The sequence below is a fragment of the Bradyrhizobium sp. CCBAU 25338 genome (assembly GCF_028128965.1).
Lineage (GTDB): Bacteria > Pseudomonadota > Alphaproteobacteria > Rhizobiales > Xanthobacteraceae > Bradyrhizobium > Bradyrhizobium liaoningense.
Genome location: NZ_LFKY01000041.1, coordinates 336,502 through 393,440, shown reverse-complemented (window position 1 = coordinate 393,440; position 56,939 = coordinate 336,502). Strand labels below are relative to the sequence as shown.

General features: G+C 64.9%; 48 protein-coding genes (2 of these 48 only partly in view). 16 read left to right on the top strand and 32 right to left on the bottom strand.

Annotated features, from left to right (window positions below; translation table 11 throughout):
* Positions 1–1,410: the 5' portion of a maltotransferase domain-containing protein gene (locus tag ACM42_RS28860; protein ID WP_271531021.1), read on the bottom strand. It extends 537 nt beyond the left edge of the window; the window shows 1,410 of its 1,947 coding nt (coding positions 1–1,410); it begins with the start codon at positions 1,408–1,410; its stop codon lies beyond the left edge, outside the window.
* Positions 1,411–1,614: 204 nt separating this feature from the next.
* Between ACM42_RS28860 and malQ the strand changes: the two genes are divergently transcribed.
* Together malQ and ACM42_RS28850 are read left to right on the top strand one after the other, a co-directional pair.
* The gene (gene malQ, locus ACM42_RS28855; protein ID WP_271531020.1) at positions 1,615–3,576 is read left to right on the top strand and encodes a 4-alpha-glucanotransferase; all 1,962 of its coding nucleotides are present in this window, start codon (positions 1,615–1,617) and stop codon (positions 3,574–3,576) included.
* A gap of 30 nt (positions 3,577–3,606) precedes the next feature.
* Positions 3,607–5,406 (top strand): glycoside hydrolase family 15 protein, encoded by a 1,800-nt coding sequence (locus ACM42_RS28850; RefSeq protein ID WP_271531019.1) that lies wholly within the window; start codon positions 3,607–3,609, stop codon positions 5,404–5,406.
* Positions 5,407–5,479: 73 nt separating this feature from the next.
* On the opposite strand, the gene ACM42_RS28845 is transcribed toward ACM42_RS28850, so the two are convergent.
* Genes ACM42_RS28845 through ACM42_RS28820 form a run of 6 tightly spaced genes read right to left on the bottom strand, consistent with a single transcriptional unit; the run spans position 5,480 to position 12,977 of the window.
* Positions 5,480–6,292, bottom strand: a complete 813-nt coding sequence (locus tag ACM42_RS28845) for an HAD family hydrolase (protein ID WP_271531018.1) — start codon at positions 6,290–6,292, stop codon at positions 5,480–5,482.
* Positions 6,289–6,831: a gluconokinase gene (locus ACM42_RS28840; protein WP_271531017.1), complete on the bottom strand. Its 543-nt coding sequence runs from the start codon at positions 6,829–6,831 to the stop codon at positions 6,289–6,291. The genes ACM42_RS28845 and ACM42_RS28840 overlap by 4 nt, the downstream gene beginning before the upstream one ends.
* Entirely contained in the window at positions 6,818–7,567 is a 750-nt protein-coding gene (pgl, locus tag ACM42_RS28835; protein ID WP_271531016.1) for a 6-phosphogluconolactonase, read from the bottom strand. Before pgl ends, ACM42_RS28840 begins: the two co-directional genes overlap by 14 nt.
* Positions 7,567–9,078: a glucose-6-phosphate dehydrogenase gene (gene zwf / locus ACM42_RS28830; RefSeq protein ID WP_271531015.1), complete on the bottom strand. Its 1,512-nt coding sequence runs from the start codon at positions 9,076–9,078 to the stop codon at positions 7,567–7,569. The genes pgl and zwf overlap by 1 nt, the downstream gene beginning before the upstream one ends.
* 37 nt (positions 9,079–9,115) lie before the next feature.
* Entirely contained in the window at positions 9,116–10,114 is a 999-nt protein-coding gene (gnd, locus tag ACM42_RS28825) for a phosphogluconate dehydrogenase (NAD(+)-dependent, decarboxylating) (RefSeq protein ID WP_271531014.1), read from the bottom strand.
* A gap of 13 nt (positions 10,115–10,127) precedes the next feature.
* A complete protein-coding gene (locus tag ACM42_RS28820) occupies positions 10,128–12,977 on the bottom strand; it encodes a bifunctional transaldolase/phosoglucose isomerase (RefSeq protein ID WP_271531013.1) in 2,850 nt (949 codons plus the stop codon).
* 997 nt (positions 12,978–13,974) lie between these two features.
* Between ACM42_RS28820 and ACM42_RS28815 the strand changes: the two genes are divergently transcribed.
* Genes ACM42_RS28815 through ACM42_RS28805 form a run of 3 tightly spaced genes read left to right on the top strand, consistent with a single transcriptional unit; the run spans position 13,975 to position 18,761 of the window.
* Positions 13,975–15,918 carry a PrkA family serine protein kinase gene (locus tag ACM42_RS28815; protein ID WP_271531012.1) on the top strand — a complete coding sequence of 648 codons (1,944 nt, stop codon included), beginning with the start codon at positions 13,975–13,977 and terminating at the stop codon, positions 15,916–15,918.
* A 30-nt stretch (positions 15,919–15,948) separates the two neighbouring features.
* On the top strand, positions 15,949–17,226 hold the full coding sequence (locus tag ACM42_RS28810) for a YeaH/YhbH family protein (RefSeq protein WP_271531179.1): 1,278 nt from the start codon (positions 15,949–15,951) through the stop codon (positions 17,224–17,226).
* Positions 17,223–18,761 (top strand): SpoVR family protein, encoded by a 1,539-nt coding sequence (locus tag ACM42_RS28805; RefSeq protein WP_271531011.1) that lies wholly within the window; start codon positions 17,223–17,225, stop codon positions 18,759–18,761. Before ACM42_RS28810 ends, ACM42_RS28805 begins: the two co-directional genes overlap by 4 nt.
* Positions 18,762–19,276: 515 nt before the next feature.
* On the opposite strand, the gene ACM42_RS28800 is transcribed toward ACM42_RS28805, so the two are convergent.
* The 6 genes from ACM42_RS28800 to ACM42_RS28775 form a co-directional block, all read right to left on the bottom strand.
* Complete coding sequence (locus ACM42_RS28800; RefSeq protein ID WP_271531010.1) at positions 19,277–19,708, bottom strand: DUF1801 domain-containing protein; 432 nt, start codon at positions 19,706–19,708, stop codon at positions 19,277–19,279.
* Positions 19,709–19,718: 10 nt separating this feature from the next.
* Positions 19,719–19,922, bottom strand: a complete 204-nt coding sequence (locus ACM42_RS28795) for a hypothetical protein (RefSeq protein ID WP_271531009.1) — start codon at positions 19,920–19,922, stop codon at positions 19,719–19,721.
* Between the two features lie 46 nt (positions 19,923–19,968).
* A complete protein-coding gene (locus ACM42_RS28790) occupies positions 19,969–20,400 on the bottom strand; it encodes an SRPBCC family protein (RefSeq protein ID WP_271531008.1) in 432 nt (143 codons plus the stop codon).
* Positions 20,397–20,720 carry an ArsR/SmtB family transcription factor gene (locus ACM42_RS28785; RefSeq protein ID WP_028177515.1) on the bottom strand — a complete coding sequence of 108 codons (324 nt, stop codon included), beginning with the start codon at positions 20,718–20,720 and terminating at the stop codon, positions 20,397–20,399. Before ACM42_RS28785 ends, ACM42_RS28790 begins: the two co-directional genes overlap by 4 nt.
* Positions 20,721–21,016: 296 nt before the next feature.
* The gene (locus ACM42_RS28780; protein WP_271531007.1) at positions 21,017–21,466 is read right to left on the bottom strand and encodes a DsrE family protein; all 450 of its coding nucleotides are present in this window, start codon (positions 21,464–21,466) and stop codon (positions 21,017–21,019) included.
* Positions 21,467–21,506: 40 nt separating this feature from the next.
* Positions 21,507–22,130: a hypothetical protein gene (locus tag ACM42_RS28775; protein WP_271531006.1), complete on the bottom strand. Its 624-nt coding sequence runs from the start codon at positions 22,128–22,130 to the stop codon at positions 21,507–21,509.
* Positions 22,131–22,453: 323 nt separating this feature from the next.
* Between ACM42_RS28775 and ACM42_RS28770 the strand changes: the two genes are divergently transcribed.
* Both ACM42_RS28770 and ACM42_RS28765 read left to right on the top strand, forming a co-directional pair.
* Entirely contained in the window at positions 22,454–23,983 is a 1,530-nt protein-coding gene (locus ACM42_RS28770) for an SUMF1/EgtB/PvdO family nonheme iron enzyme (RefSeq protein ID WP_271531005.1), read from the top strand.
* A 118-nt stretch (positions 23,984–24,101) separates the two neighbouring features.
* Positions 24,102–24,551, top strand: a complete 450-nt coding sequence (locus ACM42_RS28765) for a DUF4399 domain-containing protein (RefSeq protein ID WP_271531004.1) — start codon at positions 24,102–24,104, stop codon at positions 24,549–24,551.
* Here the strand turns inward: ACM42_RS28765 and ACM42_RS28760 are convergent, their stop codons facing one another.
* From ACM42_RS28760 to pqqA, 10 genes are all read right to left on the bottom strand, one after another.
* Positions 24,552–25,607 (bottom strand): 2-oxoacid:ferredoxin oxidoreductase subunit beta, encoded by a 1,056-nt coding sequence (locus ACM42_RS28760; protein ID WP_271531003.1) that lies wholly within the window; start codon positions 25,605–25,607, stop codon positions 24,552–24,554.
* A 166-nt stretch (positions 25,608–25,773) separates the two neighbouring features.
* Positions 25,774–27,621, bottom strand: a complete 1,848-nt coding sequence (locus ACM42_RS28755; protein WP_028177521.1) for a 2-oxoacid:acceptor oxidoreductase subunit alpha — start codon at positions 27,619–27,621, stop codon at positions 25,774–25,776.
* Positions 27,591–29,390: an FAD-dependent oxidoreductase gene (locus ACM42_RS28750; RefSeq protein WP_271531002.1), complete on the bottom strand. Its 1,800-nt coding sequence runs from the start codon at positions 29,388–29,390 to the stop codon at positions 27,591–27,593. The genes ACM42_RS28755 and ACM42_RS28750 overlap by 31 nt, the downstream gene beginning before the upstream one ends.
* Positions 29,391–29,628: 238 nt before the next feature.
* Positions 29,629–30,306 (bottom strand): DUF4286 family protein, encoded by a 678-nt coding sequence (locus ACM42_RS28745; RefSeq protein WP_271531001.1) that lies wholly within the window; start codon positions 30,304–30,306, stop codon positions 29,629–29,631.
* A 24-nt stretch (positions 30,307–30,330) separates the two neighbouring features.
* Positions 30,331–31,317 (bottom strand): prolyl aminopeptidase, encoded by a 987-nt coding sequence (pip, locus tag ACM42_RS28740; protein WP_271531000.1) that lies wholly within the window; start codon positions 31,315–31,317, stop codon positions 30,331–30,333.
* On the bottom strand, positions 31,307–32,488 hold the full coding sequence (pqqE, locus tag ACM42_RS28735; protein WP_271530999.1) for a pyrroloquinoline quinone biosynthesis protein PqqE: 1,182 nt from the start codon (positions 32,486–32,488) through the stop codon (positions 31,307–31,309). The genes pip and pqqE overlap by 11 nt, the downstream gene beginning before the upstream one ends.
* Entirely contained in the window at positions 32,485–32,796 is a 312-nt protein-coding gene (gene pqqD / locus ACM42_RS28730) for a pyrroloquinoline quinone biosynthesis peptide chaperone PqqD (RefSeq protein WP_239626629.1), read from the bottom strand. Before pqqD ends, pqqE begins: the two co-directional genes overlap by 4 nt.
* Before the next feature lie 12 nt (positions 32,797–32,808).
* A complete protein-coding gene (gene pqqC, locus ACM42_RS28725; protein WP_442868954.1) occupies positions 32,809–33,564 on the bottom strand; it encodes a pyrroloquinoline-quinone synthase PqqC in 756 nt (251 codons plus the stop codon).
* Between the two features lie 20 nt (positions 33,565–33,584).
* Positions 33,585–34,514 carry a pyrroloquinoline quinone biosynthesis protein PqqB gene (pqqB, locus tag ACM42_RS28720; RefSeq protein ID WP_271530997.1) on the bottom strand — a complete coding sequence of 310 codons (930 nt, stop codon included), beginning with the start codon at positions 34,512–34,514 and terminating at the stop codon, positions 33,585–33,587.
* Positions 34,515–34,648: 134 nt separating this feature from the next.
* Entirely contained in the window at positions 34,649–34,729 is an 81-nt protein-coding gene (gene pqqA, locus ACM42_RS28715; protein ID WP_007595659.1) for a pyrroloquinoline quinone precursor peptide PqqA, read from the bottom strand.
* A 247-nt stretch (positions 34,730–34,976) separates the two neighbouring features.
* Here pqqA and ACM42_RS28710 point away from each other — a divergent pair, with 247 nt between their 5' ends.
* From ACM42_RS28710 to tarD, 5 genes are all read left to right on the top strand, one after another.
* Complete coding sequence (locus tag ACM42_RS28710; RefSeq protein ID WP_028177529.1) at positions 34,977–35,234, top strand: DUF6894 family protein; 258 nt, start codon at positions 34,977–34,979, stop codon at positions 35,232–35,234.
* A 247-nt stretch (positions 35,235–35,481) separates the two neighbouring features.
* Positions 35,482–36,882 carry an amidase family protein gene (locus ACM42_RS28705; protein WP_271530996.1) on the top strand — a complete coding sequence of 467 codons (1,401 nt, stop codon included), beginning with the start codon at positions 35,482–35,484 and terminating at the stop codon, positions 36,880–36,882.
* 2 nt (positions 36,883–36,884) lie between these two features.
* Positions 36,885–37,361 carry a glutathione peroxidase gene (locus ACM42_RS28700; protein ID WP_271530995.1) on the top strand — a complete coding sequence of 159 codons (477 nt, stop codon included), beginning with the start codon at positions 36,885–36,887 and terminating at the stop codon, positions 37,359–37,361.
* 11 nt (positions 37,362–37,372) lie between these two features.
* Positions 37,373–37,615: a DUF3297 family protein gene (locus ACM42_RS28695; protein WP_029674077.1), complete on the top strand. Its 243-nt coding sequence runs from the start codon at positions 37,373–37,375 to the stop codon at positions 37,613–37,615.
* A gap of 132 nt (positions 37,616–37,747) precedes the next feature.
* Positions 37,748–38,917, top strand: coding sequence for a D(-)-tartrate dehydratase (tarD, locus tag ACM42_RS28690; RefSeq protein ID WP_271530994.1), 1,170 nt, complete (start codon positions 37,748–37,750; stop codon positions 38,915–38,917).
* A gap of 188 nt (positions 38,918–39,105) precedes the next feature.
* On the opposite strand, the gene ACM42_RS28685 is transcribed toward tarD, so the two are convergent.
* Together ACM42_RS28685 and ACM42_RS28680 are read right to left on the bottom strand one after the other, a co-directional pair.
* Positions 39,106–40,458 (bottom strand): malonyl-CoA decarboxylase, encoded by a 1,353-nt coding sequence (locus tag ACM42_RS28685; protein WP_271530993.1) that lies wholly within the window; start codon positions 40,456–40,458, stop codon positions 39,106–39,108.
* A gap of 296 nt (positions 40,459–40,754) precedes the next feature.
* Complete coding sequence (locus ACM42_RS28680) at positions 40,755–41,576, bottom strand: AraC family transcriptional regulator (RefSeq protein WP_271530992.1); 822 nt, start codon at positions 41,574–41,576, stop codon at positions 40,755–40,757.
* A 50-nt stretch (positions 41,577–41,626) separates the two neighbouring features.
* Between ACM42_RS28680 and ACM42_RS28675 the strand changes: the two genes are divergently transcribed.
* Together ACM42_RS28675 and ACM42_RS28670 are read left to right on the top strand one after the other, a co-directional pair.
* The gene (locus ACM42_RS28675) at positions 41,627–42,799 is read left to right on the top strand and encodes an MFS transporter (RefSeq protein ID WP_271530991.1); all 1,173 of its coding nucleotides are present in this window, start codon (positions 41,627–41,629) and stop codon (positions 42,797–42,799) included.
* Between the two features lie 484 nt (positions 42,800–43,283).
* Complete coding sequence (locus ACM42_RS28670; RefSeq protein WP_271530990.1) at positions 43,284–45,551, top strand: cation:proton antiporter domain-containing protein; 2,268 nt, start codon at positions 43,284–43,286, stop codon at positions 45,549–45,551.
* A gap of 155 nt (positions 45,552–45,706) precedes the next feature.
* Here ACM42_RS28670 and ACM42_RS28665 read toward each other — a convergent pair whose 3' ends face one another.
* From ACM42_RS28665 to ACM42_RS28640, 6 genes are all read right to left on the bottom strand, one after another.
* Positions 45,707–48,865, bottom strand: a complete 3,159-nt coding sequence (locus ACM42_RS28665) for an efflux RND transporter permease subunit (protein WP_271530989.1) — start codon at positions 48,863–48,865, stop codon at positions 45,707–45,709.
* Between the two features lie 13 nt (positions 48,866–48,878).
* Positions 48,879–50,072, bottom strand: coding sequence for an efflux RND transporter periplasmic adaptor subunit (locus tag ACM42_RS28660; protein WP_271530988.1), 1,194 nt, complete (start codon positions 50,070–50,072; stop codon positions 48,879–48,881).
* Positions 50,073–50,355: 283 nt separating this feature from the next.
* Complete coding sequence (locus tag ACM42_RS28655; protein ID WP_271530987.1) at positions 50,356–51,348, bottom strand: NAD-dependent epimerase/dehydratase family protein; 993 nt, start codon at positions 51,346–51,348, stop codon at positions 50,356–50,358.
* A 66-nt stretch (positions 51,349–51,414) separates the two neighbouring features.
* Positions 51,415–52,485 carry a hypothetical protein gene (locus ACM42_RS28650; RefSeq protein ID WP_271530986.1) on the bottom strand — a complete coding sequence of 357 codons (1,071 nt, stop codon included), beginning with the start codon at positions 52,483–52,485 and terminating at the stop codon, positions 51,415–51,417.
* A gap of 100 nt (positions 52,486–52,585) precedes the next feature.
* Positions 52,586–54,079: a flavin-containing monooxygenase gene (locus ACM42_RS28645; RefSeq protein ID WP_271530985.1), complete on the bottom strand. Its 1,494-nt coding sequence runs from the start codon at positions 54,077–54,079 to the stop codon at positions 52,586–52,588.
* Between the two features lie 105 nt (positions 54,080–54,184).
* Entirely contained in the window at positions 54,185–54,634 is a 450-nt protein-coding gene (locus ACM42_RS28640) for a cupin domain-containing protein (RefSeq protein WP_024339447.1), read from the bottom strand.
* Positions 54,635–54,822: 188 nt separating this feature from the next.
* On the opposite strand from ACM42_RS28640, the gene ACM42_RS28635 reads away from it, so the two are divergent.
* Positions 54,823–55,848, top strand: coding sequence for an AraC family transcriptional regulator (locus ACM42_RS28635; RefSeq protein ID WP_271531178.1), 1,026 nt, complete (start codon positions 54,823–54,825; stop codon positions 55,846–55,848).
* Between the two features lie 8 nt (positions 55,849–55,856).
* Here ACM42_RS28635 and ACM42_RS28630 read toward each other — a convergent pair whose 3' ends face one another.
* Positions 55,857–56,501, bottom strand: coding sequence for a cupin domain-containing protein (locus tag ACM42_RS28630; RefSeq protein ID WP_271530984.1), 645 nt, complete (start codon positions 56,499–56,501; stop codon positions 55,857–55,859).
* Between the two features lie 219 nt (positions 56,502–56,720).
* On the opposite strand from ACM42_RS28630, the gene ACM42_RS28625 reads away from it, so the two are divergent.
* On the top strand, positions 56,721–56,939 hold the 5' end (the start) of the coding sequence (locus ACM42_RS28625; protein ID WP_271530983.1) for a peptide ABC transporter substrate-binding protein. It continues 1,473 nt past the right edge of the window; 219 of the gene's 1,692 nt are visible here — the first part of the coding sequence; the start codon lies at positions 56,721–56,723; the stop codon falls past the right edge of the window.

Here is a 56,939-nt window from a genome sequence, read left to right as displayed (position 1 = left end):
GTAGGGCAACAGGTCGGGCGTGTTGACGAACATGTGCGAACGATAGAAATCGCGTTCGGGATAGCGCGTCAGCTCGCCGAGATATTGCTCCAGCTCCCACCGCGAGGTGCGCCAGGGGAAATAGGTGAAGGACTGCGCAAAGCCGAGCTTGGCGAGGCCCCTCATCAGCTTCGGCCGTGCGTAGGTCTTGGAGAACAGGATTACCTCGGGGTGACGGTGGCGGATGTCGCGGATCAGCCACTCCCAGAATGCAAGCGGCGCGGTGTCGTGATTGTCGAGGGCGAAGATGGTCACGCCATGGTCGATCCAGAACAGCATGGCATCGCGAAACGCGTTCCACAGGCCGGCGCGATCCACCGAGCCGAAATCGGGGATGACGATGTCGGAATAAGGGCCGTCCGCCGTCCGGACCGAGCGGTCCGGCCGCCATTTGAACCATTCCGGGTGTTGCGTCAGCCAGGGATGGTCCGGCGAGCACTGCACGGCGAAGTCGAGCGCCAACTCGAGGCCGTATTCCAGGCAGGTCGCGACCAGTGCGCGGAAATCCTCGATCGTGCCGAGCTCGGGATGCAACGCATCGTGGCCGCCCTCGGCCGAGCCGATCGCGTAGGGCGAGCCGGGATCGCCGTCACGCGCAACCGGCGCATTGTTGCGGCCCTTGCGGCTTGTATGGCCGATCGGGTGAATCGGCGTGAAGTAGAGCACGTCAAAGCCCATGGCGGCGATGTCAGGCACGCGCGCGATGCAGTCGCGCAGCGTCCCATGCCGCCCCGGCAATGCGCTCTGGCTTCGCGGCATCATCTGATACCAGGCGCCGAAGCGCGCCTTGTCGCGGTCGACCGTCAGCGGGAAGAGCTGCGAGCGCGTCAGGTCGGGCCGCTGCTGGCTCTCGGCCATGGCTTCGCCGAGCTCGGTTGCGAGCAGCGAATTGACGTCGCCGTTCCTGAGATAATCCTCGCACTGCCTGATGATGACCGCCGCTGCGTCCTGTCGCGCGCCATGCGCCTTGGTCAGGAGTCCGGCGCCCTCGATCGCATCGAGGCTGACATCGGCCCCGCTACGCTGCTTGCGCGCGACCGCGTGAGACCAGGTGGCGAACTCATCGGTCCAGGCTTCGATCGCGTAGACATATTGGCCGGGCTCAACGGGCGTGAACGCACCGGACCAGCGGTCATTGCCGTGATGGGTCATCGGTTCGCTCCGCCATTCGCGCTCCTGCTCGCGGCGCCAGATCAGGGCGGCGGCGATCACGGCGTCGCCGCCGCGATAGATGTCTGCCCAGACCTGGACCGGTTCGCCCGCGATCCGCTTCACCGCGAAGCGGCCGCCATCGATCGAGGGATAGACGTCCTCGATCAGGAAAGCGCTGCCGGCTGCGGCACTTTCGACAGTTTGAATTGTCTTGTTCACGGTGATGCCATTGACAAGAAAGCAGGAGCCCGTTTCCCTTGCCGGGAACCTACGCTTGGTACCATTATAGAAAGCCGCTTGTATGTCATTGGTTCCCTGGGGAACGGCAAGCGCAGTTTGCGAGTTACCCCTGGCTAACCTCTTCCGCGACCTCGTTAAAATCGATGCCCTTGGCCAAACAATGGCCTGCAAGCTGCGTGCCGAATGGATCTTTTAGCTCAAGCCCGGATCAAGGGCGTTCAGTCCGAATTCGTTGACGCCCTCGGCAAGCTGCGCGTCACCGCGCCCGAGGCGCTCAAATCCATCCTCGATGCCCTGCCGGAGAGGCGGGTCTATCGCTTCGTCAGCGGACCGGTCGTGGTCCGCGCATTGGGGCATCCGCGCACGGAATTGGCGGCGATCGGTGCAGCGCCGCTGCGATGGAAAATCCTCGGCAACGGCAATGTGATCGCCCAAGGCGAGACGCGCGAGCCCGTGATCGCCTGGCCCGCCGGCCTGGCGCTCGGGTACCACCGCTTGATGCTGACCGATGCCGAAGGCGTGACGGAAGAGGTGCCGATGATCGTGGCGCCCGAGCGCGCCTTCGGCGGCGATTTCGACCGCGGCTGGCTGCTTGCCGTCCAGCTCTACAGCGTCCGTTCGGACCGCAACTGGGGCATCGGCGACTTCACCGACCTCGCAGGGCTCGTCCGGCTTGCCAAGCAGCTCGGGGCCGACGGCGTCGGGCTCAATCCGCTGCATGTCCTGTTCGACGACCGCCCGGCCGATTGCAGCCCCTATTCGCCCAACAGCCGGCTCTTCCTCAACCCGCTCTATATTGACGTCGAGGCGATTCCCGAATTCTCGGCAGACCTCGTGCCCGACGCGGCCGCGACGGCCGCCCGCCTGCGCGAAGGTGACCGCGTCCCTTATGCCGACATGGCGGCGTTGAAATGGCTGGGTCTTCGCGCCGCCTTTGACAGCTTCGTGACAAGCGCGAGCGAGGCGCGCCGCAAGGCGTTTGACGCCTTCCGTACCGCCCGCGCGCCGCTGTTGTCCCGCTTTGCCTGCTTCGAGGTGCTGCGCCATCGCTTCAACGCCCCCTGGTGGGAATGGCCGTCGGAATGGCAGCAGCCGGATGAGGCGAAATGCGCCGAGCTGCGCAAGGGTCCGGACAAGCGCGAGGTCGAGTTCGTCGAATTCGTGCAATGGACCGCCGATAGCCAGCTACACGCCGCCAAGGAGCTCGCCAGCCGGCTCGGCATGCGGGTCGGACTTTATCTCGACGTTGCCGTCGGCGTGCAGTCCAACGGCTTCGATGCCTGGAACGAGCAGACGGCGATTTCCCGCCATCTCGCCGTCGGCGCGCCGCCCGACGTGCTCAATACCATCGGCCAGGACTGGGGTCTCGCCGGCTTCAACGCCGGGGGGCTCGAGGCGCAGTCCTTCGTGCCGTTCGCGGACATGCTCGCGGCGTCGATGCGCCATGCCGGCGCCATCAGGCTCGATCACGTGCTCGGCCTGAAACGGCTTTATCTGGTGCCGCGCGGCTTCAAGCCCGACAACGGCGCCTATGTGCAGATGCCGTTCGAGGCGCTGCTGGCGGCCGTGGCGCGCGAGAGCGCGGCCCATCAATGCATCGTGATCGGCGAGGACCTCGGCACCGTGCCTGAAGGCTTTCGCGAGATGATGCAGGATTTCGGCATCTGGTCCTATCTCGTCATGATGTTCGAGCGCGACGATGCCGGCCATTTCCGCAATGTCGACCACTACAGGCCCAATGCGCTGGTCACGCTGAACACGCATGACCTGTCGACCTATGCCGGCTGGCGCTCCTTCAGCGACCTGAAGATGAAGCGCTCGCTCGGGCTCGATCCCGGCGAGAACGACCAGGCGCGCTGGGATGCGCTCGGCAGGCTCGACGAGATCCTGCGCCAGAACGGCATTCGAGCGAACGACCTCTATTCGGTGCTCGCCTTCCTGTCGCGCACGCCGTCCCGGCTGCTCGCGGTGTCAATGGAAGATCTGCTGGGCGTGACCGACCAGCCCAACATTCCCGGCACGATCGACGAGCACCCGAACTGGCGCCAGCGTCTTCCTGTTGCGCTCGACAAGATCGCGTCCAGGATCGATCTCGCGGCTTTGAAGGCCGCGACGCGGGAACGTTCATTGCCCGGCGGGAGTTGAACGGCCGGGGTTTCCCAGGGTTGCACGACATTGTCTCAGAGGATCGAGGACTATGCGCTGATCGGCGATTGCGAGACCGCGGCGCTGGTCGGACGCAACGGCTCGATCGACTGGCTGTGCTGGCCCGCCTTCGATTCCGACGCCTGCTTTGCCGCCATCCTCGGCACGCACAAGAACGGACGCTGGCTGATCGCGCCGAGCGAGACCGCGCCCCGCATCTCGCGGCGCTATCTCGGCAATACCCTCATTCTCGAAACGCGTTTTGAGACGAAGAGCGGCACCGTCGCGCTGATCGACTTCATGCCGCCGCGCGGCAAGGCGTCGGACATCGTGCGGCTGGTCCGCGGCGTCAGCGGCACCGTGAAAATGCGGATGGAGCTCGTCATCCGTTTCGGTTTCGGCGTGGACATTCCCTGGGTGCGACGGATCGACCATTCCTTGATGGCCATCGCCGGCCAGGACATGACGGTGTTGCGCACGCCGGTCGAGACCCGCGGCGAGGACCTGACCACCGTCTCCGACTTCGAGGTGAAGGAAGGCGAGACCGTGCCTTTCGTGCTGACTTACGGCCCCTCGCATCTCGAGCCGCCCGCGTCGATCGATCCGGAGGTCGCTCTCCAGGAGACCGAGAAATTCTGGCAGGACTGGTGCGGCCGTTGCACCCGTGACGGCGACTATCAGGAGCTCGTCTTGCGCTCGCTGATCACGCTGAAGGCGCTGACCTTCGCGCCGACCGGCGGCATTGTCGCGGCACCCACCACCTCCTTGCCGGAAAAGCTCGGAGGCAGCAGGAACTGGGATTACCGCTTCTGCTGGCTGCGCGACGCCACCTTCACGCTGCTGGCACTGATGAACTCGGGCTACACCGAGGAAGCCTTGGCCTGGCACAATTGGCTGCTGCGCGCGGCCGCCGGTTCGCCGGCGAACATGCAGATCATGTACGGCATCTGGGGGCAGCGGCGGCTCCTGGAATGGGAGGCGGGCTGGCTCGGCGGCTACGAGGGCGCGCAGCCGGTGCGTGTCGGCAACGCCGCGCATGCGCAGCTTCAGCTCGACGTCTATGGCGAGTTGATCGACGCCTTTCACCAGTCGCGCATGGCCAGGCTCCAGCTCGACGACGAGACCTGGGCGCTGGAATGCGCCGTGCTCAATCATCTGGCCGAGGTCTGGGACAGGCCCGATCACGGCATCTGGGAGCGGCGCGGACAGCCCAAGCACTACGTCTTCTCCAAGGTGATGACCTGGGTCGCCTTCGACCGCGGCATCAAGAGCGCCGAGACCTTCGGCTTCAAGGCGCCGCTCCTGCACTGGCGCACCTTGCGCGATGCGATTCATCGCGACGTCTGCAACAGGGGCTTCGACGCGGAGGAGAATGCCTTCGTCGAATCCTACGGCTCGAAGCTGCTCGATGCCAGCGTGCTGCTGCTGCCGGCCGTCGGCTTCCTGCCGGCCTCGGATCCGCGCATCCGCGGCACCATTGCTTTTGTCGAGAAATGCCTGATGCGCGACGGTTTCGTGCTGCGGCACGATCCGCGCGAGCTGCCAGCGGACCAGCCGCCGCTCGAAGGCGCGTTCCTGGCCTGCAGCCTGTGGCTCGCCGATGCCTACGTGCTGTCAGGCGATCTCGACAAGGCGCAAGTCTTGTTCGATCGCGTGGTGGGCATCGCGAACGATGTCGGGCTGCTCGCCGAGGAATACGATTCCGTGGCGCGGCGCCAGACCGGAAACTTTCCGCAGGCGCTGACCCACATCGCGCTGATCAACACCGCGCATAACCTGTCGGCGGCGAGACAGGAGAGCGAGAAGCCGGCGGTGCAACGGTCGAAGTAAGCTAGCGCTCCGAGGGAGGTGCGCTCCCTCTCCCGCCTGCAAGAGGGAGAGGTTGAACGAGCGTGCCGCAGGCTCAACCCACCCCATTCCACTTCAGGATCATCTCCATCGCCTCCGCAAAACCGTCCTGCTCGTTGCTCGCGGTGACGTGGGTGGCCTGGTCCTTGACGTTGTCGGCGGCGTTGCCCATGGCGATCGAGACGCCGCTGACGCGGAACATCGCAAGGTCGTTCTGCATGTCGCCGATGGTGGCGACCGCGGCGGTCGCGATGCCCAAGCGCCTTGCCATGGCCTCGACGAAGGTGCCCTTGTCGAATCCGGGCGGGGTGATGTCGAGATAGTAGGTCTGCGAGCGCACCGCGGTGGCTTCGCTGCCGAGCGCCTCCTGCATCGCCTTCTCGCAAGCCGCGAGGCCCGCGGCATCGGCACTGGCGCCGACGATCTTGCAGGCGCTCGAAAGGTAGGGCGAGAAATCGGACACGATGGTGGGGGCGGCGCGGATCGTGTGCTGCTCGTGGGCGACGTAGCTGCCGCTGGGATTGTCGATCAGCCATTTGTCGGTGGTGAAGAGCCAGATGTCGGCGCCGAATTCGCGGAGGATCTGCAAGGATCGCTCGGCTGCGCTTGCGGGAATCAGGTGCTGCTCGACCGGCCTCATCTCGGGATCGACGATCGAGGAGCCGTTGAACGGGCCGACCGGCAGCCACAGCGCCAGCGGCTCGATCAGGAAGCGCATGCCGATCGCGGGGCGGCTGGAGGTGATGGTGAAGCCGATGCCGGCCTGGTGCAGCCGCTGCACCGCGCCTCTCGCGCGTTCGGTCAGCGTCTTGTCCTTGGTCAGCAGCGTGCCGTCGACGTCGGAGACCACGAGTGAGATTTGCGTCATGGCAGGACCTTGGGTATCGCGCCGCTCAGCTTCAATTGCCGCACTACGCCGTCCACGATCGCTTCGACGGATTCGTCGATCGAGACGGTGATGACGTGCTCGCTCGCCTCCGGCGGTTCCAGCGTGTTGAATTGGCTCGCCAGCAGCTCGGGCGGCATGAAGTGCCCCTTGCGGTGCGCCAGCCGCTCGGCGATCAGCTCCTTCGTGCCTTTCAGGAAGACGAAGCGCACGTCGTCGCGACCACGCAGCAGCACGTCGCGATAGGTATGTTTCAGCGCCGAGCAGGCGATGATGACGTGCTCGCCGCGTCCGCACACGAGCGCGATCTCGTCGGCGATGGCATTGAGCCAGGGCCAGCGGTCTTCGTCGGTGAGCGGATGGCCGGCCCGCATCTTCTCGACATTGCTGGCAGGATGGAAGCTGTCGCCGTCCTCGAAACGCCAGCCGAGCCGCTCGCCGAGCGCGTTCGCAACCGTGCTCTTGCCCGAACCCGACACGCCCATCACGATCAATGCACAAGGTGCTTCAGCGCCCGCCACGAATGTCCTCCGGAAGCGCGGCCTGGTCGACCAGCCAGACGGTCTCGCCATTCGAGCGCGCGCGCAAGGCCGGCAGGTTCTCGCCGTTGAGGAGGCGCGTCAAGATCGGTTGCTTGTCGTGCCCGGCAATCTCGAACAGCATCTCGCGGCAGGAGGCCAGAACGGGCAGGGTAAGCGAGACCCGCGGCACGAAGGGCGCGACATTGGCTTTGGCGACGCCGACGACCCAGCGTCGGGTCTCCTCGATCTCGGGATAACCGGGAAATAGCGAGGCGGTGTGGCCGTCCGGCCCGGCGCCCATCAGGACGAGATCGAACAGCGGGCGCTCCGGATCGAGCTGGTCCGCGCCATAGAAGGCCTGGAGCTCGCGTGCGTAGGCGTCAGCGCCGGCGTCGGGATTCTCTGCCGTGGTCGGGATCGGGTGGATATGGCCGGCGGGCGCATTGCGATCGAGAAAGATCGCGCGTGCGACGGCCATGTTGTTGAGCGGATCGCTCTCGGGCACGAAGCGCTCGTCGCCGACGAACCAGTGCACGCGGTCCCATGGAATCCTGCCGCGCCAGGCTTCGCTGCCGAGCAAATGGTAGAGCTTCTTCGGGCTGGAGCCGCCGGTGAGGCAGATCGCGATCCGTCCGGGATTGGCCGCGAGCCGCGCCATCACCCGTTCGGCCGCGGCGCGGGCAAGTGCTTCGGCATCAGCTTCGACGATCAGCTTCGGCTGGTCGGCCGCCGCCATCACGAGTACTTCCGCCAGCTTCGCCCGTCGCGCCGGAGCAGCTCATCGGCGCAGGCGGGGCCGTCGCTGCCGGCTTCATAGGTTTCGATGCCGTTGGTGCCGGCGCTTGTCCAGGCGTCCAGGAACGGCTGAACCGCCTGCCAGCCGGCCTCGACGCCGTCGGCGCGCTGGAACAGGATATTGTCGCCGATCATGCAGTCGTAGATCAGCGTCTCGTAGCCGGTCGAGGGATCGGCGCGGAAATAGTCGCCGTAGCGGAATTTCATCTCGACGCCGTCGATGGTGACGCTCGGTCCGGGGATCTTGGCGTTGAACTGAAGCTCGATGGTCTCCGTGGGCGCGATGCCGATGGTGAGGAAGTTCTGCGACAGGCGGTCGACCGCCGTGCCTGAGAACATCGACAGCGGTGCCTGCTTGAACTTGATCGCGACTTCCGTGCGCTTGTGCGCCAGCGCCTTGCCGGTGCGCAGATAGAACGGCACGCCGGCCCAGCGCCAATTGTCGATCATCAGCTTCAGCGCGACATAGGTCTCGGTGGTGCTGCCGGACTTGACGTCCGCGGTCTTGCGGTAGTCCGGAATCTCCTCGTCGCCAATGCGGCCTGCGAGATACTGCGCGCGTACCGAGCTCCTCAGCGCCTCCTCCCGGCTGGGCCGTTGGATCGCGGTGAGCACCTCGGCCTTCTCGGAGCGGACCGAATGGGCATCGAAGCGCGTCGGTGGCTCCATCGCGACGAGGGACATCAGCTGGAACAGATGGTTCGGCACCATGTCGCGCAGTGCACCGGTGGCATCATAGAAGCCGCCGCGATGGCCGACGCCGAGCTTCTCCTCCACGGTGATCTGGATGTGGTCGATGTGGTTGCGATTCCAGATCGGCTCGAACATGCCGTTGGCGAAGCGCAGCACCAGGATGTTCTGCACCGTCTCCTTGCCGAGATAGTGATCGATCCGGTAGATCTGGTGCTCCTCCATGATCTTCAGGAGCTCGGCATTGAGCGCGCGGGCCGAGGCGAGATCGGTGCCGAACGGCTTCTCGATCACCAGCCGCCGCCAGGCGCCGTTCTCCTTCATCAATCCGGTGCGGCCGAGCTCCCGAGCGGTCGGCGCGAATGCGGCCGGCGGGGTCGCGAGGTAGAACAGGCGGTTGCCGCCGGTGCCTTGCGAGCATTCCAGCGAATCCAGGTGCTCGCGCAAGCGGTCGAACGACGGTGGCTCCTTCGGGTCGGCCTCGACGAAGGTGACGCATTGCAGCAGCTGCCTGGCGATGTCCTCGTCGACAGGCCGGGTCGCAAATTCGCGCAGGCCCTTCATCAGGCCGTCGCGCAGCTCGTCATCCGACTGGCTCTTGCGGGCGACGCCGACGACGCAGAATTTTTCCGGCAACAGATTCTCGGCCGCCAGATTGTACAGCGATGGCATCACCAGCCGATGGGTCAGGTCGCCGGTCACGCCAAAGATGACGAAGGCGCAATTTTCCGGCTTGCGCTTTGGCTGCGGGTCTTTTGTCACGAATTGTCGGCCTTCGCTTGTTACGTCTTTCTTGATCCTATTTGGGCTTCGCCGCGCCCGGCTGCTTCGGCTCCCTGTGGCCGCCGAACCCCGCACGCATCGCGGAGAGAATTTTTTCGGCGAAGGTGTGTTCCTTGCGGGAACGGAAACGTGTGTAGAGCGCCGCGGTCAAGACTTCGGCCGGCACCGCCTCATCGATCGCGGCATTCACGGTCCAGCGACCCTCGCCGGAATCCTCGACGAAGCCGGAATATTCCGACAGCTGCGGGCTGTCGGCGAGTGCCGTCGAGGTGAGGTCGAGCAGCCAGGACGGAATCACGCTGCCGCGCCGCCACACTTCGGCGATGTCGGCGAGATCGAAATCGTAGCGGTGATCTGCCGGCAACGCCTCGATATTGGCATTCTTGAGAATGTCGAAACCTTCGGCGTAGGCCTGCATCAGGCCGTATTCGATGCCGTTGTGGATCATCTTGACGAAGTGGCCGGCGCCCACCGGGCCGGCATGGATGTAGCCCTGCTCGATGCGGGGATCGCGGCCCTCGCGTCCTTCCGTGCGCGGAATGTCGCCGGCGCCGGGCGCGAGCGCGGCGAAGATCGGATCGAGCCGGTCGACCACCTGCTTCTCACCGCCGATCATCATGCAGTAACCGCGGTCGAGGCCCCAGACGCCGCCGGAGGTGCCGACGTCGACATAGTGGATGCCGCGCTCCTTCAATGCCTTGCCGCGGCGGACGTCGTCCTGCCAGAAGGTGTTGCCGCCGTCGATGATGACATCGCCTGGCTGCATCACGCCCGCGATCGTGTCGATCGTCGTCTCGGTGATGTGTCCGGCAGGCAGCATCACCCAGGCCGTGCGCGGCCGCTCGAGTTTCGAGACGAACTCTTCCAGAGTCGCCGAACCTGTCGCACCGTCGGCGGCAAGGCCGGCGACGGCCTTGGCGTCCTTGTCGTAGACCACGGTCGAATGTCCCTGGCGCATCAGGCGGCGAACGATGTTGCCGCCCATCCGGCCGAGGCCGATCATGCCGAGTTGCATGTGAGAGATTCCCTTAGTTCAGCGCGTCGTTGAGCGCCGCATTGAGCGCCGCGAGGCCTTTTTTGACTCCGCCCTTCAGGTGCACCCGCAGCGCCCGCCGACCGCGCTCGGTGAGCACGTCGAAATCGCCGCGTGCCTGCGCCGCCTTGATGACACCAAAGCTGGCCTTCTGCCCCGGCACCGGCAGATCCTTGGCATCGTCCGCCGTGATCTGGAGGAACACGCCGCTGTCGGGGCCGCCCTTGTAGGCCTGCCCGGTGGAGTGGAGGAAGCGCGGTCCGAACTCGGCGCAGGTCGCGACGTGCCGCTTCTCGCGCACTTCGAGCCGCATGGCCTGGAGCGCGTCGATCGTCGCCTTGTCACGCGCGATGTAGCCGAGCAGGGCGACATAGTCGCCGTGGTTCGAGCGCGAGAGATGCGCCTTCAGCCAGGAGGTGAGATCGCCGTTGGCGCCGGCGGCGCGCAGCGCCGTGGCGTTGGCCTCGTCGGTGTAGAGGTCAGCCTCGTCCGTGCTGACCACCGGCTGCTCTTCCGGCAACGCCCCGCTCTTCTCGAACGCGGCGGTGAGCTCGCGGGTCTTGATCTTGGCCGCTTCCACGTCCGGCTGGTCGAACGGGTTGATGCCGAGGATCGCGCCTGCAACCGCCGTCGCCATCTCGAAGCGGAAGAACTCCTGGCCGAGATGCTCGATCGACTTCATGACGATGCGCACCACGGGATGACCGGCCGCTTCGATCGCGGCGAGCTTGGAGTCATGGGCGGCGTCCGCTTCGCCGTCGACACGGATGTCGATGAAGAACCGGTCGTTGCCATAGACGCTGGGATCGCCGAGCGGCTCACCCTCGATCGGGATCAGGCCCTTGCCCTCCTTGCCGGTGGACTCCGCGATGAGCTGCTCGGCCCAGGCGCCGAAATCGGCGATCTTCTTCGACGCCAGGATCGTCACCTTGTCGCGGCCCTCGAGGCCTGCGAGGCCCATGGCGAGGCCAAGCTGCACGCCCGGGTTCTCGGCTGGCGGCACGTCCGGCCCGCAGGAGCGGGCCATCGCAAGCGCATGCTTGATGAAGGTCTTGACGTCGACGCCCGCGGTCGCCGCCGGCACGAGGCCGAAGGGCGATAGCACCGAATAGCGGCCGCCGATCGAGGGCTCGCCATGGAAGATGCGCGCATAGTTCAGCTTCTTCGCCGCCTTCTCCAGCGACGAGCCGGGATCAGTCACCGCGATGAAGCGATGGCCGGTCTTCACCTTCGGCCCGACGGCCTCGGCAACCCGCTCATGGAAATAGTCCTTCATCGCGTTCGGCTCGGTGGTGCCGCCGGACTTGCTGGAGACGATGAACACGGTGTTGGCGATGTCGATCCTCGCCTCCATCGCCCGCACCTGCGCCGGATCGGTGGAATCCAGCACATGCAGCTTCGGGAAGCCGGGCTTCTTGCCAAAGGTTTCGGCCAGCACCTCGGGCCCCAGGCTCGATCCGCCCATGCCGAGCACGACGGCATCGGAGAATTTCTGACCCTTCACGCGGCCCGCATAGTCCTCGTAATCGGCGATGTCGGCCTTGGCCGCGCTGTCGAGCCAGCCCAGCCATTTGTCCTCGTCCGCACCGGTCCAGACCGACTTGTCACGCTGCCACAGCCTGCGGATCTTAGCCGAGGCGCGCCAGGCCTCGGTGCTCTTAGCCACGGCCTTGCCGAGACCGTCGCCGAGCGAGAGAAGCTGGCGATCGAGGGCGGGCCCGAGCACGACCGCGCGCTTGTGCGCGACGGCGCCGTAGAGCTTGTCGGCGGCATCCGCGAACAGCTTGACGCCGTCCTTGACCAGCTCCTCGGTGATCGCCTCGAGCGAGATGCCGGAGCGCTCCAGTTCCTCCAGCACGCGCCTTGCGTCCTCGATATTCTCTTCCAGGCTGTCACGCGGCTTGCCATGGTCGCGGAACGCATCCAGCGTCGCCGGCGGCACGGTGTTGATGGTGTTGGGACCGATCAGCTCCTCGACATAGAGGACGTCGCTGTAGTCCTTGTTCTTGGTCCCGGTGGAGGCCCACAGCATGCGCTGCGGCTTGGCGCCCTTGGCGGCGAGCTTCTCCCAGCGGGGACCCGAGAACAGGCGCTTGTAGTCCTGATAGGCGAGCTTGGCATTGGCGATCGCGACCTTGCCCTTGAGCGCGGCGAGCCGTTCCTTCTCGGACGGATCGTTGGCGCGCGCGATCTTCTCGTCGAGCTGCTTGTCGACCACCGAGTCGATGCGGCTGACGAAGAAGCTCGCCACGCTCGCGACATGCGAGGGGTCACCGCCGCCTGCGACGTATTTTTCGAGGCCGGCGATGTAGGCTTCGGCCACCTCGAGGTACACCGCCTTGGAGAACAGCAGCGTGATGTTGATGCTAATGCCTTCGCCGATCAGCTGCTCGATCGCCGGCAGGCCCTCCGGCGTTGCCGGCACCTTCACCATCAGGTTCTTGCGACCAACGTCCTTCCAGAGCCGCCGCGCCTCGGCGACCGTGCCGGCGGTGTCCATCGCGAGATAGGGCGAGACCTCCAGGCTGACATAGCCGTCGCCGCCCTTGAGGCGGTCATAGACCGGACGGAGCACATCGGCGGCGTTCTGGATGTCCTCGACCGCGACGGCCTCGAACAGGTCGGCCACGGTGCGGTCGCCGCGCTTCAGCGCCTTGCCGATCGGGGCATCGTATTCGTCGGAGCTGCCGATCGCCTTCTCGAAGATCGACGGATTGGAGGTGACGCCCTTGACGCCGTCGGTGTCGATCAGCCGCTTCAGGTCGCCCTTGGCGATGAAGCCACGGGCCAGGAAGTCCAGCCAGACCGCTTGTCCGTGCTTTTCCAGTTCTTTGACGGGATTCATGATGCTTATTTTCTCCAAGCCTGCGGACGAGGGGTTTCCGCGCCGGTCCTGACGCGCTATCCTCTAGCTTACATGCTCCCGGGAGGGAACCAATCAAGGGTATGTGCGTCATACCCTCCGGTGTAACTCCGTCGCGATCATGGCGATCCAGGCGGGTGGTCGTGATGTTATGTGGCCGCGAAGGGCCATGCTGGAAATACGTGTTCGCCCGTCATGAAGACTTGGCGCTGGCCGTTGCCAACACAGCCAGCGATCGGTTCCGTCTGCAGTCAGCGTCGACGGATGGCGTGATCACCAAGTCAGTCGATGCGCGACGCGGCTGCTGGTCGCGGCGGGCTTTGCCATGATCTTGCTCAGTGCAAGCCTTGATCTTGCTCCCTGCCATCGACTGGTGGGACGATCTCGGCGACGACGAGACGACGATTGCTATGTCGGCATCGCGCCGACATTTCGGTTGAAGAATGCCGCAGCCGCAGGATCGTGCCGACGCCGGCGTTGCGGCGGCAGCTGTACGCCATCCGCGCTTTGGCCGGTTGCGCGCAGGAGGATCGCATCGTCATCCGGTCGGAGGTCCCGGCGACCGATTTTGATACACTGCTGCGCCCTTTCCGCGACTGTCACGCTGCCAGCAGCCCGCGCACTGCATTGCAGCAGGAAGATGAACGTGGTCCCCCAAGGCTTCGCCGTACAAGTGTCATAAGATCGCCGCGCCCGGATCGCTATGCTGCATTGCCGGATGGGCGCATCCCCGGGAATGCCCGGATGTTGCGACCAAGTGACATTTTCTGGAAATGAGCCAATATAGACAAAGATTCGCACAAATTACGGGCATGTGCCTGTTCGTAACTCATAGAGTGCCTACGTTGTGCGTTGCGTCGAGTTGGCACCCGGGTGTCCAATGATCGTCATGTGCTCACGCTGATTCGAAACGGCCTGAGGAACGGTCCGGTAACTGCTTTCGTTTCAGCTTGTAGCGGAACTCACGCGGAGAGGGATCATGTACAACGATTCTTTATTCAACGCTTTCGCTCGGTCGTTCGAGGCGAGAAGCCAGCACGACATGTCGATGGCGGAATATCTGGAATCGTGTCGAAGCGATCCCATGAAATACGCGAACGCGGCCGAACGACTGCTAGCGGCGATCGGTGAGCCCCAGACGATTGACACGGCCAAGGACCCACGCCTTGGCCGTATTTTTTTGAACCGCACGATCCGCACCTATCCAGCCTTCGCCGGCTTCTACGGCATGGAGGAAACGATCGAGCGCATCGTCGGTTTCTTCCGGCATGCGGCGCAGGGACTGGAGGAGCGCAAGCAGATCCTTTATCTGCTCGGCCCGGTCGGCGGCGGCAAGTCCTCGCTCGCCGAGCGGCTGAAGTCGCTGATGGAAGTGCATCCGATCTACGTGCTCAAGGCCGGCGACGAACTCTCGCCCGTGTTTGAAAGTCCGCTCAGCCTGTTCGATCCCGATCAGCTCGGCCCGATGCTGGAAGAGAAGTACGGCATTCCGCGCCGTCGTCTCACCGGCCTGATGAGCCCGTGGTGCTACAAGCGGCTCGAGGCCTTCGGCGGCGACATTTCCCAGTTCCGGGTCGCAAAAATCCAGCCGTCGCGGCTGCGCCAGATCGCGATCGCCAAGACCGAGCCCGGTGACGAGAACAACCAGGACATCTCCTCGCTGGTCGGCAAGGTCGACATCCGCAAGCTCGAGACCTACGCCCAGAACGATCCCGACGCCTACAGCTATTCCGGCGGCCTCAACCGCGCCAACCAGGGCGTGCTCGAGTTCGTCGAGATGTTCAAGGCGCCGATCAAGATGCTGCACCCGCTGCTGACCGCAACGCAGGAAGGCAACTACATCGGCACCGAGAACATCGGCGCGATCCCGTACACGGGCGTGATCCTCGCGCACTCCAACGAAGCGGAGTGGGCGAGCTTCAAAGCCAACAAGAACAACGAAGCCTTCATCGACCGCATCTGCGTGATCAAGGTGCCCTACTGCCTCAGGGTCACCGAGGAGCAGAAGATCTACGAGAAGCTGATCCAGGGCTCCGAGCTCGCGGCGGCTCCTTGTGCGCCTTCGACGCTGGAGACGCTGGCGCGGTTCTCGGTGATGTCGCGCCTGCGCAAGCACGAGAATTCCACCCTGTTCGCCAAGATGCGGGTCTACGACGGCGAGAGCCTGAAGGAATCCGACCCGAAGGCGCGCAGCGTCCAGGAATATCGCGACGCCGCCGGCGTCGACGAGGGCATGGACGGCGTCTCGACCCGCTTCGCCTTCAAGATTCTGGCTGCGACCTTCAACCACGATCCGCAGGAGGTCGCCGCCGACGCCGTGCATCTGATGTACGCGCTGGAGCAGGCGATCCGCCGCGAGCAGCTGCCGGAGGAGACCGAGAAGCGCTATCTGGAATTCATCAAGGCGGAGCTGGCGCCGCGCTATGCCGAGTTCATCGGTAACGAGATCCAGAAGGCCTATCTCGAATCCTACTCGGATTACGGCCAGAACCTGTTCGATCGCTACGTCGACTATGCCGACGCCTGGATCGAGGACCAGGACTTCAAGGATCCCGACACCGGCCAGCTGCTCGATCGCGAGCTTTTGAACCAGGAGCTGACGAAAATCGAGAAGCCGGCGGGGATCGCCAACCCCAAGGACTTCCGCAACGAGGTCGTCAAATTCTCGTTACGGTCGCGGGCCCAGAATGGCGGCAAGAATCCGACCTGGACCTCCTACGAGAAGATTCGCGATGTGATCGAAAAGCGGATATTCTCCCAGGTCGAGGACCTGCTTCCGGTCATCTCCTTCGGGTCGAAGAAGGACGGCGAGACGGAGAAAAAGCACGGCGAGTTCGTGGCACGCATGGTGGAGCGCGGCTACACCGAGCGTCAGGTTCGCCGGCTCGTCGAATGGTACATGCGCGTGAAGCAGGCCGGTTGAGGCGCCTGGGAGGCGAATGGAAAAGTGCCCATCCACATTATTGACAGGCGCCTGAATCCAGGCGGCAAGAGTCTTGAGAACCGTCAGCGGTTCTTGCGTCGGGCCAAGTCCCTGGTGCAGGGCGCCGTCAAGAAGACCTCGCAGGAACGCGACATCAAGGACGTCCTGGAGGGTGGTGAGGTCACGATTCCGCTCGACGGCATGCACGAGCCGCGCTTCCGCCGTGAAGGCGGAACGCGGGACATGGTCCTGCCCGGCAACAAGAAGTTCGTCGAGGGCGACTATCTGCAGCGCTCCGGCCAGGGCAGCGCCAAGGACTCCGGTCCCGGCGAAGGCGACAGCGAGGACGCCTTCCGCTTCGTGCTCAGCCGGGACGAGTTCGTCGATCTCTTCCTCGACGACCTCGAGCTTCCGGATCTCGCCAAGCGCAAGATCGCGCAGACCGAGAGCGAGGGCATCCAGCGCGCCGGCTACACCATGTCGGGCTCGCCCGCCAACATCTCGGTGAGCCGGACGGTGAAGCTCGCGCTTGCGCGCCGCATCGCGCTCAAGCGTCCCCGCAAGGACGAGATCGAGGAGCTGGAAGCCGCGGTCGAAGCATGCACGGACGAGGACGAGCGCGCGGAGCTGGTCGCTCAGCTGGAAAGGCTGAAGGCGAAGTCCAAGCGCATTCCCTTCATCGATCCGCTCGACATCCGCTACCGGCGCTTCGAGACGGTGCCGAAGCCCGTCGCGCAGGCCGTGATGTTCTGCCTGATGGACGTCTCCGGCTCGATGTCGGAGCACATGAAGGATCTGGCAAAGCGCTTCTACATGCTGCTCTACGTGTTCCTGAAGCGCCGCTACAAGCATGTCGAGATCGTCTTCATCCGCCACACCGACCGCGCCGAGGAGGTGGACGAGCAGACCTTCTTCTACGGCCCGGCCTCGGGCGGCACGCTGGTCTCCAGCGCGCTCCAGGCGATGCATGAGATCGTGCGCGAGCGCTTCAACCCGTCGGACTGGAACATCTACGCCGCGCAAGCCTCCGACGGCGACAATTCCTATTCCGACGGCGAGCTGACGGGGCTCCTGCTGACCGAGAAGATCCTGCCGGTCTGCCAGTTCTTTGCCTATCTCGAGGTCGGGGAAGCAGGCGGAAGCGCCTTCGATCTCTCCGACTCCTCGCTTTGGACCCTCTACGAGCGCCTGCGCAACAACGGCGCACCGCTCTCGATGCGCAAGGTCTCTGAGCGCAGCGAGATCTTTCCGGTGTTCCACGACTTGTTCCAGCGCCGCGAAACTGCCCAGGAGAAGACCGCTCCATGACGGAACGATTGTTCGAAGGCGCCGATTGGGATTTCCACACCTTGCAGCGCATCACCGATGCCTGCGAGGAGGTGGCGCTGAAGGATCTCGGGCTCGACGTCTATCCGAACCAGATCGAGGTCATCACGGCCGAGCAGATGCTGGACGCCTATTCCTCGGTCGGCATGCCCTTGTTCTACAAGCACTGGTCGTTCGGCAAGCACTTTGCCTTCCATGAGGCGTCCTATCGCAAGGGCCTGATGGGGCTCGCCTATGAGATCGTGATCAACTCCTCGCCCTGCATCTCCTATCTGATGGAGGAGAACACGGCGACGATGCAGACGCTGGTGATCGCGCACGCTGCCTTCGGCCACAATCATTTCTTCAAGAACAATTATCTGTTCAAGCAGTGGACCGATGCCGACGGCATTCTGGATTATCTCGACTTCGCAAAGAACTACGTCATGCAGTGCGAGGACCGCTACGGCCGCATCGAGGTCGAGCGCACGCTCGATGCCGCGCATGCGCTGATGTCGCACGGCATCGACCGCTATCCCGGCAAGAAGAAGCTCGATCTGCGCGCCGAGGAGAAGCGGGCAGGGCGCCGCCGCCAGCACGAGGAGGAGGTCTTCAACGATCTCTGGCGCACGGTGCCCAAGGGCGTCGCCAAGAGCCGGTCCACGCTCAGCATCGAGCGCCGCCGCAAGCTGCTCGGCCTGCCGCAGGAGAACCTGCTCTATTTCCTGGAGAAGAGCGCGCCGCGGCTGGCGCCCTGGCAGCGCGAGCTCCTGCGCATCGTCCGCCACATCGCGCAGTATTTCTATCCGCAGAGCCAGACCAAGGTGATGAACGAGGGGACGGCGACCTACGTCCACTATCGCATCATGACCCAGCTGCATCAGCAGGGGCGCATCAGCGACGGCAACTTCCTCGAATTCCTGGGATCGCACACCAACGTGGTGTTCCAGCCCGAATTCGACGACCCGCGCTTCTCGGGTTTCAACCCCTACGCGCTCGGCTTCGCCGTGATGCAGGACATCGAGCGCATCGTCACCAGGCCGGAGGACGAGGACCGCGAATGGTTCCCCGACATCGCCGGCAAGAACGACGTCATGGGCGTGCTGCGCGACGTCTGGGCCAATTACCGCGACGAGAGCTTCATCGGCCAGTTCCTGAGTCCCAAGTTGATGCGGCACTTCCGCATGTTCCATCTGCACGACGATCCCGAGGAGCGCGCCGGCATCCGCGTCGATGCCATCCATGACGAGCGCGGTTTCCGCCGCGTCCGCCGCGAGCTGGCGCGGCAGCACGACGTCGGCTATATCGACGCCAACATCGAGGTGGTCGACGTTGATCTTGCCGGCGACCGCCGGCTGATCCTGCATCACCACGTCATCAAGGGCTCGCAGCTCAACGAGACCGATGCCAAGCGCGTGCTCCAGCACCTCGCCGATCTCTGGACCTACGACGTCGCGCTGATCGAGGTCGATGCCAACGACAAGGTCCTGCGCGAATATGTCGTGAGCCCGCGCCCGATCCCGGCCGCGGTGGCGTAAGGCCACGGCTTGCTTGGGACTCAGCTAGTGCTCCGATGAAGGTGCGCTCCCTCCCCCGCTTGCGGGCAGGGCTATCGCATGTGCACATTTTGCAGAGGTCGTCATGCCCGGGCTTGTCCCGGGCATCCACGTTCTTGTGCTGCGTGGAAACGCGTGGATGGCCGGGACAAGCCCGGCCATGACGCTGTAGAAACAGTCGGTGCCCCACAACTCACACCTCACATGCGATAGCCCTGCGCTTGCGGGGGAGGGCTGGGGAGAGGGTGTCTCCGCGGTGGGAGTCCCCCAGAGGAGAGAACCCTCACCCGGCGCACGGGACGATGCTGCGCATCGCCCGGGCACGCCGACCTCTCCCGCAAGCGAGAGAGGTGGAGCCTGCGGGGCGGCTCAAGAGATTAGGTGGACCCATCGCGCCCAAAGCATGATCCGGAAAAGTGCGCAGCGGTTTTCCGAAAAGATCATGCTTGAACGACAACCTAAAGCGCGATGACGATTCATCCTAATCGCATCGCGCTTTAGGCCGAGCGCTTGGCCGTCTTCTTCTTGGACGTATTCAGCTTCACCGCGGCGCGGATCAGCGCCTTCAACGCCTTCTCGTTGATGGTCTCGCCTTCGCGAATATCGATCGCGCGGCGCACATTTCCGTCGAGGCTGGAGTTGAACAGGCCTGACGGATCCTCCAGCGCCGCGCCCTTGGCAAAGGTCAGCTTCACCACTTCCTTGTAGGTTTCGCCGGTGCAGATGATGCCGTCGTGCTCCCATACGGGAACGCCGCGCCATTTCCACTCTTCGACCACATCAGGGTCGGCCTCCCTGATCAGGCCGCGGATGCGCCCCAGCATCTCGCCGCGCCAGTCGCCGAGCTCCTTGATCCGGCCGTCGATCATCTTGGAAGGCGGAGCCGCATTCGCGTCCTTCGCGCCAGTCTTCTTCGTCGTCTTCATCATCCCGCCTCACTCACGCGGTGCCGCGGCGGACATAGGGCAGCGCGAACAGATACAGCCCGGTCGCAAGCAGCGGAATGAGCGGCACGAGCGCGAGGAAGCCGATCCACACGGCCTGTACCTGCATGATCATCGCCACGATGTTGGCGATGACCGCGAGGGTGAAGGCCATCGACAGCCAGCGATGAATCTGCCGAATCCACATATGCGTGCTCATTGGGTCCTCTTTGGAGATTGATCGGAAGAGACAACCGGCGGAGGCTTTAGCCTGCCCGCGCCAGCACGTCGTCCAGCCTGGCCAGAAATTGCTTCCAGCCGGCATGCGCGCCGCCGAAAGCCTGCTTCTGCGTCGGGCTGAAGCCCGCCTGCTCGACGCGCAAATGCGTGCCGGCGTTCGTTGGCGTCAGCGTGAAGGTCACAACGCTCTTGAGGTCGAACGCGGCGTCCTCGTGGGAGAAATTCCAGGTGTAGGCGAGCGTCTTCTGCGGCTCTATGGTGAGCACCTCGCAGTCCAGCACGCCGCCCCATTCGCCGCGCAGGTTGAAGCGATGACCGACGGTCGGCTTGAAGTCGTTCTTCATCAGCCATTCCTCGATCAGATGCGGCTGCGTCAGCGCGCGCCAGAGCCGTTCAGCCGGATAGGCAAATTCGCGCTCGATGACGACTGAACGCTTTTCGGTCGCGGTTTCGGTCATTGGTCCATCCTCTTCAGGAGATCGTCGAGCGCGTCGAGCCGGTTCTGCCAGAAGCCGGCCATCTGGCCGGTCCAGTCGATCAGCGGATTGAGCGCACCGGGCCGCGCGCTGTAATGGGTCTGGCGTCCCTCGTGGCGGTCGCGCACCAGGCCGGCCTGCTTCAAGGCGCCGAGATGTTTCGACACGGCCGGCTGGGACACGCCGGATCGCGCCGTCAGTGCCCCGACGGTCTGCTCTCCTTCGCGGCACAGCCGCTCGAAGATCGCCCGCCGGGTCGGATCGGCGAGCGTCCTGAACAGGAGGTCGTGGGTGGCGGACATGCGAGATCCATAACCAGGAAGTTATGGATAAACTCATAACCGTGGAGTTATGGGTCAGTCAAGTGAGATTGGCCGCGCTGGTAGCTTTGAAGCGAAAGGCATCCGCGGGCTCCTCTTACCTCTCCCGCTTGCTTGCGGGAGAGGTCGGCGCGCCCGGGCGATGCGCAGCATCGTCCCGTGCGCCGGGTGAGGGCTCTTTCCTCTAGGGGATTGTCCCATCGCCGAGACACCCTCTCCCCAACCCTCCCCCGCAGGCGGGGGAGGGAGCGCACCTCTCTCGTGGCAAGTGCAGTGCCTTACGGCCGCAGATACAAATACCCCTGCGACTGCAGCTCAGCGAGGCGGACCACGCCGCCGTTCTCCGCGCTGACGAAGCCAGGCAGCAGCTCCTTCAGCGTGACGTTCTGCGCCTTCATGGTGTTGCCGCAGGCGGCGAGCTCGACGCCGTCCTTGGAGAACGCGCCGACGCGCTTGCTGACATCGGGATTGGCCTGCGCCGCGTGAAACGCTTTCAGCGCCGGCCCGTGGATCACCAGCGCGAGGGTCACGTGCTCGGGACCACCGACGCCATCGATGTGGTTCTGGATGTTGCCGAGCACGAAATTGACCTTCTCGGCATCGTTGAGATGATAGACGACCTTCAGCTTGTTGCCCGTGCCGGCTTCCGTCGCAGCTTTCGCGCTGGAGGCGCCCAGCGCCGCGCCCAGGGCCGAGACGGCGCTCCACAAGATGTTCCGTCGGTTCATGGCGATCTCCTTCGGCTGGACTGAGCTCGCGCGACAGATATCACTTGTGCCGCAATGCGGCGAGTTCCTTGCGGTCAGTCACGAGCGAGGTGCATTCGCTGTTGTCGGTGCGGTCGAGACGGAAGATCTTGTCGTCGGCGCCGGCGACCAGCGATTGCTCGGCGTCGTCGTCCGGCTTGTTGTTCTGCCAGACCCTGATCCGCTCGAGGCGGATGATGGCGGACTTGTTGTCCTTGGACAGCGCCACTTCGATCCCGCCGCCTTCGCAGTCCACGCCGCAGCCCAGGCGGACCTCGTCTCCCTGGCTGAGAAGCACCGCGTGGCTGCCACACGAGCCGCTGGAGTCGAAATCGCCGGAGCGATGGCGATAGCGAAAACCCAGACGGAAGGAATTGTACAGCTGCTTGTCCTCCTTGTCGATTTCCGCCGAGATTAGCAGCTTCATGGAAGCCACCTTCTGCTTGGGATGCCGGGCCAGATGCTCGGCATCGTAACGACGCACGAAGCAGGCATAGGACTTGGTGCCGGGCATCTCCGCATAGAGCCGCGCATTGAAGGCGTCGGCTTCGGCCTTTGTGGTCTCCCGGACGTTGTCGGCCTCATCCGCGTGGGCGACGCCGGTCAGGGCAGCGAAAGCTAGGGCAGCAATGAGGGAGCGCTTCATGACGGCCTCGGGCGGGTGACGACTTTGCCGCAGCACAACAGAACTGCTGTCCGTTGGACGCCCGGCAGATGCATTGCGTTCAACGTTTGCACGTCGCGCGTGTGAGCAGCGTACAGGGGACACGGGCCAGTAGCCTTTCGTCGGGCCTTAGTCATTGCTGCGATCAAGAAGGTTCAACGGATGTAGCGCCCTGGTTCTTTGGAACCCGACGCCGGCGATCGCTGGGACATTGTCTCGGTTCGTCAATGTGATAGCCTTCACAGACGGCTGCCTTTGGCCGTCGTAAGCTGGGACTGCCTCGCAAGTTTCTGGAGTCCCCCCGCATGGGCGAAATTCGCAACTTCAGATCCGGAAATCAGGATGAGCCGCCGCCACACAGCGGAGTGCCTCGTCGACTCGCCGCGATCATCGTCGGTGACATCGCCTCCTACAGTCGGTTGATGCAGGCCGACGAGGAAGGCACGCATGTTCGCGTCAAGCGGATCGAGCGAGACCTCATCCAGCCCAGCATCATCGAGCACCATGGAAGCCTGGTGAAGACGACCGGCGACGGCTTCATCGCCATCTTCGACAGTCCCGTGGAGGCCGTTCGATGCAGCATCGTCATCCAGCAGAATCTCATCGGCCGCAACGCCTCGCTTCCCAAGCATTCCCGGCTCGAATATCGGATCGGCGTCAATCTCGGCGATGTCATCGTGGAGCCGGACGACATCTATGGTGACGGTGTCAACATCGCCACGCGCATCGAGGGCATCGCGGAGCCGGGGCAGGTCTACATCTCCGGCGCAATCTATGAACAGATCAAGCACAAGGTCGTGTGCGGCTATGAGTCGCTCGGAGACCGCAAGGTCAAGAACATCACCGATCCCGTGCGCGTCTATCGCGTGCTGCCGGATGCAGATGCCGTTGGCAAGACAAGAAGCCGGCGCGAGAACACGCTGATCTTTCTCCTTGGCATCACGCTGCTCGTCATTGCCGCCGGCGCACTCTGGTATTTGCTGGCACAGCCTCAGGGCAAGGTGGGCGAGCAGGTCGCAACGCCCGCCGCTTCTCCGGCGCCATCCCCGGTCCCGCAAGCTCCGCCGCGCGAAGCGGCGACGCAGGCGCCGCAACCATCTCCCTCATTGGCTTCGGCGCCTTCATCGCCCGCACCGGCGCCGAGTGCGTCCGCGACGCCGGTACGCGAGCCCGAAATGATCGCCATTCGCGGCGGCAGTTTCGCGATGGGAAGCAATGATGATCCGACCGAGCGTCCCGTCCACCAGGTCACGGTCAAGCCGTTCTCGATCGGAAAATATCCGGTGACCGTGCGGGAGTGGAACGAATGCGCGGCTGCGGGCGCGTGTGGTTTCACCGCGACCGGCAAGGACGATGCGCCGGTCAGCAACGTGAGCTGGACTGACGCGCAGCAATATGCCGCCTTTCTGTCGCAGGCGACGAAGAAGCAGTACCGGCTCCCGAGCGAGGCCGAATGGGAATACGCGGCCCGCGGCGGAACGCAAACCAAGTATTGGTGGGGCGACAAGCTCCAGCCGGGCATGGCCGGATGCAAGGACTGCGGCGACCTCGCCGCCGAGCAGCCGGCGAAGGTCGGCAGCTTCAAGCCCAATCCATTCGGACTCCACGACATGGGCGGCGGCATCGATCAGTGGGTCGAGGACTGCTGGCACAAGAACTATCAGGGTGCGCCGGTCGACGGTTCGGCATGGACGAGCGGCGACTGCTCATCGCACGTCCTGCGCTCGGGCTCCTGGAAGAACGATTCGAGATACGTGCGGCCGTCCAATCGCGATGGCTACGATACCAATGTCCGTTATCCCACGCATGGATTCCGGATCGCGCTCAGTCCCTGACGCATGATCCGGAAAGGCGTGCAGCGGTTTTCCGAAAGGATCATGCTCAAACAATAACCCAAACCACGATGACGATTCTTCCTGATCGCATCGCGCTTTTTGAGCTGGAGTAGGTTTGATGAAGATCATTTGCTGCGCCGCGCTGGCGGCGGCGCTCGCATTGTTGCCGGGCGCGGCCTACTCTCAGGGCAAGACCGCTCCCAAAGACGCAAAGCTCTATTTCATCACCCCGCAGGACGGGCAGAAGATCCGTGGTGGGTTCTGGGTCCGGTTCGGCCTGCGCAACATGGGCGTGACGCATGCCGGCGATGACTACCAGAACGCCGGTCATCATCATCTGCTGGTCGACGTCAAGGATCCCATCGATCCCAAGGAGCCGATCCCGCAGGACAAGTCCCACCTGCATTTCGGAGCAGGGCAGACCGAGACTTTTCTCGAGCTTCCGCCCGGCACGCACACGCTGCAGCTGGTGCTCGGCGATGCGAAGCACTATCCGTTCGAACCGCCCGTCGTGTCCGACAAGATCACCGTGCGAGTCAGGCAGCCCGGTCCGGTCCGGCGCCGATGATCACCGCAGGCTGGCGTTGAACTTGTCCAGCGCCGCCGAGCCCGGGCACAGCGTGTCCGCCTCCAGGCTGTTGAGCGGCGTCTCGACCGTGTTGAGATGCTCGTGCAGGTCTTCGGCGTCGGGATCGACATAGAGTAGGCCGGTGACGATCTGGCCCTTGGCGGCGTGCTTCTGCAGGAAGGTCATCGCCCCCAGACGGTCGTGTGGATCGTAGTCGGCATCGATCTTGCGCAGCGCAATCTTGCTGCCGTCGTGCTGCTCGACCACCTGCACCGTCCCCGGCGCGTAATCGACGGCGATCGGATCGCGGCCGACCAGCACGTCGAGCCGGTTCACCGCGTCGTTGTGCTCGCGGACATAGTCGAAACTCTTGGTCGAGCCGGCGTGGTTGTTGAAGGCGATGCAGGGGCTGATGACGTCGATGAAGGACGCGCCCTTGTGGCGGATCGCGGCCGCGATCAGCGGCACCAGCTGGGTCTTGTCGCCGGAGAACGAGCGCGCGACGAAGGTGGCGCCGAGTTGCAGGGCGATCGCAACGAGGTCGATCGCGTTGTCGGTGTTGATCACGCCCTTCTTGCTCTTCGAGCCGCGGTCGGCGGTCGCCGAGAACTGGCCCTTGGTCAGGCCGTAGACGCCGTTGTTCTCGACGATATAGGTCATGTTGACGCCGCGCCGGATCGAATGCGCGAACTGGCCGAAGCCGATCGAGGCGGAATCGCCGTCGCCGGAGACGCCGAGATAGATCAGGTCGCGGTTGGCGAGGTTGGCGCCGGTCAGCACGCTGGGCATGCGGCCGTGCACGGAATTGAAGCCGTGCGAATTTCCGAGGAAATAGTCCGGCGTCTTCGACGAGCAGCCGATGCCGGAGATCTTTGCCACCCGGTGCGGCTCGATCGAGAGCTCGTAGCAGGCCTCGATGATCGAGGCCGTGATCGAATCGTGGCCGCAGCCGGCGCACAGCGTCGAGATCTTGCCCTCGTAGTCGCGATGCGTGTAGCCGAGCTCGTTCTTCTTCAGCCCGGGGTGATGGAATTTCGGCTTGGCAATGTAGGTCATGCGAGCACCTGAAGCTTCCGCGGCGTCATGGCCGGGCTTGTCCCGGCCATCCACGTCTTGGCCAGGAAGAAGAAACGCGTGGATGCCCGGGCATAGGCGAGCGGAAGCGACGCCGTCCTTCGGACGGCTTTGCCCGGGCATGACGACGGAGAGAGTGACGCGCAAATCATGATACTGCCTTGCGGAGCGGGGTCACCTTGAGGTGATCCTGGTGGTCGCCAATGGCTTTTGCGATGAAACGGGCGGTGATCGGCGTGCCGTCGTAATGCACGATCGGCACGAGCCGCACCGGATCGATGCCGTTCTCGTTGACGATCAGCTGGCGCAGCTGGCTGTCGCGATTCTGCTCGACCACGTAGACGAAATCGTGCTCGGCGAGGAAGCTCGCCACGCTCGAATGGAACGGGAAGGCGCGGATGCGCAGGCGGTCGAGCTGATGCCCGCGCGCTTCGAGCAATCCGATCGCCTCGTCCATCGCAGGCGAAGTCGAGCCGAAATAGATCACGCCATACTTGGTCGGACGTTCCGCATTGGCCTGCAGGGGCCGCGGCACCAGGTCCTGCGCGGTCTCGAACTTGCGCACAAGGCGCTGCATGTTGTCGGCGTAGACCGTGCCTTCCTCGGAGTAACGCGCATAGCGATCACGCGAGGTGCCGCGGGTGAAGTAGGAGCCCTTGGTCGGATGCGTGCCGGGATAGGTGCGGTAGGGAATGCCGTCGCCGTCGACGTCGAGATAGCGGCCGAAGTCGCGGCCCTCCTCCAGCATCTGTGCGGTCATGATCTTGCCGCGGTCGTATTGCCGGGCGTCGTCCCACTTCAGCGGACGGCAGAGCCGGTGGTTCATGCCGATGTCGAGATCGAGCATCAGGAAGATCGTGGTCTGGAGCCGTTCGGCGAGGTCGAACGCCGCTGCCGCGAACTCGAACGCCTCGGCGGGATCCTCCGGGAACAGCAGCACATGCTTGGTGTCGCCATGCGAGGCATAGGCGCAGGCGATGATGTCGCATTGCTGGGTGCGGGTCGGCATGCCCGTGGAGGGGCCGGCACGCTGGATGTTCATGATCACGGCCGGGATCTCGGCGAAATATGACAGGCCGATGAATTCCGTCATGAGCGAGATGCCGGGGCCCGAGGTCGCGGTGAAGGCGCGGGCGCCGTTCCAGGACGCGCCGATGACGATGCCGATCGAGGCCAGCTCGTCCTCGCCCTGCACGATCGCGTACTTCGCCTTGCCCGTCTCCGGGTCGTGCCGGTACTTCTTGCAGTGGGCGGTGAAAGCCTCCGCCACCGACGAGGACGGCGTGATCGGGTACCAGGCGCACACCGTGGCGCCGCCATAGACCGCGCCGAGCGCGGCGGCGCTGTTGCCTTCGATGAAGATGCGGTCGCCGACCTTGTCGGACTTCTTCACCCTGAGCCCGATCGGGCATTTCAGGTTCTGCAGTGCCCAGTCGCGGCCGAGATGCAGCGCATGGACGTTGGAGGAGAGCAGCTTCTCCTTGCCCTTGTACTGCTCGCCGATCAGCTGCTCGATCAGCTTCGGATCCATGTCGAGCAGCGCACTGAGGCTGCCCAGATAGATGATGTTCTTGAACAGCTGGCGCTGGCGCGGATCGGTGTAGGTCGAATTGGTGATCGCGGTCAGCGGCACGCCGATCACGGTGATGTCGTCGCGGAATTTGGTCGACGGCATCGGCTTGGTGGAATCGTAGAACAGATAGCCGCCGGGCTCGATGCCGGCGACGTCCTTGTCCCAGGTCTGCGGATTCATCGCCACCATCATGTCGACGCCGCCGCGGGCGCCGAGATGGCCGGCTTCCGTCACCCGCACCTCGTACCAGGTCGGCAGGCCCTGGATGTTGGAGGGGAAGATGTTGCGCGGGGACACCGGAACGCCATGGCGCAGGATCGCGCGGGCGAACATCTCGTTGGCGCTGGCCGAGCCCGAGCCGTTGACGTTGGCGAAGCGGACGACGAAGTCGTTTACGCTGCTGATCGGCTTTTTGTCGGACATGTCGAACCTGCGTAGGTCATCTCGATGAAATATTTCTGCATGTCCCAGGCGCCGGTGGGACAGCGCTCGGCGCACAGCCCGCAATGCAGGCAGACGTCCTCGTCCTTGACCATCACCCGCCCGGTCTTGAGGTCGCCGGAGACGTAGAGATCCTGGTCCGGATGCAGTGAAGGCGCCTTCAGGCGCTGGCGCAGGTCGCTTTCCTCGCCGTTATCAGTGAAGGTGATGCAATCCATCGGGCAGATGTCGACGCAGGCATCGCACTCGATGCAGAGCGAGGTCGAGAACACCGTCTGCACGTCGCAGTTCAGGCAGCGGTGCGCCTCGCCGAGCGCGAGCTTGACGTCATAGCCGAGCTCGACCTCGGCGCGGATGTCCTTGAGCGCGACGACCTTGTCGCGATGCGGCACCTTGTAGCGCTTGTCGACGGAGATGTCGTTGTCATAGCTCCATTCGTGGATGCCCATCTTCTGCGAGGAGATTTGCACCTCCGGCAGCGGACGCTCGCTGATATCCTCGCCCGACAGCATCTTGTGGATCGACAGCGCGGCGTCATGGCCGTGCGCGACCGCCCAGATGATGTTCTTCGGGCCGAATGCGGCGTCGCCGCCGAAGAATACTTTCGGGTTGGTCGAAGCGAAGGTCTTGGGGTCGACCTTGGGCATGTGCCATTTGTCGAACTCGATGCCGCAATCCTGCTCGATCCAGGGGAAGGCGTTCTCCTGGCCGACCGCGACCAGCACGTCGTCGCAGGGAATGGTCTGATCGGGGTCGCCCGAAGGCACGAGGTTACGGCGGCCTTTGGCGTCATATTCGGCTTTGACGTGCTGGAAGGTGACGCCGATGAGCTTGCCGGCGACGTGCTTGAATGCCACCGGCACCATGTAGTTGAGGATCGGAATATCCTCGTGGATCGCGTCCTCCTTCTCCCACGGCGAGGCCTTCATCTCCTCGAAGCCGGAGCGCACGATCACCGTGACTTTCTCGCCGCCGAGGCGGCGCGCGGTTCGGCAGCAATCCATCGCGGTGTTGCCGCCGCCGAGCACGATCACGCGCTTGCCGATCTTGTCGACATGGCCGAACGACACGTTGGCCAGCCATTCGATGCCGATATGGATGTTGCCGGCGGCTTCCTCCCGGCCGGGAATGTCGAGCTCGCGGCCGCGCGGTGCGCCGGAGCCGACGAAGATCGCGTCGTATTTCTCCGCCAGCAGCGATTTCATGCTGTCGATGCGGTGACCGCCCTTGAAGTCGACGCCGAGACCCAGGATGTAGCCGGTCTCCTCGTCGATCACCGAATTGGGCAGGCGGAACTTCGGGATCTGCGTGCGCATCATGCCGCCGGCTTCCGGATCGGCATCGAACACGGTGCAGTGATAGCCGAGCGGGACGAGATCGCGCGCCACCGTCAGCGACGCGGGACCGCCGCCGACCAGCGCAACACGCTTGCCGTTCTTCGGCGCGGGCTGCGGCAGGCGCTGCCTGATGTCGTCCTTGAAGTCCGCGGCGACCCGCTTGAGGCGGCAGATTGCCACCGGAGTCTCCTCGACGCGTCCGCGCCGGCACGCGGGCTCGCACGGGCGGTCGCAGGTGCGTCCCAGGATGCCGGGAAACACGTTCGACTTCCAATTGATCATGTAGGCGTCGCTGTAGCGGCCTTGTGCGATCAGTCGAATGTATTCGGGAACGGGGGTGTGCGCAGGACAGGCCCATTGGCAATCGACCACCTTGTGAAAGTAGTCGGGGGCCGCGATATCGGTCGGTTTCATTCCTACCCTGTCCGCGCAGGCTCAAAGACCCCGCGGCCTTTATCTTGAGCTTGGTGGACGCTTAATGCGTCTCGATCCGGTTTCTGAATGACGTCATTGGGTTAGCTTATTAGAACCGTTCCGAAGTACAACGGCAAAGTTGCGCGATCATCGCCTTTCATGGGAGCCACGCGCGCACAGCATTAGCGCCCTCCGCGCAGCATGTGCGGTGCAATATGTTGCGTTGCGGATGACTGCCTCAGCCGTGCGCGATATCGCTCTTCGCGAGGTCCCACATCAGGCAGTAGGTGCCGACCGAGATCGGAAGCGGGAAGGGCGCCGCCGCAGGACCGGTGAAGCGTTCGGCGATGACAGCCGAGACTGCGCCGATATGCGTGCCGTCGATCAGCACGAACCAGTCGCGCGCGCCTTCGTTGCGCGCCGCCGGAATTCCCGCCGTTGCACCCGACAGTTCCGGCTCGCTTTCGAGCAGGTGCATCGAGATGATGCCGTCGCGCGTCTCCGGCATCAGTCTGTCCTGCAGCGCATCACGCCAGAACACGGCATTGTCGGGCGTCGGCCGCAGACGCACCACGCCGAGCGCAGCCCCGCGTCCGGTGCCCTTGCTGATGGTGATGCGCGCGACGACGCGGAGCATGTCCTTGAAGCGCGCCATGGTCTGCCGCGACCAGTCGGTCGGGTTCGCGAGCCGCGCCCGGTAGGCGGGGCTGTCGAGCACGTCGAGCGTCGCGGTCGAATACAGGCAGAGATATTTGGGATTGGCGGCATGCGCGACATAGCGCCGCGCTTCGAGGAACCCCTCGGTCGCGACGCGCTCTTCCAGATGCTCGCGATCATACCAGCGGTTGAAATCGGCCTCATCGGCTGCGTCGATATTCATCGACGTCAGCAGCATGCCTTTCGCGGCGAGCGGCATTTTCTTGTTGTCCTGCTATGCGCGCTAGCGCGCGGCCTTCGACGCGAGGTCCGCGATCGACTTCATGACGGCATCCCTCACGCCGCCATCATAGAGCGAATGTCCGGCCTCTTCCACGATCCGAATCTCGGAACCCGGCCAAACTTTCGCGAGCGCCTGCGATGTTCCGGGAGGACATAGCAGGTCATAGCGGCCCTGCACGATGATGCCGGGAATGCCGGCGAGCCGATGCGCGTTTCGCAACAGCTGATCTTCGCTCATGAAGCTGTCGTTGACGAAGTAATGCGCCTCCATGAAAGGCGTCGCCGGCAGTGTGCGCCAGACGTTCAGCGCGGCGAGGTCCAGCCGGGTCCGTGCCGGCTTGTGCTCGGACAAGGTTCGTTCAGCGTCGTGCCAGGCTCGCACCGCGGGACCGTGCACGGCAGGATCGGCATCGAGGATACGGCGCCAATAGGCGCTCACCGGTTGCTCGCGCTCCTCGGGCGTCAGCACGCTGAGGAAATCCTCGTAGAGCGCGGGATAGAACTGCGACAGGCGCGAGGTGAAGGCCGTCTCGACCTCCGCCCGCGTGCCAAGGAAGGTTGCGCGCAGCGCAATGCCGGAGACGCGCTCCGGATGCGCCTCGGCGTAGGCCAGCGCCAGCGTCGCGCCCCAGGACCCGCCGACCATCATCCAGCGCTCGAAGCCGAATTTCTCGCGGATCTTCTCCATGTCCGCGACCAGATGCGCCGTCGTGTTGTGCTCGCGCGATCCCTTGGGCCGGCTGCGGCCGCAGCCGCGCTGGTCGAACAATACGGCGCAGAAACGATCGGGGTCGAACAGCCGGCGATGGTCGGGCTGGCAGCCGCTGCCGGGGCCGCCATGCAGATAGACCGCAGGGATTCCGTCAGCGCGGCCGACGCTCTCGACATGGAGCTCATGGCCGTCGCCGACATCGAGCATCTCGGAGGTCAGCGGCGCAAAGGGATCGGCACGCCTGACCGAACTGGCCGCGTCGGCGTCAGGCATCATTCTCGGATTCCAGAGTGCCGCCGGCGAAGTTGCGATAGAGGAAACGGTTGGTCTCGCCCTCGGCCTCGCGCTCGGCCTGCTTGAAGATGGTCTCGTGCAGCGGCGACAGCGCGCAGGCCGGATCGGTGTTGGCCGCATCGCCCGTCAGCGCGAAGGCCTGGCAGCGGCAGCCGCCGAAATCGATCTCGCGGAATTCGCAACTTTTGCACGGCTCCTTCATCCACCCGGTGCCGCGATAGCGGTTGAAGGCCTCCGAGTTCTGCCAGATCCAGGCGATCGAATGGTTGGAGCGCACGGATTCGAAGTCGAGCCCGGTGATGCTCTCGGCGGCGTGGCAGGGCAGCACCTTGCCGGCGGGCGAGATGTTGAAGAACTGCCGGCCCCAGCCGCCCATGCATTTCTTCGGCCGCAGCGCGTAATAGTCCGGCACGACGTAGTCGATCGTCAGCCGGCCCTTCAGCCGTTCGCGCGCCTCCTCGACGATGCGGGTGCACTCGTCGAGCTGCGCCACGGTCGGCATCAGCGCGGCGCGGTTCTTCAGCGCCCAGCCGTAATATTGCACGTTGGCGACCTCGAGCCGGTCGGCGTCGAGGTCGAGCGCCATCTGGATGATGTCAGGGAGCTGATGCAGGTTCTGCCGATGCATCACCGCGTTCACGGTGAGCGGCAGATCGAGCTCGCGCGTCCATTTCGCGACTTCGAGCTTCTTGCGATGTCCGCCTTTGTAGCCGGCGACGCGATCGGCGAGGCCTTCCTCGATGCCCTGGAAAGATATCTGCACATGGCAGAGCCCGGCATCTGCGAGATCGCCGAGCTTCTCGCGCGTCAGCAGCACGGCCGAGGTGATCAGATTGGTGTAGAGGCCGGCGTCGCTAGCGTGCTTCACCAGCTCGACGAGGTCCTTGCGCGCGGTCGGCTCGCCGCCGGAGAAATGCACCTGGAGCACGCCGATCTCGGCGAGCTCGCTCAGCACCTTCTTCCATTCTTCGGTGGTCAGCTCCTTGGCCGAACGGTCGAGCTCGACCGGGTTGGAGCAATAGGGGCATTGCAGCGGGCAGCGATGGGTAATCTCGAGCAGCACGGCAAGCGGAATGCCGAACGTCTCCGCCGTCGAGCGCTGCTTCTCCAGCACCGCGAGGCTGTCGCTGGGCGGGATGGTCACGTCGCTCATGACGTCTTCTCCCTGATCTCGGTGAGAAAGCCTTTGTCGGCGAGATCCTGCAGCATGGCGATGACATCAGCGAGGATCGCCTCGCGTGGCGCCGCGTATTTCGCGGCCAGCTGATCGGACACGTCGCCGACGCTGCGCTGGCCGTCGCAGAGCTGCAGCACCTCGACCGCGATCTCGTCGGGGGCCAGCACCCGCTCCGGCGCCAGGATCACCCAGACCTTTCGCGTCTCGTCATATTTCAGCTTGGCATGCCGCGGCAGCACGGGGCGGCTTGCCTCGCTGACGCTGATGTTCCGCGGCCCGGCCATTGCTCTTGTCCCTCAGCTCGCTTTGGGCACGAACGCGCCCGGCGGAATGTGGCCCTCGACATAGGCGTGCTGGAGTGCGTCCAGCTGCACCCACAGCACGTTGGTCTTGAAGATCAGCGCGTTGCAGACCTGCGCACGCTGCTCCGGCGTCGTCGCGTGCGTCTTGACATAGTCCAGCGCGAAATTGGCGTCGCGCGGCGCCTGCGTCAGCCGCCGCTTGAAGTAGCTCATGGTATCAGGATTGACGAAATCGTAATGCTGCAACATGCCGGCGATGCGCTCCTCATGGATGCTTGGCGCGAACAGTTCGGTGAGCGAGGAGGCGATCGCCTCCAGCGGGCTCTTCTCGCGGCAGTAATGGACATAGGCCTCCACCGCGAAGCGCGTCGCCGGCAGGATGCCCTCGGTGGATTCCACGTAAGCCGTGTCGAGGCCGAGCCCTTCGGTCAGCTTCAGCCAGCGCTCGATGCCGCCTTCGCTGCCGACATCGCCGTCGTGGTCCTCGATGCGATGGCGCCATTCCAGGCGGGTGGCGCGGTCGCGGAAGCGCGAGATCACCACCGCGTCCTTGATCGGGATCGTGCTCTGGTAATAGTAGCGGTTCAGCGCCCAGGCCTGCACCTGGCCCTTGTTCAGCTTGCCGCCATGCAGCAGCTTATGGAACGGATGCAGGCTGTGATAGCGCGTCGCCCCGATATGGCGCAGCGCCGCCTCGAGCTCATCGGCGCTGGTGAGCCTGATGTCCTTGCCGATCGAGAGCGCGGTCATTCCAGTCAGTGATGCGACGTTCACAGCACGATCTCCGTTCCATCCGCGGGTATCTGCCAGCCCGCCTGCTCAGCGGCCTTGCGCTCGGGCGAGCCGGGCAGCAGCGCCGGATTCGAGTTGTTGATATGCAGAAACAGCTTCCTGTCGATACTGAGGTCGGCCAGCCGCGCGATGGCTCCGTCGTCGCCCGACATGGCGACATGTCCCATGCTCTTGCCGGTCTTGTGGCCGAGGCCGGCCCTGATCATCTCGTCGTCGCGCCAGACCGTGCCGTCGAAGAACACCAGTGCGGCGCCGTCGATCTGGGCCTTGAGCGCGTCGGTCACCTCGGCACAGGCCGCGATGAAGTAGAAGCACTTGCCCGTCGCCTTGTCGGTGATCTCAAGGCCCAGCGTGTCGCCGTCGCCGCTCTCGCCGCCCGGATGCGCCTTGCCTTCCAGATACCAGGCCGACTTGCCCGGCACCGCGAAGGGCAGCACCTCCAGGCCGGAGCGCGCGCCATCCGGCAGGCGGGGCTCGAACGGCTCGCGGAGAGTGATCGGCTGGCGCCGCACGTTCTTCTCATTCAGCACGTTGAAGATGCTGTTGCTCGCAAGGATCGCCAGCACCTTCTCGTGCGCATAGACCGTAAAGGGCGAGCCCTCGCGCATCGACAGCAGGCCCGCCACCGCATCGACTTCGCTGTTGGTCAGGATCACACCCGCGATCGGCGTGTGACGCAGTGCGCCCGCCTTGGGGTGCAACTGTGGCGTGGCGTTCAATTGCTGCCGCAGGTCGGGGGAGGCGTTGATCAGGAACCAGTGCTCGCCGTCGCCGCTGAAGGCGACCGAGGCTTGGGTCCTTTGAAGCTCGTGGCCGCCGCTACGGGCCGCTCGGCAGCCCTCGCAGCCGCAATTCCATTGCGGAACTCCGCCGCCGGCCCCGGCGCCCAGGACGACGACGCGAAGCATGATCCGTCTCCTGGAAGGTAAAGTCGCGAGGTGGATCTCAGGCCCACACAAATCCTGTCTTTCGGAAACGTATCGTGACCGAAAGAGCTCGGGGCGAAAGATCCACCTACGCAGAACGCAATCTCACCAACCGCTTACTTGCGGGTGGCGCTTACATACATGTTGATTTCCATGCCGCAGGGCACTTCGACGATCTTCGGGGCTTTCCAGGCCATTTCGGCTCTCCATTTTCGCGAATTCGGGACGTATCCGCCCACCCGTTAGACTAATGCTGGCGGAGAACTTCGCCAGTGAAATTTTCCCGAGAAGTCCATGCTGCGCCGCGAAAAATGCTAGGGGAACATCACTTCTGAAGCGCTGCCTTGCGTCAGACGCATTCGGTCGCGAACCCTGTCCTGATAAAGCTGTTGTGAGTGCAGTGCAGCTTTCAATCCGATACAGGCGAACCAACTGGATCTCGATATGCCCAGATACTTCTTCAACACCCGTATCGGCGACGAGCTGATCGTTGACCCCGACGGCGAGGACCTGCGCAACCCCGACCGCGCCTGGGAGGTCGCTCGCCAGATGATCCTGGAGGTGGTGAAGTCCGAGGGCGCACAGCCGGCGCTGCTCGAGGCGGTCATCGAGGTGACCGACGATGATGGGGAGATCGTGCTGGAGTTTCCCTTCACCGAGGCGCTGCTCGACATCCCCGACCAGTCCGCGACAAGGCATTAGCCGCGGGTCAGCCATGGCTGAGGCGGCGGCGTCCACCTCTCCCCGCCGGGGAGAGGTCGGATTGCGAAGCAATCCGGGTGAGGGGCCGCACCAGACCGAGAGACCGCAACCCCTCACCCGGATCGCATCTTCGATGTGCTCCGACCTCTCCCTGCGGGAGAGGTGAGCGACCTCTTCACCCCCGCGAAATCCGCATGGCTTTGCCGCGTTCCCGGCGCTAAAAGACGCCGATTACACGGAGCAAGCCATGCAAGATCTCTGGCGCCTGTCGGCCGCCGACCTCGCCACCCTCGTCAAATCCAGAAAGGTGTCCGCCAGGGAGGCCGCGCAGGCCGGCCTCGCGCGCCTGGATGCCGTCAATCCCCGGCTCAACGCGGTGATCGATCACCGGCCGGACGATGTTCTCAGGCAGGCCGATGCCGTCGATGCCGCCATCGCCCGGGGGGAGGACCCCGGTGTGCTCGCCGGCGTGCCCGTCACCATCAAGGCCAATGTCGACCAGGAAGGCTTTGCCACCACCAACGGCCTGAAGCTCCAGCGCGACGTCATCGCGCGCGAGGACAATCCGGTGGTCGCCAATTTCCGCAAGGCCGGCGCCGTCCTGCTCGGCCGCACCAATTGCCCGGCCTTCTCCTACCGCTGGTTCACCACCAATCTCATTCATGGCGATACCAAGAACCCCCGCGACGCCGCGCTGACGCCGGGCGGTTCCTCCGGCGGCGCCGGCTCGGCGGTCGCGGCCGGCATCGGCCACATCGCCCACGGCACCGACATCGCCGGATCGATCCGCTATCCCGCCTATGCCTGCGGCGTCCACGGCCTGCGTCCGACGCTCGGCCGGATCCCCGCCTTCAACCCGGCGCTGCCGGAGCGCCCGATCGGGCCGCAGATCATGGCGGTGTCGGGGCCCCTGGCGCGCACCGTCAACGACATCAGGATCTCGCTCGAGGCGATGTCGGCCCGCGACATCCGCGATCCCTGGTTCGTGCCGGTGCCGCTGCAAGGCCCCGCGCGGGACAAGCGCGCCGCGCTCTGCCTCAACCCGGGCGGCCTCGCCACCACGCCGGAGGTCAAGGCCGCGGTGAGCGACGCCGGAAAGCGCCTCGAACGCGCCGGCTGGACCGTCGACGTCATCGAAGACACGCCGCCGATGCGCGAGGCGGTGGAGTGGCAGATCAAGCTCTGGCTCGGCGACGGCTATGAGGCGCAGCTCGAGATGGCCGAGCGCGAGGGCGATCCCGGTGCGCTGGCCTGCCTGCGCGGCAACCGCGCCAGGGTCACGCCGATGGACCAGGCGGATTACGCCAAGGCGCTGACCCGAAGGGCCACGCTGACCCGCGAATGGATGCTGTTCTTCGAGAAATATGCGGTGCTGCTGACGCCGGTCTCCGGCGAGCTGCCGTTCCCGGATCATCTCGACTGCAAGGACGACGAATCCTTCAAGCGGGTCTGGGAGGCGCAGCTGCCGCAGATCGCCATTCCCTTCATGGGATTGCCGGGCCTCGTGGTCTCCACCGGCCTCGTCGGCAAGTCGCCCGTCGGCGTGCATATCGTCTCCAGCCGCTACCGCGAAGACCTCTGCCTGCTCGCGGGCGAAGCGATCGAGGCCGGCGGCGTGCCGCCGTCGCCGATCGATCCCGTGGGCTAGCGATGACCGCCATCTACGACTTCAAGGCCAACTCGCTTGCCGGCGAGGAGGTGCCGATGAGGCGTTTCGAGGGGCAGGTGCTGCTGATCGTCAACACCGCGAGCAAATGCGGCTTCACGCCGCAATATCGCGGCCTCGAGGATCTCTACCGCGATCTCTCGCCGCGCGGCTTCTCCGTGCTCGGCTTTCCCTGCAACCAGTTCGGGGCGCAGGAGCCGGGGCAGGCGAGCGAGATCCAGGAGTTCTGCTCGACCAATTACGACGTCACCTTTCCCCTGTTCGAGAAGATCGACGTCAACGGGCCGAAGGCGCATCCTCTCTATGAGTACCTGAAACGTCAGCAATCCGGCCTGCTCGGCGCCTCCATCAAATGGAATTTCACCAAATTCCTGGTGGATCGTGCCGGCAAGGTGGTCGCGCGCTACGCGCCGACCGCACGGCCCGAAGGATTGCGGCAGCAAATCGAGACCCTGTTGTGAGCGAGACAATCATGAGCGACGAATTTCCGGACCGCCTGTCGGTCGACCCGAACAGCCCCTATTACAACGCGGACATTCTGGCGCGCGACGTCGGCATTCGCTTCAAGGGCATCGAGAAGACCAATGTCGAGGAGTACTGCATCAGCGAAGGCTGGGTCCGCGTCACCGCCGGCAACGCCAAGGACCGTCACGGCAACCCGCTGACCATCAAGGTGCACGGACCGGTGGAGCCGTATTTCAGGGACAAGAAGTGACGGCAAAGCCGTCATTCCGGGGCTCGCGAAGCGAGAACCCGGAATCTCGAGATTCTCAGGTGCGCACGAGCGCACCATAGTTCGATGCTGCGCATCGCCCCGGAATGACGACAAGAGAAAGATGAGACCCCCATGTCCGTCCGCATCGTCGACGTCCGCGAGATCACGAAACCGATCTCGTCCCCGATCCGCAACGCCTATATCGACTTCACCAGGATGACGACGAGCCTCGTCGCCGTCATCACCGATGTCGTGCGCGACGGCAAGCGCGTCGTCGGCTACGGCTTCAACTCCAACGGCCGCTACGGGCAGGGCGGCCTGATCCGCGAGCGCTTCGCCGCGCGCATCTTCGAAGCCGATCCGAAGTCGCTGCTGGATGCGGCCGGCGACAATCTCGACCCCGACAAGGTCTGGGGCGCGATGATGACCAACGAGAAGCCGGGCGGTCATGGCGAGCGCTCGGTCGCGGTCGGCACCATCGACATGGCGGTGTGGGATGCGGTGGCGAAGATCGCCGGCAAGCCGCTGTTTCGCCTGCTCGCCGAGCGCCACGGCGTGACCGCCAATCCGCGCGTGTTCGTGTATGCCGCCGGCGGCTATTACTATCCCGGCAAGGGCCTGTCGATGCTGCGCGGCGAGATGCGCGGCTATCTCGATCGCGGCTACAACGTCGTGAAGATGAAGATCGGCGGCGCTCCGATCGAGGAAGACCGTAAGCGCATCGAGGCCGTGCTGGAAGAGATCGGCAAGGACGCGCAGCTCGCCGTCGATGCCAACGGCCGCTTCGACCTGGAGACGGCGATTGCCTACGCCAAGATGCTGCGCGACTATCCGCTGTTCTGGTACGAGGAGGCCGGCGATCCCCTCGACTATGCGCTGCAGGCCGCGCTCGCCGAATTCTATCCGCGCCCGATGGCGACAGGCGAGAACCTTTTCAGCCACCAGGACGCCCGCAACCTCGTCCGCTACGGCGGCATGCGCCCCGACCGCGACTGGCTGCAATTCGACTGCGCGCTGTCCTATGGCCTGTGCGAGTACCAGCGCACGCTCGAGGTCCTGAAGACCCACGGCTGGTCACCCAGCCGCTGCATCCCGCATGGCGGTCACCAGATGTCGCTCAACATAGCCGCCGGCCTCGGTCTCGGCGGCAACGAAAGCTATCCCGACCTGTTCCAGCCCTATGGCGGCTTCCCGGACGGCGTCCGCGTCGAGAACGGCCACATCACCATGCCGGAGCTTCCAGGCATCGGCTTCGAAGGCAAGTCGGATCTCTACAAGGAGATGAGAGCGCTGGCGGAGTAGGGGCTGAGCGTACTGCGGGCACGAAGGCCGCGCCAAACCCTCCGCTGTCATGCCCCGGCTTGACCGGGGCATCCAGTACGCCGCGGCGGATGTGGGGAGAACGAGCTCTTCAACACCGGCCTCTGGAATACTGGATCGCCCGGTCAAGCCGGGCGAAGACACCGTCTCTGGTGCGTCGTCTGAGGCCCCTACGACAACCGCATATCCAGCAGCCGCCGTCCTTCGCTCTTCAGCAGCTTCTTCACGGCGCTCGACGCGACCACCTCGCCGTCGTTGGCGTAGGCCTCGTGGTTCTTCTCGATGTCGTCGAGGCGGTAGAGGTAGTTGACCATGATGCCAGCCGACTCGCGCATGCCCTTCGGCGAGAGGTCTCCGAGCCAGTTGATGCGCTCGAGCCTCGCGCCGTTGCCGAGATGGAAGCGCGCGACGGAATCGATCAGCCGGCCCTTCGGCGTGCGTGCCTTGAGGAAATAATGCGCCGCGAGCGGCTCCAGCACGCTGCGCAGCAGCGCCGCTGTCTCGGGACTCTCGAACCATTTGGGCTCGTCGAGACGCTTCAGCACCTCGCGATCCTCGTCCGATAGCGGCAGGTCCTTGTCCTGCTTCACCCAAGCCATGAAGCCGGGCACCGGCGACAGCGTCACGAAAGTGTCGAGCTTCGGCAGCTCGCGGCGCAACTCTTCCACCACCTGCTTGATCAGGAAGCTGCCGAAGGAGATGCCGCCAAGGCCGCGCTGGGTATTGGAGATCGAATAGAACACGGCGGTGCGCGCGCGCTCGATCGGCAGATGCTGGCGGTCCACCGCAAGCAAGGGCGCGATCGCGCCCGGCATCGTCTCGGTCAGCGCCACCTCGACGAAGATCAGGGGCTCGTCGACCATCGCAGGATGGAAGAACGCGTAGCAGCGGCGGTCGACCGGATCGATGCGGCGGCGCAGATCGTCCCAGTCGCTGATCTCATGCACGGCTTCGTAACGGATGATCTTTTCGAGGATGTTGGCCGGGGTCGACCAGTCGATCCTGCGCAGCACGAGAAACCCCCTGTTGAACCACGAAGAGAGAAGGTGCGAGACGTCGCGGTCGAGCGCGGCGAGATCTGTGTGCCCGTTCATCATGCCGAGCAGGTCGGCGCGCATGTTGACGAGATCGCCGGTGCCGCCCGGCGCGCGGTTGAGGCGGCGGATCAGCTCCTGCCGCCGCGGCTCGGAGGCGAAGTGCAGCGAGCTCGCGTCCTCGTCGCTGGGCTTGGCGCGCCATTTCTCGATCGCCTTGGACAGGCGCTCCCGATCGGGGCCGAAATCGCGCACCAGTCCCTCGAAGAAGGCGCGGCGTCCTGCCGCATCCAACTCCCGGTAGATGTCGAGCACCTCACGCGCAATCGCGGTGCCGGAGGCTTCGCCCCGGCCCGACAGCAACGCGTCGCAAAGCTCGATCAGCCCATCGGCATCCCGCCTGGTATCGGCGGAGTCCCCGCGGCGAAGCAGCGTGCGGCCGCGCTCGGAGATGGTGGCGAGCAGGTCGGAGAAGAAGGCATTGGCCATCTGGGCTTTTCGATTCCGGGTTTGTGCGTTGCGGAAGTTTACACAAGATTTGGGCTGAAGCCGATCACAATCAAGCAGGGGATTTTGGCAACTTTAGCTGGGCCATGCGTTTCGCGGATGCTGTCATGCCCCGCGAAGGCGGTGCACGCTGGGCGTCCAAGCCTCCACGTCGTCATGGCCGGGCTTGTCCCGGCCATCCACGCCTTGCCACGCAGCACAAAGAACGTGGATGCCCGGGACGAGCCCGGGCATGACGGCCCCTCCGTTCATTGTGCTGGCGCCATCCAGAGTGTTCCTCACCCCTTCGCAAATTCTGTCGGCGTGCGCCCCGTCACCTGGCGGAACGCGGCCGAGAATGCCGGCACGCTGGCATAGCCGAGCTGGGTGGCGAGCTGCTTCACCGACACGCCCGCATCCGTGGACAGGCGCTGGATCGCGGAGGCGATTCGCGCGCGCTGGCACCAGCTCTTGAAGCTCAGTTGCGTCTCGCTCGAGAACAACCGCGACAGCGTGCGCGCCGAGGTTCCGACCTCGCGCGCGAGCGTGTCGATGTCGTGCAGGCCGGTGGGGTCGTCGAGCACGATCATGGCGGCGCGGCGGCAGCGCGGCTCGCGCGGCAGCGGCACGAAGGTGGTGGAATCCTCGGCCTGGTGCAACTCCAGCAACACCAGGCGCACCAGCAGCTCGGTCCGCTCTTCCGTATTGCGGGCGTCGAACAGTGCCAGGATCGCCTGGTTCAGCAGCGGCGATACCCGGACCACGAATTCCCTGGTCAATCCCTCATAGCGCTTTTCGCGCTTGAGCCAGGGCAGGTCGAAATACAGCGTGCGCATCTCGATGTCGGCGAGCAGGTCGATGGCATGTTGAAGCCCGGCCGGCACCCAGACCGCGCGGTCCGGCGGCACCAGCCAGCGTCCCCCCGGCGTCGTCACCTGCATCGTGCCCTTGGCCGCATAGATCAGCTGCGCCTCGCGGTGCAGGTGTGGCTCGATCCGCATGCCCCTGGGATAGTCGCGGGCGACCAGGTGGACGCCCGCGGGCGAGCGGTGATTGCTCCGGACCTCCCGCAGGATTGGCGTTTCCAAGATTGGCGTTTCCAAGACAGTCATTGGCGGCATCCCGTCATGGGCACGACATATAACTCATTTCGGAGCGGGAGAGGATTCGTATGAACAGCCCCAGCCGGGTCATTAGTTTCGTCAACGCAGGCCATTTCATCGACCATTATTCGATGCTGATCTTTGCCGCCGCCGTCATCATCATGGGGCCGGCGCTCGGCATGGCCTATTCGGAACTCCTGCCTTACGCGACGCCGGGCTTCGTCGCCTTCGGCGCGGGCTCGCTGCTGACCGGCTGGCTCGGGGACCGCTGGAGCCGCCGCCACATGATGCTGATCTTCTTCGTCGGCATCGGCGCCTCCATGATCGCGGTCGGCTTCGTGCAGACGCCCGTGCAACTCGGCGCGGCGCTGCTTGCGATCGGCATCTTCGCCTCGATCTATCACCCCGTCGGCACGGCGATGATCGTATCTTATGCCGAGAAGCTCGGCCGCGAGATGGGGCTGAACGGCGTCTGGGGCAATCTCGGCGTCGCCTCCTCGGCGTTGGTCACCGGCGTGATCGGCCAATATCTCGGCTGGCGCTTCGCCTTCATCGTTCCCGGAGTCGTCACGATCCTGATCGGCCTCGCGTTTGCAAGGACGGTCGTGCACGAGGACCGCAAGGGCTCGAAGCAGGCGGGAGCGCAGGCCCGCGTCGCCAGGCAGGACATGTGGCGCGTGATCCTGGCCCTGCTGATCGTCGTGATCGCGATCTCTACGACATTCAACGCGGTCACAGTGGCGCTGCCAAAACTGTTTGCGGAGCGGCTTGCGGACCTGACGAAGAGCCCGGCGCTGCTCGGCCTGATCGCTGCCTGCGTCTACGTGTTCGGCGCGATGACGCAGTACACGATCGGCCGGCTGCTCGACCGCTACTCGCTCAAGACTGTGGCGTTGCCGCTGTCCTTCATGCTGGCTCCGTTCCTCTATCTGGCCGCGAGCCTGAGCAACCTGCCGCTGATCCTGGTCTCGATCGGCATCGTCATGGGCGCGTTCGGTCAGGTCACGGTGAACGACGCCATGGTCGGCAAGTACACCACCGAGGAGTGGCGATCGCGCGCTTACGCGGTGCGCTATTTCGTCGGCTTCACCGCGGCCGGCGCCTCCGTTGGCCTCGTCGCCTGGCTGTACGAGCAGGGCGGCTTCGTCACCATGCTGCACGCTTTCGCCGCGCTCTGCCTGCTCGCGATCGCCGCCGCGCTGATCCTGCCGCGCGAGATCAGGACGCCGCAAACGGTGTGAGGGGGCACTGCTCTCGTGTCCCGGACGCAGATCCGGGACCCAGAGGCCGCGAATTTCCCGTGTCGCATGGGCCCCGGCTCTGCAGCGCACCGCCGAAGTGGCGCTGCGCTGCGTCCGGGGCACGAGCGTGGCGTAGGGCCGGGACTCTCTCCACTCGTCATTTGCGAGGAGCGTGGCGATGAAGGTGCCGCGGAGGGGCCCCGGCTTGCTTCGCTGCACTCGCAGCAATGACGGCGAACGTCGCCACGTCACGCATGCCACCCATGATGCCATTCTGCCAGTGTTTTGCCCGACGGCGCAAGTCACTTCGGCAAGGCCGAAATGTTCGCGAGGTTTTTCAACCCCATCCCTACTGTGCATGGGGTTGTTCTCGCACTTTTCGTTTTTGACGCCGGCGCGCGCGGCGGAACCGGCGCCGCCTTTCACGGGTTCTGTCCCTGTGGCGCCCCGACACCGGGGCAGATGAAGGGGGAAAGACACCTGCATGCCATGGCGCCTGCTCCGACCGGTCGTCCTCGTTCCCGCGGCGCTTGTCCTCACCACCCTTGCGGCCAGTGCCGAAGCCGGCAAATCGGCCGGTCCGTCAGAATTCCTCCTGATCGTTCAGATCGTGCTGCTGATCGCGGTCGGCCGCGGGCTCGGCGAGGTCATGCAGCGGATCGGCCAGCCCTCGGTGATCGGCGAACTGCTCGCCGGCATCATCCTGGGGCCGTCGCTGTTCGGCTGGATCTGGCCCGAGGCGCAGCACGCGATCTTCCCGAACGCGCCCGAGCAGAAGGCGATGATCGACGGCATCGCGCAAGTGGGCATCCTGCTGCTGCTATTGCTCACCGGCATGGAGACCGACCTCAAGCTGGTACGGAAGGTCGGCAGGGCCGCGATCGCGATCTCGATTGCTGGCATCGTCGTGCCCTTCGCCTGCGGCTTTGCCCTGGGTGAATTCCTGCCGGACGCGCTGCTGCCCAATCCGCAGGAGCGCCTCGTGGCCTCGCTGTTCATGGGCACGGCGCTGTCGATCTCCTCGGTGAAGATCGTCGCCGTGGTGGTGCGCGAGATGAACTTCATGCGCCGCAACGTCGGGCAGATCATCGTCGCGACCGCCGTCATCGACGACACCATCGGCTGGATCATCATCGCCGTCATCTTCAGCCTGGCCTCGCACGGCACGCTCGATATCGCCTCGGTGGCGAAGGCCGTGCTGGGAACGCTCGCCTTCCTCGCCGTCAGCTTCACCATCGGGCGCCGCCTTGTGTTTCAGCTGATCCGCTGGGCCAACGACACGCTTGTCAGCGCGGCTGCCGTCATCACCGTGATCCTGCTGTTGATGAGCGTCATGGCACTGATCACGCATCTGATCGGCGTCCACACCGTGCTCGGCGCCTTCGTCGCCGGCATCCTGGTCGGCGAGTCCCCGATCCTGACGCGGCAGATCGACGAGCGCCTGCGCGGACTGATCTCGAGCTTCTTCATGCCGGTGTTCTTCGGCCTCGCCGGCCTCAGCGCCGATCTTTCGGTGTTGCGCGATCCCAACCTCCTGATGCTCACCGGCCTGCTGGTGGTGATCGCCAGCGTCGGCAAGTTCGGCGGCGCCTTTGTCGGCGGCACCGCGGGCGGCCTGAGCTATCGGGAGTCGTTGGCGCTCGCGAGCGGGATGAACGCGCGCGGGTCGACCGAGGTCATCATCGCCACCATCGGCCTCTCCATCGGCGTGCTCAGCCAGAACCTGTTCACGATGATCGTGACCATGGCGATCGTGACCACGATGGCGATGCCGCCGATGCTGCGCGCCGCGCTGGCCAGGCTGCCGATGAACAGGGAGGAGAAGGAGCGGCTGGAGCGGGAAGAATTCGAGAAGCGCGGCTTTGTCGCCAATCTCGAGCGCCCCTTGCTGGCGGTGGACGAAAGCGTCAACGCCAGCTTCGCCGCCCACATCGCGGGTCTGATCGCCGGCATGCGCGGCCTGCCCATCACCGTGCTGCATATCGGCCCGCGCGCCAAGGAACGGGAGAAGGGACGCGGCGAGGAGGAAAGCCACGAAGCCGTGGTGAAGAAGGCCGCCGGGACGGTGTCCGTCAACGGTGACGGAGACGTCGGCAAGGTCGATGTCGTCACCCGTGCGAGGCAGGCGGAGCTCGGCGCGACCATCGCCGACGAAGCGCGCAAGGGCTTCGATCTTCTGGTCGTCGGTATCGACAGGGTGACCGCGACCAAGGACCGCTTCGACCGGAGGATCGACGACATCGCCGCGGCGTTCGAAGGACCGCTCGCGATCGTCGCGGCCAAGGGCAAGCACCTGAAGCAGCCGATGCCCGACGCGCTCAACATCCTCGTTCCCGTTTCAGGCAGCGGCGTCTCCAAACGCGGGGCCGAGGTGGCGGTGGCGCTGACGCAGGCCGGATCGGGCTCGCTCCGGGTGATCTACGTGGCGACGACGCGGGACAAGGGTGCGCAGCGCGGGGCCTCCCGCGGACTGAACCAGGAGACGGGCATCCTCAAGGACACCAGCGACCTCGCCGCCCGCTACGACGTCGACATCACCACCACGCTGCGGGTGAACCGGGCGCCGGAGGCGGCGATCCTCCGCGAGATCGACACCACCGACCTCGATCTCGTCGTCATGGGCGTCGACCGCATCCAGGCCGATCACCTCTCCTTCGGCGGCGTCGCAGACGCCGTGCTCAGGCAGTCGAAAGTGTCGGTGCTCCTGGTGTCGAGCGGCGAGGCGCGGCAGACGCCGGTGGAGAAGGCTTAGGTGTTCTCCCTCTCCCGCTTGCGGGAGAGGGCTGTCTCCGCGTCGGGACATTCCCCAAGGGGACAGAGCCCTCACCCGGCGCTAAGCGCCGACCCCTCCCGCAAGCGGGCGAGGTTACACCGAACGCGCCGCGCCGCTGTTCGGTCGAACGGACTTTAGGATTCCACCTCCGCTACCGGCTGCGCCTTCGGCGTCTTCTTCGACGCCCGCCAGTTCTCGAAGCGCTGCACCACCACGAAGAAGGCCGGCACGAACAGCACCGCGAGGCAGGTCGAGGCCAGCATGCCCGAGAACACGGTGATGCCGATCGACTTGCGCGCGCTGGCGCCGGCGCCGGTGGCGAGCACCAGCGGCACCACGCCGAGGATGAAGGCGAAGGAGGTCATCAGGATCGGGCGGAAGCGGGCGCGCGCCGCCTCGATCGCGGATTCGATGATCGGCTTGCCCTCGCGGCCGTGCAACTCGAGTCCGACCTCGACGATCAGGATGGCGTTCTTGGCCGACAATGCGATCAGCAGGATGAGGCCGATCTGGCAGTAGAGGTTGTTGTCGATCTTGAGCCCGGAGAGGACCAGCATCGGCCCGAGCAGTGACAGCGGCACCGCGAGGATCACCGAGATCGGCGCGTACCAGCTCTCGTACTGGCCGGCGAGCACGAGATAGACCAGCAGCATGGCGAGGCCGAACACCCAGTAGATCTGGTTCGAGACCGCCTTCTCCTGATACGACATCGCGGTCCATTCAAAGCCGGTGCCCGGCGGCAGCGTCTTGTCGGCGATCTCCTCCATCAGCTTCAGCGACTGGCCCGAGGAGTAGCCCTGCGCCGGCAGGCCGATCACCGTCGCAGACGGATAGAGGTTGTAGAGGCTGATCAGCGACGGGCCGGTGGCCGGCGTGATCTTGGCGACGGTGCCGATCGGGATCATGTCGCCGTTGGAGTTGCGCACCTGCATGTTGGCAATGTCGCGCTCGGTGACGCGGAATGCCGAATCGGCCTGGGTGTAGACCTGGAACACGCGGCCGAACTTGTTGAACTGGTTGACGTAGGACGAGCCGAGATAGGTCGACAGTGCCGAGAACACTTGATCGGTGGTGACGTGCAGCGTCTGGGTCTTGACGCGGTCGATCTCGACGTTGAATTGCGGCACCGAGGAGCGGAATGAGGACTGCACGCGCTGCAGCGCGCTCTGGCTCTGGGCGTTGGAGACCACCGCCGCGGTGATCGCCTGCAGCTTGGCGAAATCGCTGTTGCCGTCGCGCAGCTCGACCTGCATCGAGAAGCCGGCGGCGTTGCCGATGCCCTGGATCGGGGGCGGCGGCAGCACGATGGTGCGCGCCTCCATGATGGTCGCGAGCTTGTCGTTGAGTCCAAAGACCAGCGAACGCAGATCCTCGCCGGGTCCTTTGCGCGCGTCCCAGTCCTTCAGGATGATGTAGGCGACGCCGGCATTGGCGAGGCTGGCGCTGTTGTCGAGCGCGGAGATGCCGGCGATGGTGATGACCTGCTGGACTCCAGGGGTGTCCTTGATCAGCCCGCTTGCCCTGTCGAGCACGGCTTGCGTCCGCTCCAGCGCCGCGCCGTCGGGCAATTGCACCGCTGCGATCAGATAGCCCTGATCCTCGATCGGCAGGAAGCCGGTCGGCACCCGCGACAGGCCGTAGCCGCTGGCTCCGATCACCAAGAGCGCGAACGCGACCGAGATGGTGGCATGTCTCACGAGGAACGTGATCAGCCTTGTATAGCCGCGCTCGACGCGGTCATAGACCGCGTTGAAGCCGCGATAGAAGAAATTGCGCTGCTCCGGCGGCACTGTCGGCCGCAGCCAAAGCGCGCATTGCGTCGGCTTCAGGGTCGCCGCGTTGATGGCGGACAACAGCGCGGTCGCGGCGATCACCAGCGCGAATTGCGAATAGATGCGCCCGGTGAGTCCTGCGAGGAACGAGGCCGGCAGGAACACCGAGATCAGCACCAGGGTGATGCCGACGATCGGTGCGAACAGCTGGTCCATCGCCTTGATCGCGGCATCGTGGCCGTTCATGCCCTGCTCGATGTTGTGGGCCGCGCCCTCGACCACGACAATGGCGTCGTCGACCACGATGCCGATCGCGAGCACGATCGCGAACAGCGTCGACATGTTGATGGTGAAACCGAGCGCCGCCATCGCGGCGAAGGCGCCGATGATGGTGACGGGCACGGTCGTTGCCGGCACCAGCATCGCGCGCCAATCCTGCAGGAACACCAGGATCACGACCAGCACCAGCAGGCCGGCCTCGATCAGCGTCATGTAGACCTCGTGCACCGAGGCCTCGACGAATTTGGTGGTGTCGAACGGCGTGTCGTACTTGATGCCCTCAGGGAATTGCCTGGCGAGCTCAGCCATCTTCTTCTCGACGGCCTGTTCGACCTGGAGCGCATTGGCGCCGGGCGACTGGAACACGCCGATGCCGACGGCCGGCTGATTGTTGAGCGAGAAGATCTGGCTGTAAGTCTGCGCGCCCAGCTCGACCCAACCGACGTCGCGCACGCGGGTGACGTCGCCGCTGCTGCCCGACTTGACGATGATGTTCTCGAACTGGCTGGTGTCCTCGAGCCGTCCGTTGACGTTGAGCGTGTACTGGAACGCCTGGCCCGGCGGCGTCGGCGGCGCGCCGACCTGGCCGGCCGAGACCTGCTGGCTCTGCTGCTGGATCGCCTGGATGACGTCCTGCGGCACCAGGCTCCTAGCCTGCAGCTTGTTCGGATCGAGCCAGACCCGCATCGAATACTGGCCGGCGCCGAACACGGTGACGTTGCCGACGCCGGGCAGGCGCGAGAGCTCGTCGCGGATGTTGATGGTGGCGTAATTGCTCAAAAAGAGGCTGTCGTACCGCGCATCCGGCGAGGTCAGCGTCACGAACAGGAGGATCGAGGTCGATCGCTTCTGCACCGTGACGCCCTGATTCTGCACCGCCTGCGGCAATTGCGACAATGCGCTGGAGACGCGGTTCTGCACCAGCACCTGCGCGAAGTTGAGGTCGGTGCCGATCTTGAAGGTCACGGTCAGCGTGTAGGTGCCGTCCGCGCCGCTGTAGGACTGCATGTAGAGCATGTCCTCGACGCCGTTGACCTGCTGCTCGATCGGCAAGGCAACGGTGTCGATCACGGTCTTGGCGCTGGCGCCGGGATAGCGCGTGGTGACCTGCACCGTCGGCGGCACCACGTCGGGGTATTGCGCGATGGCGAGGTTGAACAGCGCGACGCCGCCGATCAGGATCATCAGAAGTGCGATGACGTTGGAGAGGACCGGCCGCTCGATGAAGAATTTCGAGATCATGGCTGGCAGCCCCTCACTTGGCCGAGGCCTGAGACTGGTCGATCTTGGTCGCTTGCGGATCGACCTTCTGGCCCGGGATGACGCGCAAGAGCCCCGCGGTCACGACGCGGTCCTCCGGCTTCAGGCCGCTTTCGATGACGCGCAACCCGTTGTCGACGGGGCCGATCTGCACCCTGCGCTGCTCGACGACGTTGTCGCCGTTCACCACCAGCAGATAGCGGCCGCCCTGGTCGCTGCCGAGTGCGGTATCGGGGACGAGCAGGGCGTTCTTCTCCTGGTCGAAGGGCACGCGGACCCGCGCGAAGTAGCCGGGCAGCAGCACCCGCTTGTCATTGGGAATGAGACCGCGCACCGCCAGCGTGCCGGTCGATTGGTTGAGAGTCGGCGCAACGTAGTCGAGATGGCCCGCATGGGGATAGCCGGTCTCGGTCTGGAGTCCGATCTGGATCGGTAATTGCTTGAGGTCGGCCGGCGTCAGTCCGCGGCGCGCCGCTTCGGCGCGGATGCGCAGCACGTCCTGCTCGTTGACGGTGAAGTTCACGAAGATCGGGTCCATCGCGACGATGGTCGCGAGCTGAGTCGGCGAGGAGACGCCGACGAGCTCGCCGATGGAGACCATGTGCGCGCTGACGACGCCGTCGAACGGCGCGGTGACCTTGGTGTAGCCGTAGTTGACTTCGGCGAGCCTGGTGTTGGCCTGGGCTTGCTGGAGGTTGGCTTGCGCGTTGTCGCGGTTGGCAGTCGAGGTGTCGAGCGTCGCCTGCGAGACCGCCTGGCGCTGCACCAGCTCGGCCTGCCGCTTGTAGTCGGCCTCCGCCTGCCGGAGCGAGGCCTGCGCGCCGGCCTCGGCCGCCTGCGCCTGCTCGAGCTTGAGCTTGTAGGTCTCCGGCTCGATCGTGAACAGCTGGGTGCCCTGCTTGACGAAGGCGCCGTCCTGATAGTCGATCGTTTGCAGAAAGCCCTGCACGCGCGCGACCAGATCGACGCTCTTGATCGGAGCGGTGTTGCCGGTGGCCTCGATGTAGCGCGTCACCGGACGCTGCACCGGCGTCGCGACGTCCACCTTGGGCGGCGGCGGCGCCACGAACGTGTTCTTGTCCTCGCACCCGGCGAGCACGGCCACCGATGCCGCGATGGCCAGTCCCCGCCCGATAGGTCGCCACACTCCATTGCGCCGTGCGGGAGATGCGGGATTCGCTGAGGTCATTCGATGGTCCCCGATGAGTGTCTGTCGGTGTGGCAGGCTAGCAACAAATGACTGGCCGTGGAACACCATAGCCATGGCAGTCACCGGCCTTGCAGTGCAAGGAGCGGTGTGGCCTTTGACAGATTTGTCGTGACAAACCGCTTCGCACCGAGTCCACGATCGACCACAATTGTATCAAAGGCGGCGCGACCTAGACCAACGGCACGCGCTGCGCAAGGCCTACGACAACAGTGGCCAGAAGGGCTCACCGATCGGGACGGAATGGTCCGTCGGCGCGATGGGGCTAGATGCGGGGCGCAGCCCCTTGCGCATGCCAGGCCGCAAGCACGTCCCGCTCTTCATCGGCGGTAAGCCCGATGACCGGGCCGTTGCTGGCGTGGAGCCAATGAAGCGTGTCGCGCGCGGTGTCTGCCGGTGGTCGCGAGATCAGTCCGGCCGCACGCGCCGGCGAGGTGTCGCGTGTCAGGAATCCGGCGAAGTCGGGCAGGGGCAGCCACATCGGCAATGACCGCGGACCTGCCCAGCGCCGCACGTCATGCGCATCCAGAAAGGCGCGATCGACCCAAGTGAGGGTGCAGGATGGATTCAGCGCCGACGCGCACTCGGCCAGGAATTCGCCGCGCGTGCGAACTGGCCCAATCCCATCATAGATTCCGGTGAGGCGAATCTCTGCCGCATGCACGATCCATTGCGCAAGGTCGCGCACGTCGATGAACTGGACGGCATCCTCCGGCGATCCCGGCGCCAGCACCTCGCCGCCGCGCGCCAGCCGCGCCGGCCAGTAGGCGAACCGCCCGGTCGGGTCTTCCGGCCCGGCGATGAGGCCGGCCCGGCAGATGAAGGCGTCGTTGCCGACCGCTTGTTCGCAGGCGACCTTGGCGGCGCCGTAGATCGCGTCGGTGCTCTGCTCGATCTCCGCTGAACTGGGCTCGCGCATTGGCGCGGTGTCGGCGCGTTGCCCCGGAATGCGGTTGTCCGCATACACACTGATCGTCGACACGAAGGTCCAATGCACGCCCGGCCGCTTCAGCGCGGCGACCGCGTTGCGGACCTGGCCGGGATGACGCGAGACATCGACCACGGCGTCAAATGTCTTGCCCGCGAGCGGCGCAAGACCGTCGGCGAGGTCGCGGTCGATCCGTACGAAGCGCGCGCCCGCGGCAATCGGCCCCGCAAGGCCGCGGGCAGCGCAGGTCACGTCATGGCCGGTCGCGCAAGCATGGCTTGCGATCGCGCGCCCGAGAAACTGGCTGCCGCCGAGGATGAGTACGCGCATGAAACGGTCCGTGTCTCCGATGAGATCGCGAGACTACAACGTCCGGTAGCGGTTGCAACCGATCCATCAGCGCGGCCTGATCTCCGCGTATTTCGCCATCGCTTTCTCGAACTTCCGGTTGAACAGCCACATGGCAGCGAGGATCTCGCGGTAGCTCGCCGAGCTGCGCGCCCGGTCGGCCTGTCCGAAAGCAAAGATGCTGTTGTTGCGCAGGTGCTTCATGATCGTGGGGCTGGACACCCTGTAGTTCAGGAGATCGCCCGATTTGAGCGCGGACCGTGTCGGGGTCGGCACGATCTGGATCAGCTCGAACAGCTTCATCTGGTCGATCGGGTCAGGCAGCGTCTTCACGATTCCAGGGATCTCACGGAACAGATCGGCGTGCGCGTTCATCAGGCCGTCGCGCACGTTGGTCCAGTGGTTGAAGCGGTGATCGGTGCCGCGGGCCCGCGCCTCTTCCTTGTCGTCGCGCGTACTCAGCGCCGGATCGATCGCTGCGATCTCGCTCTTGATGGCTTCCCATTTTCTCCGGCCGTTGCGGTCTTCGGAGGGGCCGGTCTGGAAGCTGCCCATATAGGTGTTCGAGCGCGCGTTGCGGACGTTCTGCTTGCCATTGGTTTCCGCAAAGAACAGCCCGAGGCTGATGCGGCCCGCAGTCTCGGCATGTTCAGGCGCAAGCCCCTTGGCGCGCGCAATCGCAACGGCGAGATCGACCACGTCCTTGAACGGCGTTGGCGAGTTCTGCGCGCTGGCAGGCGGCGCCTCCATGATGTCGAACAGCCTTCCGTATTCGTCGACCAGCGGCTCGATGTCGGCATCGAAATAGGCCGGCGGAATCTCGAACTTGTTGGGCCGGCCGATCCGCGACGGCATGGCGTCGGTGAGGTCCTTGTAAGTACTGATCACTGCGACGCGCGCGAGGTAGAGCGCCTGGCCCGGCAGGTTCGGCAGCGCCTCCTTCGCTTCGATCTGGCGCCGCCGCTCGGCGAGGATGGATTTGAAATCGCCGAGCGCGCGATCATAGTCGGCAAGCGCCTCGGATTGCCTTGGCGTTGGCGCGCTTTGTCCCATGGCAGGCGCCGCGAGAAGCAGGGCAAGCACTGCGAGACAGGCGGCGGCGTGACGTCTTGGTTCCATCGCGGGGCTCCCGGGCCGGTCGATTCGGCAGCGGGAATCGTAGGCAATGCGGGCTGGCCTGGCGAGCCGCGAGTTCGGGTCGGCGGCAACTTGCCAGCCGTCATGCCGTCACCGGGTACTCCGGCGCGGAAGCCAGGAATTTGGCGTAGTCATCAGCATCCGGAGGCAGGAAGCGGCCTGCGAGCCCGCCGCGCTTCTGGTTCTTCGCGCCGATGTCGGCCATCAGCTCGTCGAAATGGCGGTAGTGATAGGGCGCGACGCACAGGCCGCCATAGACGCCCGCGGCCGGGCGCTCGACGCGCTTGAAGCGCAGCATCATCTCGATGTTGTCGCGCATCGCTTGCGCCGTCGGTTGGTTGGCGAGCTGGCCGTCGGCATAGCGCACCAACCAGTTGGCGGCGAGGTCGGCGCAGAGCACGGTGCAGAACGACGAGTTGAAGCCGACGAAGCCGAGCTCCGGCAGATCTGGATTGGCGATCAGGCGGTAGAGCCGGTACTGTCCGTCGGCATCGACCAGCTTCTGCCTGTAAGCTTCGGGAAGGAACGGCACGCCGAGCTTGTAGCCGATCGCGAGCACCGCGACGTCGGCACCGACGCGCTCGCCGCCGCTCATCACGATGTTGTCGCCTTCATAATGGTCGAACGTGCCGAACACCGCCTTGATGCGGCCGTCGGCGACCATCGGGTAGAAGCCCGGCGTTGCGATCGGTACCGAGCAGTTGACGCCGTCCTCGATCCGCTCCTTCGGCACCATCTTGCACCGGGCAAGCTTGAGCTGCGCCTTCAACAGGCTCTCCAGCCCACGCCAGTTCGCCCAGACCAGTGGCGCGGCGAGGCGGTGCGCGAGCCGCGCCATCGGGCCGATGCCCCAGCCCGGAAACATCTCTTCCTGCGCGCGGATGTAGAGGATGCGCTTGAAGTTCACGAGGCCGCCGATGAAATAGGGAATGCGCCAGACCGGCTCGCGCATCACGATCGTGACCTCGCGCGCGCCCGATTTCACCGCGTTCACGGCGATGTCGGTCGCCGACTTCGAGCCGCCGAGCACGACGACGCGGCGTCCTTTCGCCAGCGTCTGATCGCCGTATTTCGACGAATGCAGGATATGGCCGCCCTGTGCGAGAAAGCCGTCCTCGCCGGGACAATGCAGCTCGCGTGGCTCGTTGAACTGTCCGGTGCAGACCGCGACGAAATCGAAAGTCTCGCTCGTGCTCGTGCCGTCCTTGTCCTTCAGGGTAAGCGTCCAACCCGGCTTGCCGTCGGCGCGGCGCGCCATGCCGGTGATCTCCGTGTTCAGGCGCAGCATGCGGTCGAGGCCAAAACTCCTGGCGTAGTCGGCGAGATAGGCATGGACCTGCGGTCCGGTCGGCCATTCCGGATAGGCGTCCGGCATGGCGCGATCGGTGTAGCGGTAGAGCTCCTTCGGGCTCTGCGTCTGCACGTCTGGATAGGAGCGCGCCAGCTCCCAGACGCCGCCGAGATCGGCGCTGCGCTCGACGATGGCGACGCGGTGGCCGCGGGTGGAGAACGCTTTTGCGGCGGCAAGTCCGGAGACACCGGCGCCGATCACGCAGACATGCTTGGGGCTGACCATGGGATGGCTCGCAATCAGTATGTTTCGCGCAGGCGGCCACGTTCGGCCGCAAGGCGCGGCCGGCCGAGCTGCAAGCAGATGAAAGTGGACGAGGAGGCGATCGGCCTAGTCGTTGGCTTCGGGCGGCAGGAAGTCGACCTCGTGCAGCGCCGAGATGCGCACGACTTCGGCAGGGTCGGTCAGATTGTGGAGCTGGTTGAACAGCGCCTCCAGCTTCTGCATCGGCGAGACCCAGAACAGCGCGCGGCACGGCTTGTCGGACTTGTTGAAATAGCCGTGCGGGATGCCGCGCGGCATGCGGACGAGGTCGCCGGCATGGGCCTTGACCCATTGACCGTCCAGCTTGAGGTCGAGCGTGCCTTCCTGGACCAGGATGAACTCGTCCTGGGTCGGGTGGATGTGCACCGGCACGAACTGGCCGGGATCGCTGTTGGTCTCGAAAGCGAAGGTGGAGTCTGTGACGGCCTTGGGGAAATAGACTTGGCCCAGGATGTTCCAGCTCTTGCCGCCATAGCCCGTGCCGTTTGCAGTAATGCCCTTTTCGAGTGCAGTCATGCTCACCTCCTCATGGATACCGGCGGGGACGGAGCTTCGACCAGCCAGGGGCCGTCTGTCTATCCGCTAAACGAATCCGGATCCTGCTGTTGCCATGCAGCACGGCGATTTCACCGACGTGGCCCTTTTCGCGTCCGAGGAACTATTATAGGCTTAAAACAATTCCGTGACGCGAAGCGTGGTCGATGATGTCCGCAGCCGTGCTGGAAACGAACGCAAGAGCGCCCGCAGCCGAGCGGCTTGCGGCCTTCGCCCGCGTCACTACGGATGATGTCGACGAAGCGGCCGAGCAGATCGGGCGTATCTTTTGTCCGCACGATCTCAAGCCGGCGCAGGCGCGGGCGGACGGCTTCTCCGCCCGGCACAATTGCGCGGCGTTCGACGGCTTCTCCATCAACTACGTGGCCTATGGCGGATCGGTCGGCATCGATCCCGGGTGCCTCGAGCGCTTCTTCCTGGTGCAGGTCCCGCTTGCGGGCAGCGCCCACATTCGTGCCGGCGTCAGCGAGCTCGACGTCGCGCCGGCCCGGACGGCGTCGCTGCTGTCGCCGACGATCCCGACCCGGATGATCTGGGCCGACTGCGCGCAAGCGATCCTGCTGCTCGACCGCCGCCTGGTCGAGCAGCGCGCTGCAGCGCTGTCGGGCAGGGCGGCCGGGGTGGTCGAGTTCGCCCCCGCGATCGACCTGGACGCGCCGTCCGGGCGGGCCTTGCAGACCAGCCTCGCCGGGCTGATGACGCTTGCCGAGCGTCTCGGGCCATCGGGAAGGCTTTCGCCGGCGGCGATGGCCGATTGGCGCGAGCTGCTGCTCGATCATCTCCTCAACGGGCAGCGGCATGGCCTGTCGGATGCGATCAGGACGTTCTCAGGGCAGGCCGAGCGCCTGCCGCGCGCGCTCCGCGCCGCGCGCGACCATCTGGCGGACAATGCCGGCGAGCCGCTCGATCTCGCGCAACTCGCCTGCGTGTCCGGCATCGGCATCCGCGCGCTCCAGCTCGGCTTCCGCCGTCACTTCGGCGTGTCCATCTCGCAGATGCTGCTCGACATGCGGCTCGCTGGCCTCCACGCTCGCCTCGCCCAAGCGTCCGCCGGCGTCTCCATCACCGACCTCGCCTTCGATCTCGGCTTCACCCATCTCGGCCGCATGGCCGGCGCCTACCGCGAAAAATTCGGCGAGACGCCGTCGGCAACGCTGCGGCGAAGAATGAGCTGAACGATCGGCTAGACCTGTTCTTGCGACTGCGTCCCACGGTCTTCGCGCAGCGTCGTCACCCAGATCGCGCGCGCCACCTGCTGGGTCGGGTTGTCGAACATGTGCGGCACGATGCTCGGAAAACGAAAGCTGTCGCCGGCTTCCAGCAGGTGGGCCTGGTTGTCGAGCCACAGCCGCAGGCTGCCCGAGAGGATGTAGCCCGCCTTCTCGCCGGTGTGCTGCAGGAAGTCCGTGCCGGAGGAGGCGCCGGGGTTGAGCGTGAGCTCGTAGAGCTCGAGCTGGCCTTTGCCTTCCGGGGTCAACGCTTCCTTGACGACACCGCTGGCAGTGAGCCGCAGCAGCCGCCGGTTGGTCTTGCGCACGATGTAGCGCGGCACGTCGGCGGGATCGCTGCTCTCGAAGAAATAGGAGATGGGAACGTCGAGCGCGATGCTGAGCAGGCGTAGCGTGCGGATCGACGGCATGGCCCGCGCGCGTTCGAGCTGGCTGATCATGCCGGTGGACAGGCCGGTCTTGGTGGCGACGTCCTGGATCGAGAGGCCGGCGCGCTGCCGCAGCAGCCGCACGGTTTCACCCAGACGCTGGTCGACAGCGTCATCGGGCTCGGCCGTCGCGAGATCCTTGGGGCCGTTCGTGCCGCCGCGACCGTCCATGTCGCTCTCCCATGCATCATCTTGAGCCCGCGACGGTATCGGTCGGAGCTTTAGTCGGAGTGAAAAGATTGCGCATACTAGCAATCCGATTGACAGTTGTATTTAGTCGTGATGAAATTTTGGCACAATAATTTAGAAGCACTAAAGCCCACTCCTGTCCCTTTGCCGGGGTCTCGGGGGCGCGGGAGACGGTGCCGCGTGCGACAACGGAGAGTGGTCATGGCAGGCGACACCGGCAAGCTCGGCGTTGGGGCACTGCATCTCGGCATTCCGAATCGCCGTCAATTCTTCCAGCTCGGCGCGGGGGCCGCGGCGGGATGGACGCTTTCAGGCAGCGCCTTCGCGCAGACCGAACGACCCACCAATCCGCCGGACAAGCCGCGCGGTCAGGTGATCGCGGCGCTGTCGCAGGAGCCGACCGTCTTTCATCCGTTGATG

What these genes read in the sequence shown, in the direction of transcription:
- ACM42_RS28635 (WP_271531178.1), top strand. Translation starts at nt 54,823, where the DNA reads ATGTCCGCAGCCGTGCTGGAAACGAACGCAAGAGCGCCCGCAGCCGAG.
- gnd (WP_271531014.1), bottom strand. Translation starts at nt 10,114, where the DNA reads ATGCAACTCGGCATGATCGGCCTCGGCCGGATGGGCGGCAACATCGTT.
- ACM42_RS28650 (WP_271530986.1), bottom strand. Translation starts at nt 52,485, where the DNA reads ATGGAACCAAGACGTCACGCCGCCGCCTGTCTCGCAGTGCTTGCCCTG.
- ACM42_RS28755 (WP_028177521.1), bottom strand. Translation starts at nt 27,621, where the DNA reads ATGTCCGACAAAAAGCCGATCAGCAGCGTAAACGACTTCGTCGTCCGC.
- pqqA (WP_007595659.1), bottom strand. Translation starts at nt 34,729, where the DNA reads ATGGCCTGGAAAGCCCCGAAGATCGTCGAAGTGCCCTGCGGCATGGAA.
- pgl (WP_271531016.1), bottom strand. Translation starts at nt 7,567, where the DNA reads ATGGCGGCGGCCGACCAGCCGAAGCTGATCGTCGAAGCTGATGCCGAA.
- pqqB (WP_271530997.1), bottom strand. Translation starts at nt 34,514, where the DNA reads ATGCTTCGCGTCGTCGTCCTGGGCGCCGGGGCCGGCGGCGGAGTTCCG.
- ACM42_RS28785 (WP_028177515.1), bottom strand. Translation starts at nt 20,720, where the DNA reads ATGTCCGCCACCCACGACCTCCTGTTCAGGACGCTCGCCGATCCGACC.
- ACM42_RS28655 (WP_271530987.1), bottom strand. Translation starts at nt 51,348, where the DNA reads ATGCGCGTACTCATCCTCGGCGGCAGCCAGTTTCTCGGGCGCGCGATC.
- ACM42_RS28645 (WP_271530985.1), bottom strand. Translation starts at nt 54,079, where the DNA reads ATGGTCAGCCCCAAGCATGTCTGCGTGATCGGCGCCGGTGTCTCCGGA.
- ACM42_RS28705 (WP_271530996.1), top strand. Translation starts at nt 35,482, where the DNA reads ATGCAAGATCTCTGGCGCCTGTCGGCCGCCGACCTCGCCACCCTCGTC.
- pqqC (WP_442868954.1), bottom strand. Translation starts at nt 33,564, where the DNA reads ATGACCGCGCTCTCGATCGGCAAGGACATCAGGCTCACCAGCGCCGAT.
- ACM42_RS28815 (WP_271531012.1), top strand. Translation starts at nt 13,975, where the DNA reads ATGTACAACGATTCTTTATTCAACGCTTTCGCTCGGTCGTTCGAGGCG.
- ACM42_RS28770 (WP_271531005.1), top strand. Translation starts at nt 22,454, where the DNA reads ATGGGCGAAATTCGCAACTTCAGATCCGGAAATCAGGATGAGCCGCCG.
- ACM42_RS28710 (WP_028177529.1), top strand. Translation starts at nt 34,977, where the DNA reads ATGCCCAGATACTTCTTCAACACCCGTATCGGCGACGAGCTGATCGTT.
- malQ (WP_271531020.1), top strand. Translation starts at nt 1,615, where the DNA reads ATGGATCTTTTAGCTCAAGCCCGGATCAAGGGCGTTCAGTCCGAATTC.
- pip (WP_271531000.1), bottom strand. Translation starts at nt 31,317, where the DNA reads ATGATGCCTGACGCCGACGCGGCCAGTTCGGTCAGGCGTGCCGATCCC.
- ACM42_RS28660 (WP_271530988.1), bottom strand. Translation starts at nt 50,072, where the DNA reads ATGACCTCAGCGAATCCCGCATCTCCCGCACGGCGCAATGGAGTGTGG.
- ACM42_RS28680 (WP_271530992.1), bottom strand. Translation starts at nt 41,576, where the DNA reads ATGCCGCCAATGACTGTCTTGGAAACGCCAATCTTGGAAACGCCAATC.
- ACM42_RS28750 (WP_271531002.1), bottom strand. Translation starts at nt 29,390, where the DNA reads ATGAAACCGACCGATATCGCGGCCCCCGACTACTTTCACAAGGTGGTC.
- ACM42_RS28745 (WP_271531001.1), bottom strand. Translation starts at nt 30,306, where the DNA reads ATGCCGCTCGCCGCGAAAGGCATGCTGCTGACGTCGATGAATATCGAC.
- ACM42_RS28675 (WP_271530991.1), top strand. Translation starts at nt 41,627, where the DNA reads ATGAACAGCCCCAGCCGGGTCATTAGTTTCGTCAACGCAGGCCATTTC.
- ACM42_RS28700 (WP_271530995.1), top strand. Translation starts at nt 36,885, where the DNA reads ATGACCGCCATCTACGACTTCAAGGCCAACTCGCTTGCCGGCGAGGAG.
- ACM42_RS28640 (WP_024339447.1), bottom strand. Translation starts at nt 54,634, where the DNA reads ATGACTGCACTCGAAAAGGGCATTACTGCAAACGGCACGGGCTATGGC.
- pqqE (WP_271530999.1), bottom strand. Translation starts at nt 32,488, where the DNA reads ATGAGCGACGTGACCATCCCGCCCAGCGACAGCCTCGCGGTGCTGGAG.
- tarD (WP_271530994.1), top strand. Translation starts at nt 37,748, where the DNA reads ATGTCCGTCCGCATCGTCGACGTCCGCGAGATCACGAAACCGATCTCG.
- ACM42_RS28820 (WP_271531013.1), bottom strand. Translation starts at nt 12,977, where the DNA reads ATGAATCCCGTCAAAGAACTGGAAAAGCACGGACAAGCGGTCTGGCTG.
- ACM42_RS28765 (WP_271531004.1), top strand. Translation starts at nt 24,102, where the DNA reads ATGAAGATCATTTGCTGCGCCGCGCTGGCGGCGGCGCTCGCATTGTTG.
- ACM42_RS28695 (WP_029674077.1), top strand. Translation starts at nt 37,373, where the DNA reads ATGAGCGACGAATTTCCGGACCGCCTGTCGGTCGACCCGAACAGCCCC.
- ACM42_RS28780 (WP_271531007.1), bottom strand. Translation starts at nt 21,466, where the DNA reads ATGAACCGACGGAACATCTTGTGGAGCGCCGTCTCGGCCCTGGGCGCG.
- ACM42_RS28685 (WP_271530993.1), bottom strand. Translation starts at nt 40,458, where the DNA reads ATGGCCAATGCCTTCTTCTCCGACCTGCTCGCCACCATCTCCGAGCGC.
- ACM42_RS28665 (WP_271530989.1), bottom strand. Translation starts at nt 48,865, where the DNA reads ATGATCTCGAAATTCTTCATCGAGCGGCCGGTCCTCTCCAACGTCATC.
- ACM42_RS28845 (WP_271531018.1), bottom strand. Translation starts at nt 6,292, where the DNA reads ATGACGCAAATCTCACTCGTGGTCTCCGACGTCGACGGCACGCTGCTG.
- ACM42_RS28775 (WP_271531006.1), bottom strand. Translation starts at nt 22,130, where the DNA reads ATGAAGCGCTCCCTCATTGCTGCCCTAGCTTTCGCTGCCCTGACCGGC.
- ACM42_RS28670 (WP_271530990.1), top strand. Translation starts at nt 43,284, where the DNA reads ATGCCATGGCGCCTGCTCCGACCGGTCGTCCTCGTTCCCGCGGCGCTT.
- ACM42_RS28805 (WP_271531011.1), top strand. Translation starts at nt 17,223, where the DNA reads ATGACGGAACGATTGTTCGAAGGCGCCGATTGGGATTTCCACACCTTG.
- ACM42_RS28760 (WP_271531003.1), bottom strand. Translation starts at nt 25,607, where the DNA reads ATGACCTACATTGCCAAGCCGAAATTCCATCACCCCGGGCTGAAGAAG.
- pqqD (WP_239626629.1), bottom strand. Translation starts at nt 32,796, where the DNA reads ATGGCCGGGCCGCGGAACATCAGCGTCAGCGAGGCAAGCCGCCCCGTG.
- ACM42_RS28630 (WP_271530984.1), bottom strand. Translation starts at nt 56,501, where the DNA reads ATGGACGGTCGCGGCGGCACGAACGGCCCCAAGGATCTCGCGACGGCC.
- ACM42_RS28790 (WP_271531008.1), bottom strand. Translation starts at nt 20,400, where the DNA reads ATGACCGAAACCGCGACCGAAAAGCGTTCAGTCGTCATCGAGCGCGAA.
- ACM42_RS28795 (WP_271531009.1), bottom strand. Translation starts at nt 19,922, where the DNA reads ATGAGCACGCATATGTGGATTCGGCAGATTCATCGCTGGCTGTCGATG.
- ACM42_RS28800 (WP_271531010.1), bottom strand. Translation starts at nt 19,708, where the DNA reads ATGATGAAGACGACGAAGAAGACTGGCGCGAAGGACGCGAATGCGGCT.